This window comes from Proteiniborus ethanoligenes (assembly GCF_900107485.1).
Taxonomy (GTDB): Bacteria; Bacillota; Clostridia; order Tissierellales; family Proteiniboraceae; genus Proteiniborus; species Proteiniborus ethanoligenes.
This window is the reverse complement of record NZ_FNQE01000005.1, coordinates 1,863-59,533: the sequence shown is the minus strand read 5'-3', so window position 1 is coordinate 59,533 and position 57,671 is coordinate 1,863. Positions and strand designations below refer to the sequence as shown.

The following is a 57,671-nucleotide window of genomic DNA, read 5'->3' as shown; positions in this document are numbered from 1 at the left end:
GCTTTCAAATATAGACTATGAAGAGCTAAAAGCTAATCTACAATCAAAAGGAACTAGCATGGAGCTAATAAGCGGATACATGGACTATAGACTAGCAAAGGTAACCCAAGAAACTAAAGTTCCCAGAGACGCCATAAACATAGCCAAACTCATGGGACTAGATCAGGGTATAATAGAAGATGCGGAGAGAATACTTTTTGGAACAGTAGTTGAACAGTAGTTGAGCAGTAGTTGAACAGTAGTTGAACAGTAGTTGAACAGTAGTTGAGCAGTAGTTGAACAGTAGTTGAACAGTAGTTGAACAGTAGTTGAACAGTAGTTAAACTATCGTTAAACAATCGTTAAACAATCGTTAAACTACCGTTACACAATCGTTAAACAATCGTTAAACAATCGTTAAACAATCGTTAAACTACCGTTACACTATCGTTAAACTACCGTTACACTATCGTTAAACTACCGTTCCACTATCGTTCCACCATCGTTCCACCATCGTTATAAGCAAAGGAGGCAAAAAATGAATAGCAAGCTTAATTTAAATCCACAAATAATAGAAAACGCCAGAAACGCAGCAGCAAGCATTGCAGAAGATGTCCAAGAGTTCATAGATAGACATACTACAGTATCTGTAGAACGTACCATAGCCAGACTACTAGGCATAGACGGCGTAGATGAAATAGAAAGACCACTTCCAAACATAATAGTAGAAAATATAAAAGAAGGCGGAGGCTTATCTCTAGGAGTAGCATACTGGCTAGGAAATGCAATGTTACAAACAGGAGAAGACCCACAAACCATAGGGGAAAAAGTATCCAGAGGAGAGCTAAACCTTACAAAGCTTCCAATAGGGGAAGAAAATAGAATAAGAGAAAAAATAGATGAAATAGCTCAAATCACAGTAAACAAAATAAAAGAAAATAGAAAGACAAGAGAGAATTATATAAAAACTCTAGGCGAAGGACCACAGCCATATATCTATGTAATAGTAGCTACAGGCAACATATATGAAGACGTAGTCCAAGCACAAGCTGCAGTTAGGCAAGGAGCAGACATAATAGCAGTCATTAGAACTACAGCACAGAGCTTACTTGATTATGTACCTTATGGGGCAACTACAGAGGGCTTCGGAGGAACATATGCTACTCAAGAAAACTTCAAAATAATGAGAAAGGCCCTTGACGAGGTAGGAGAAGAGGTAGGTAGATACATAAGATTATGTAACTACTGCTCAGGCCTATGTATGCCAGAAATAGCAGCTATAGGAGCACTTGAAAGATTAGATGTAATGTTAAATGATGCATTATATGGCATACTGTTTAGAGATATAAACATGCAAAGAACCTTAGTAGATCAGTACTTTTCCAGAATAATAAACGGCTTTGCAGGAGTCATTATTAACACAGGAGAGGATAACTACCTAACTACAGCGGATGCAGTAGAGGAAGCACATACAGTATTAGCATCTCAGTTTATGAACGAACAATTTGCAAAAAAAGCAGGAATACGGGAAGAGCAAATGGGATTAGGCCACGCATTTGAAATGGCACCAGATATCGAGAACGGCTTCCTTTATGAGCTAGCACAAGCACAGATGGCTAGAGAAATATTCCCAAAAGCACCACTTAAATATATGCCACCAACAAAATTCATGACAGGAAATATATTTAAAGGACATTTACAAAATGCAATGTTTAATCTGGTATCAATATGGACAAATCAAGGCATACAGCTACTAGGTATGCTAACAGAAGCAATCCACACTCCACATATGCACGACAGAGCACTTTCCATAGAAAATGCAAAATATATATTTAATAACGCAAAGGATATAGGAGAAGAGGTAAGCTTCAAAGAAGGAGGTATTATCCAAACAAGAGCACAGGAAGTCCTTAAGAATGCAGAGGAGCTACTTTTGGAAATTGAAAAAGAAGGACTATTTTCCACCATAGAAAAAGGTAAATTCGCATCCATTAAAAGAGCTAGAAATGGTGGCAAAGGACTAGAAGGTGTAGTTGGAAAAGATAAAAAATATTTTAATCCATTTATAGAAAAAATGCTAAATAAGAATTTTTATAATAGTAGCGGTACAATAGTTTAACAATTGTTCAACTTTCAACTAACAACTAACAACTAACCGTGTTTAAAGCTATCTAGTAAAAACGATAGGAGGCAAAATTAATGGACAAAGTTCAAAAAGTAGACCTGACAAAAATTAAGCCCTATGGAGATACATTAAATGATGGCATGGTTCAGCTTTCTTTCACACTACCAGTACCCTACGGGGAAGAGGCAAAGGAAGCAGCTAGAATATTAGCAGGACAAATGGGCTTTGAGGAGCCAAATGTAGTCCATTCATCTAATTTAGGCAAAGGATATACCCATTTCATAGTATATGGTAAAAGCACACATACAATAGATTTCACAAAAATTGAAGTTCCGAAGGTGGAAGTAGATTCTATGACTATGGAGGAAGTAGAAGAGTATATAAGAGGGAATATAAAAAGAGAAGTAACAATAGTAGGAGCCTGTACAGGTACAGATGCTCACACAGTAGGCATAGATGCTATAATGAATATGAAGGGCTATGCAGGGCACTTTGGATTAGAAAGATATAAAATGGTGAGGGCAATAAATATGGGAAGCCAGGTTCCGAACGAAGAGCTAGTAGCCAAAGCCATAGAGGAAAAGGCAGATGCCATATTGGTATCTCAAGTAGTTACACAAAAAAATGTCCACATTCCAAACCTAACACAGCTAGTAGAACTACTAGAGGCAGAAGGAATAAGAGATAAAATAGTCCTATGCTGTGGTGGTCCTAGAATAAACCATGAACTAGCAAAGGAGCTAGGCTACGACGCAGGCTTCGGCACAGGCTCCTATGCTAATGATGTAGCTTCATTTATAGTGACAGAAATAGTGAAACGAAACCTTATATAAAATAGATAATCCTTGAAGGAACATTAGTAAACAAGGACAATATAATCCTATCTAATTAGATAGGATTATATATTTTCTGGTGATATCTAAGTGTTACTAATAATCTATAAAAGCATTAACTATGCTGTATAATAGAGGCTCTTTAAATTTAAAAATACAAATAAGAAAAAGAAAAAATAAAAAAATTGTAACTTTTTTAATTCTCATTCGAATAATTAGTAGAGATAGATGGAGGCCCCTATGATTGATGAAAAACAACTTTATAGAGATTTTTTAAATGGTAGCATAAAAGCCTTTGAAGCTCTTGTATTAGAGTATAAGGACAATCTAATATACTTTATTTCAAGATATACAGGTGGAGATTTGTCAACAGCAGAAGATATTGCTCAAGATGTTTTTGCTCATGTATATGTTTATAAGGAAAAGTATGACTTTAATTACTCATTTAAAACATATATTTTCAGAATTGGCAAAAACAAGGCTATTGATTTCATGAGAAAACAGTCAAGGCTTAGTTTTAATGCCTATGATGAGGCACTTGAAATGAGCAGTGATTACAAAACTATTGAAGACAAAATAATAAAAACTGAGGAAAAGCTCTTGATATATGATAGTTTTAAAAAACTTAAGCCTGAATATCAAAGAGCCTTATATCTTTATGTTTTTGAAGAGCTATCATATAAAGAAATTGCTAAGGTGATGGGTAAGTCACTACCACAGATTAAAATACTCATCCATAGAGCTAGGAACTTTATTAAAACTTTAATGAAAGAGGAGGTTAAGGATAATGAAGAATGATGCAGAGTTTTTGAAAGGCGTGTATGCAAAGGCAGAAGCTCTTTCAAAGGAAAAAGAAAAGTATAAATACAATAAGTATATTAAGTATTCATCAGTAGCTGCATTATTTATATTAATTCCAATTTTGTTATTGCAAAACATAATAAATAATAACGAGCCTTCTCCTATAGAACAACCTTCTCCAATAAGCCAGCCTAGAACAACGTCTTTTGGTAATATAGATTATAGCTTCTCTAACGCAGAATATATACTAAAAGGAAGTGTTGTCTCTAAAACAAGTGATGATGACTATGTAGAACTTAAGTTATCAATAGATGAGAAACTATTTGGCAATGACATTAATAATGAAATAATAGCCTATGGCTCAAAAGAAATAGTGAATTTTTTATCTGATGGTACAGACGTGGTAGTTTTCTTATATGAACAAGATGGTGACTACTTTATATTCAATGATAGTGAGGGCATACTAATCGAACATCTCCCAAACACCTATATTGATATATTTGGTAACGAATATTCAATAGAAGATATTACTAAAAACATAGACAGGAGTAGATAAAATGAAAAGATTTTTAATTTTAATATTGGTAGGAATAATGTTAACAGGGGTATTAGCAGGTTGTGCAGGAAAACAAAGTGTAAGAAAAGATGTTGAGCTTAGCGAAGTTCTTAATGCAGTAAAAGCAGAGCTAGGAGAGGATTATTATCCAAATAGAGATATGGAATTGTCAGAGGTTAAAGATTTTACAGGCTTGAGTGATGATCAAATTGAAGAATTTATAGCTCAAGTTCCAATGATTAGCGTGGGAGTAGACACATTTATTGCTATAAAAGCAACAGAAGGCAATGGAGATGCAGTATACAAAGGTCTAGAAAAATACAGGACTTACTTAGTTGAAGAATCACTTCAATACCCAATGAATTTACCTAAGGTAAATGCAGCAAAGGTAGTTCAAAACGGTGATTATTCATTCTTTATTATGCTAGGAAGGTATAATGATGAGATTGAAGATGCAGAAAGTGACGAGGCAAGAGAATTTGCTGAATCAGAAGTTGCAAGGATTGAAAAAGTCATAGGTGAATTTTTTAAATAATTAACTTATCTAGTCTGGTTTAACCAGACTAGAATTTTATGGAGGAGAATCGTGGTATTTAGCAGCATATTATTCTTATTCTATTTTTTACCATTAGTTTTAATAACTTATTTCATATCAGGAAAAAGGTATAGAAACCTTATATTATTTTTATTTAGTTTGTTTTTCTATGGATGGGGAGAACCTAAATATATTTGGCTTATGCTGTTTTCAACAATAGTTGATTATACATGCGGTAAAAACATCCACACAAATATACTAAACCATAATAAAAATAGAGCAAAGCTATGGCTATTTGCTTCAATATTTATAAATATTGGCTTGTTATCATTTTTCAAATATGCAGATTTTATAATTTCAAACATAAATAGTGTTTTTGGCAGTAGTATTCCACTATTATATTTGCCTTTGCCAATAGGAATATCTTTTTATACCTTTCAAACAATGTCCTACTCAATAGATGTTTACAGAGGTGAAGCAGAGATTCAAGAGGATATTATTTCTTTTGGCAGCTATGTAACACTTTTCCCACAACTAATAGCAGGACCTATAGTAAGATACATGACTATTGCAAAGGAACTAAAAGATAGAACCATTAACTCGGAAAAGTTCAGTTACGGAATCACAAGGTTTATAATTGGACTAGGTAAAAAGGTCCTCATAGCAAATAATGTGGGGTTGATATGGGAAAGCATATCTAAGATGGAAATAAGCTCCTTACCTATTATGGCGGCTTGGCTAGGGATTATAGCCTATGCTTTTCAAATTTATTTTGATTTTTCAGCTTATTCTGATATGGCAATAGGATTAGGAAAAATGTTTGGATTTAATTTTCTAGAAAATTTTGATTATCCATATATGTCTAATTCAATTACAGAGTTTTGGAGAAGGTGGCATATTTCATTAGGAACTTGGTTTAAGGAATATGTATATATTCCTTTAGGAGGCAACAAGAAGGGCTTATTAAAACAGCTTAGAAATATAACGGTTGTGTGGCTACTAACAGGTATTTGGCATGGAGCAAGCTGGAACTTTGTTGTTTGGGGCTTGTATTTTGGAATAATACTAATCTTAGAAAAAGCCTTTTTATTAAAAATTATAGAAAGAATTCCTACTATATTTAAAAGACTCTATACTATTGTATTAATACTAATATCATGGACAATTTTTGCACAGGACAATATAATTACAGGACTATCATATATCAAGGCCATGTTTAACACTGATAATATGATTATTAATGATACTACAATTTACATCTTATATACTAATATTATTCTCCTTTTAATAGCCATTATTGGCTCAACTAATTATCCAAAGAAATTATGGGAAAAGTATAGAAAACAATTTAAAAGCTTATGGATAATAGAAAATATTTATATTGTAGTGGTTTTGCTTTTATCAACAGCATACCTTGTTGACCAAAGCTATAACCCTTTCTTATACTTTAGATTTTAGGAGCGGGACATGAAAAATAAGATTAGAATCATAATAGTTAGTTTAATTGTAATTACTTTTTCAACTATAAACATCTTGATGCCTATTCAATCCTTTTCAAGTCAAGAAAATAGGTATCTTCAAAAAATACCAGATTTTAATGTCAAAAACATATTGTCTGGCAAATATTCTAGTGATTTTGAAAAATACACAACAGACCAATTTCCATATAGAGATTTTTGGATAAAAGTAAAGACAGGAACTGATTTAATAATGCTAAAAAAAGACAATGGCAGAGTGTATTTTGGGAAAGAAGAGCTTTTATTTGATGTTGATTCTGATTTTGACCAAGACCAATTTGCCAAAAACATGAGCTATATTAACAATTTTATTAGCAAAATCCATCAACTAAATAAGGATATAAAAGTTGGAGCAGTTTTAATTCCTTCTAAAGGAATAGTATATTCAGAATCATTGCCAGAATATGCACCCATAATTGATGAGTATAAAATAATGGAAGATATTATAAAGTCTCTTCCCGAGGATTTTTATGTAGTAGATTTAATAAAGGTCCTTAAGGAAAAATCTAATGAATACATTTACTATAGGACAGATCATCATTGGACTACAAAGGGTGCTTACTATGGCTACAAAGCTTTGTCTAATGCCTTAGGATATAAACCCTATTCTGAAAACAAATTTAAAATTGAAAAGGTTTCTGAAGATTTTCTAGGTACTATTTATAGAAAAGCAAACCTATATACAGGGAAACCAGATTCCATTTATAAATACACATTTCCTGAGGATGTACAATATAAAATTACTATAAATGAAAGCATGGAAACAGAAAGCTTATATGATGAGAGCTATCTTAATAAGACTGATAAATACTCATATTTCTTAGGTGGAGATTACGGAGTAGTAAATATAGAGACATCTATAAAAAATGGAAAATCCATAGTGATAATTAAGGATTCATATGCCAATAGTCTTTTGCCTTTTTTATCCTTACATTATGAAAAAATTGTTTTGATAGATACAAGATATTTTAGGGAAAGCATACCAGAATATATTAAAAATATAAATGTTGATGATATATTATTTGCTTTTAATATTCAAAATTTTTCTCAGTTTAAAACCTTCAATCTTCTAAATAGATAGAGATTCAATGGCATTATATAAAAAGACATACCCCTTTCTCATTTCAAGGGGTATGTCTTTTATATAATGTTTCCATTAGACCTTTTATAATCTACTAGCCGCTTCCTTATCAGCTATAATGACCACATCAGGATGAAGCTGAAGAATAGAGGCAGGTACTTTTGGAGTAATTGGGCCCTTAACAGTATCGTAAATAGCATCGGCCTTTTCTTCTCCACTAGCAAGCAGTACTATTTTCTTAGCTCTTAGAATAGAGCCTATTCCCATGCTAATGGCCCTTGTAGGCACCTCGTCTATAGAAGCAAAAAATCTAGAGTTAGCTTCAATAGTATCCTCATCTAGCTGTACAAGATGAGTGTTAAGTTGGAAGGAGTCACTAGGCTCATTGAAGCCTATATGTCCATTTCTACCTATACCAAGCAATTGAAGATCTATTCCGCCAGATTCTTTTATTTTTCTTTCATAATCAGCACATTCTCTCTCGATATTCTCACACATTCCGTCAGGTATATGAACATTGTCCTCATCAATATCTACATGATTGAATAAGTTCATATACATATAATAGTTGTAGCTTTGATTGTTGTTTTTTGAAAGTCCATAGTATTCGTCTAAGTTAAAGGAAGTTATCTCAGAAAAGCTAATTATACCTATTTTATAAAGACGGACTAACTCCTCATATGTGCCTAAGGGAGTACTACCAGTAGCTAAACCTAAAACACTATTAGGCTTAAGCACCATTTGGCTTGCAATAATATTGGCAGCCTTATTTTTCATTTCATTATAGTCATTTACAACTAGTATTCTCACAAAATACGCCTCCCAAAATGGTCGTTAATTCATTACAACTAATATATTACCCAGATTAGTTAAATTAAAAACAAGGATTTTATCTATTTATTTTCACCACAAGGCTTTTATCTATATATAGCATAATATCTCCTCTTAATGCAGGAGATTTAATATCAAAACCGGCTCCAAGGTCCATTTTAAGCTCCTTAGCCTTATCCACATAGTTATCAGGCCATGCTTTGTTTTTATCAATAGTACCTTCATATCCAAGTAGTCTAACTAAAACAGTTAAGATTTCGGCATGAGTTATATTGCCTTGAGGATCAAAGGTGCCATCGCCACGTCCTACAATAAGACCTTCCTTTACAGCAATATTCACATAACCTGCAGACCAACGTTCTTTTTTAACATCACTAAATATAGAATCCTGCTTATATTTATCTACTTCATTTTGCTTGTTCATTAATCTAACAACTATAGTAGCAAATTGCTCCCTAGTCAAATTACCCTCCAGGCCTAAGGACCCATCCTCAAATCCTGTAATTATTCCCATAGCAACTAATCTTTCTGCTGCTTCTAATTTTTGTGTATCTGTATTTTTAGCAAAAACCAGCCCACCAAAGGCTAATACAAACACTAAAACTAGAATAGTAGTTTTCTTTAGCATAATATAATCTCTCCCTAGTAATCAATTTGTTACAGTTTAATTATATCAAAGTTAACATGAGAATTTCATTTCATTTATATTACAAAATAGTTGTCTCCTAATATATAAATTAAAAGACTTCCATCTGAATGATAAATAATATAACAATTAAAAAGCCAGTGTCCTTTACCATCCTTTAAAGATTCACATATAATGCTGGTGATAGCTTCATCATCTATCCTTATAGCTGCTGTAGCAGTATTTAAATCAAATATGGTAATTTTACCTTTAGGCATAGTAACTTCATCGTCATATGGCTCCACATTATAATCCTTAGAATCTTTATCCTCTGGAATCTGTGGGGCAGTAGGAATCGGAGGAATATCTGGTATTATTGGCACTACAGGTACTTCGGGCTCCTCAATAATCCCAGGCTCTTCTGGTGCAACAGGCTCTTCACCATCTACAGGTTCTGTTGGGGCTTCTGGCTCTTCTTGCTCAGGAGGATTTTCAGGGTGTTCTGGGTCTTTATCCTTAGGATCCTCTGGTTCAGTAGGAATATCTTCTTCTGGTTCACTAGGCTCCGTAGGAGTTTTTGGATCATCTTCCTCTGGCACATCTGGTTCCTTAGGCTCCTCAGTTTCATCAGAACCACCCCCACCGTATCCTGGCGTAGAAGGAGTATCATTAAAGACAGTAAAAGCCTCATCACAAGCCCATCTATCACATACTATAGAATTCCTAATGGAAGGAGAAGGGCCATCAGGACTTCCCCACCAGTTATTATTAGCATCTAGCTTTGTATCATCATGAGTATAAATGATTACTCCACTAGAAGGGAATTTATTATATGAAAGCACAATATCACTAGAGGAATATGAGTCAATGAGAGCGTTGTTACCTACAAAATTATTATTACTTACATTTATCCTTCCATAGCTGTATTTTTCTATTTTAATACCTCTTTGTTCAAATATAGAATTAGATATATCTATATTTGCACCACTATTTTTAATAATTATAGAATCTCTCACAAAATTACAATTATTAAAAAGGATATTTCCGTTGACGGGAGTATTTAAAATAACTTTTGGTGATATACCATCAAAGATGCATTTATCAAAGCTGATATTTAAATTACTGCTATTAGCTGGGGAATTAATTATAATGGGTTGTCCATATTTAAGATATATGTTCTTAAGAGAAAGGTTAGAGGTGTTGCTTTCTATTAGCTTTTTAGATGTGACCGATTGAATATATAGGTTTTCTATTTGGAGTGAATAGGGTTCCTTTACCATTATAAATGGAATATTGTTCTCTAGCTTGCAAGTAATCCTAGGTATATTGCTGCCAGAGGGAATACCTATTATTTTAATATTTTTATTCACAACAATATCCTCAAAATAATAAGACTGATGATAGTATTTAACATAAATAGTACCACCATCATTCACAGCATTTAGGCCATCTTTTAAAGTTTTATAATCGCCAACATAAGGACTTACATAAACCACATCCTTACCACCTGATGCAGAATAACTCACATCATTAGAAGTAAAATTTAAGACTAGGATATAAAAAACTGATATTATAAGTAAAATAAATATTTTCCTTAAACCTGCCAATTTCACTTAAATACCCCCATTTATAATATATTAATATCCTGTGTGACTCTTCTTGTTTTTTACTTGATATCTATAGACTACCAAAAATTCAGACTATTTTGAACACTTTGTCGAAGAAAAGTTTAAAAAATAACAAAGAATTTTTAGGCTTTTGGTATTGCAGGAAAAAAGAATAATATGTTGAATAATAAAAGAATACAGCGAAAATGATTAGCTCTTAGTTGTTAGTTCTTAGTTTCTAGCTCTTAGCTAACAACTAACAACTATTGTAATCATATTGTAATTTAACTGTAAGACTTATTTTGTCGATAATATACATAGGATATATTTCTAGGAGGGAAAATTTATGAAAAGATTTTTATCTATATTTTTGTCAATTATGATGCTAATTACATTTATTCCTATAGATAGTTTAACAGCATTTGCAGCAGATGATGTAATAATCACTGGGCTAGAACCTAACAAGGTTTCAGCTAATAATGGTGGTGTTGTAAAGATAATAGGTAGTGGATTTGGAACTAAAAAATCAGATATAGCAGTAAAGGTTTTTGTTGGTGGAGTTTTAAAGCCAATAGGTCCTGACATGATATTATCGGTAAATAACACACAAATAAGCGTAATGGTTCCAGATAATGGTGGCAATTCAGGAAAGGCACAGCTAATAGTAGATAGGACAGATGTAGGTTCAGACATAGCGGGATTTGATTATGTGCCAGACCCAGAAATAACAAAAATAGTAACTAATACAGAAGTAACCATAAATAGAAATGCTAATGGAAATATTATCCAAAATCCTGATGGAACAACAGGCACAAAGGCAACCTTTCTCGAAATATTTGGCAATAACATAAATCTTTCAGGAGCAAACGAAATAGAAAGTGGAGTAGACCTACAGGGAGAATACACAACACAAGGAACAGTAGTAGAACAAAGACCTGGATATATAAAAGTAAAGCTTCCAGAAAATTTTGAGTTCAACAAGGAATATGAAATAACTATACGGAACAAATATGGTGGAGAAGCAAGATATCCTAAAAATCCAGCAGATCCAAAACCAAATATAAATCTTGCAAAGCACGACATAACTCAGCTCTCAACCTTAAGGGTAAACATAGGAGATAAGCTAGGCATACAAGGAACTAAATTTCCTGAATGGGATACAAATACATCGCTTAATAACCTAAAGGTCTATATAGTCAATCCTAGTGGCGAAAATGAAGCTAGTATATTTACTGGCACTACTCCAAGCGAGGGGCAAATAGATATAGAAGTACCACAGGTAACTACATCAGGCTATCAAAAAATAAAGGTAGTAGATACTTCAAACTCCTTAAACCATACAGCAGTTACATTTATAGATAGACTTCAAGTATTGCCGACACCAGGCTACTTTGAAGTAAAAGCAGTATCACCAAATGCAGGACCTAAAAATGGAGGTACAGAGGTAAGATTAATAGGTACAGGTCTTAACCCAGGTATGAAAATTAAATTTGGGGATAGATATGCAACAGGAGTGGAGCTAGATACGGAAATGTCAGTAGGGAATACTACAGTTCTCAAGGCAATAACACCATCATCTAATACAATAGGGCCAGTTACAGTAACCGTAGAGAACCCTATAGATAATGGCATGAGGCAGTTTCAAGGTCTATTTAGATACACAGAAGTAGAAAACTCCTTGGTGCTCATAGATTTAAATCCGACAGAAGGCTTTGAATCAGGAGGGGAAAGAGTAACACTTACAGGGCTTAATTTTCAAAGGACTATAAAAGACAATACAGGCAAAACAGTATCAGAAGAAGATAGTTTTACTATATTAGATGAACCAAGAAAAAATGGAGAGATTGAAAAAAACAGAGTTTTACAACTTAAAAAAGATACTGTAAAAAGCTTTATAGTTCCAGGTACAAACAATACAACAGATGTAGAAAGAATCCGTGAAATAAGAGTTTACTTTGGAGGAGAAAAAGCAGAGATATTACCCATAAAAGTAGATGATGGTAGTTTTGTAGCCACAAATATAAACCCAGATACAGGCCAGCAGGGTATGATAGTATTAACACCGCAAATTGCACTAGATCCAAGAACAAACACACCAGTAGACGTAGTTATTGAGATAATTACAAAATATAAAGGCATTAAATCTGGTGATGAGTACGAGGGCAAAATAGTAGATGGATTTACAGAAAAAGCCATATCATCTAGAAAATACATCTACAAGCCAGTACCAAGTGCACCAGAGCTAGAAGTAGTACACAATGAAAAATTCGAAGGTATACCACTCATAGACGATAAAACTCCTATGGCAAAGGGACCAGCAGGAAGCACAGTTTATATTTATGGTCTGGATTTTAGACCAGACGCCAAGGTATACTTTTTCAAAGAAACAAACAAGCCATTAAATGAGTATTTAGTAGCCAGAAATCAAGGACAGGTTATATCTGTAAGCACACTTGATTATCAGGTCAAGGGAAAGATGGCATATAGAATAGAAGTAGTAGCACCAGATATTAAGGAGCTAGGAGCCACTACAGTACTTGTTCAAAATGGAGACAAGGGTAGAACTAAAACCTTAAACGAATATTTAGCTGAAGGTGGACATAATGAGGATGAAACAAGAGTCAGACAGTTTGACTATATGAGTACTCCAGTAATAAAAGAGATAACACCAGAATTTGGTTCAACAAATACGGCGGGGAAAAATCCTCATCATCCAGTAGCTATGATAAATGGAGACATGTTTTTAGTAGATAATAAAGAGGACATCAGCGGACAGACTCAAGTCATTTACCCTACAATATATGCAGTACCTAGATCAGTTCTTACTCAAGAATTATTAGCAGATCTAGGCTCATACGAAAAATATAAGGCAAAAACTCTTGAGGTCACGGCAGAAAAAAGCGGAAAGCTAATCACCTTAGACGGAGTAAAAGATAGAGTAGGTACAAAAATTTCAGTAAGGCTTCCATCAGTAGAGCCTAGTGAAAAAGGATACAGAGATATAATCATCATAAATCCTGATGGCGGAGTAGCTAGAGCAACAGATGCCTTTGAATACATGGAACCTAAAAAACAGCCAGAGATAATATCTGTATCTCCAGACAAAGGAAGTGTAGATGGAGGACAAAAGGTAGTCATCACAGGTAAAAACCTTGACTATGATATAAGAGAAATACTCCTTACAGTTACCATAGGTGGCGAAATAGCAAAGATAGATAAAGTAGAGAGAGCAGCCTCAGGTGGAGATGTTGTCCATATTATCATTACAACTCCAAAGGGCACAGAAGGAGAAAAAATCCTCCAGGTCCTTAACAATAGAGATGGAGGAACAGGTGAAAGCACTTATACCTACACCAGAGTATCTACTAATCCTAAGATAACCACCATAGCACCTAAGCACGGAGGAGCATATACACAGGTCATCATAAAAGGAGACGACTTTGTATTGCCAAATCTTAGTGCTACAGATAGATACGAAAGAATGGGGACAAGAGTATTATTTAATGAGCATGAGCTTAATTTAATTACTACCTCAAAAGAGCTTAAGGATGGTAGTACAGTAACCTCAAGGGTTTATGTAGCAGACAAGAATACAATAATACTAACATTACCAGAGAATTTACCCTTAGGCTTAAAGGATGTAACCATAATTAACCCAGATACTACAAGAGTTACAGTAAAAAACGGATTTACATATCTAAGTCCTATTAGTGAGCCTAAAATAGATTCCATAATCCCAAATGAAGGAACTAGAGACGGAGGTACAAAGGTAGTCATCATAGGAGAGGATTTTAGAGAAAATAATATAGAAGTTTATTTTGGAGAGAAAAAAGGTATAGTTGAAAGGGTGCTAGAAGAGGAAGGACAAAAATATAAGCTTCTAGTCACTACACCAAGCTACACTGTAGATGAGAAAATAACAGACAGAGTAAAGGTACCAGTGACAGTAATCAATAGCGATGGAGGCTCTGCTACGATACAAGATGGATTTACCTTTAGAGTACCAGGCAGCTTCCCTAAAATATCAGGGTTAGATCCAAAAGAAGGCTCCACAGCAGGCTACCAAACTGTAGTTATAAGTGGAGATGATTTTAGATTTGATGACGTAAATGAAAATGGCAAGCCAGACCCAGGAGAAGCCCTTCCAAAGGTATATTTTGGATGGGAAGAGGCAGTAGATGTTCAGTATTCAAGCTATGGAACTCTTATAGTAAAGACACCACCTGGAGAAAAGGAAGGGGCAGTAGATGTTACAGTTACTAACCCAGACGCTGGTACAGTAGTTCTCAAAAATGGATTTACCTACAGAATGTCTAAGCCAACCATAACAAGTATTACACCAGATACTGTAACTAAATTTGGCGGTACAGAAGTAACCATTGTTGGAGCTGGATTTATAGAAGGCAAAGGAGTAGGAGACCAAACAGGAGAGACACCATTAGACCCAGGAGATATTACAACTCCTATTTATGGAGTAGATATAGACGTAGAGGTTATCCTAGGAAACGAAGAAGCTAGTTCTAGAATTACAGGAGGACATGGAGAAGTTATTATAGGAGATTTAAGAGTAACCTATGACAATAGAGATGCATCAAATCCAAATCTAGTAACAGTAAAATATAAAAACGAAGCTGAAAAAACATTTAAGCTAAAGCCAAGACAATCTAGAATCATAATATTACAAACAGGAGATGGAACTAAGGGTACAGAGGGTGTAAAAATAGCCTTAAAGGACAACACACTAATAGTCACTAGAAGATTAGCACCAGCAGTTAAATATGTAGATTCAAATACTTTGGTAATGACTACACCTGCTATGGATAACATAGGTACACAAAGCGTAAGGATAGTCAATAGGGATGGTGGAACAGCAAAGGGCAGCATAATCATAAAGCATCCTGACTCTAAGCCAGAGATTACAAACATAGATCCTAAAAGAGAAGTGTTTAAAGCAGATGGCTCAAATGAAGTAGACTATTATGCAATAGAATCCACCATAGATGGAGGTATTACCTTTACTATAGAAGGTAAGGACTTTAGAAAAGGTGTTAGGGTTATGATAGGGAGCCAAGAAGCAGAGATAATCTCAAAGAACAATGAAGAGACTAAGCTTATAGTCCGTGCACCAAAAGGCAGAGAGATAGATATAAACAAGCCTTTAAGGATAATAGTCATCAACGAAGACGGAGAAAGTGCTGACTCTGCACTATCAAAGATTGGAGAAGCAAAGGTACCAGCGTACTATATATATAGGGCAAAGGAAAGTAGTCCTACTATAGAAAGTGTTATACCGAACAGAGGAAGTGCAGCAGGTGGAGAAGAAATAAGGATATTAGGTAATGATTTTAGAATAGAGAATATTACAGTTCGTATAGGAGCTAGAGAAGCCACAGTAGTAATAAAAGAATCATCCTATAAAGAGCTAGTAATCATTACACCACCTAGTGATATATTAGGCCCAGTAGATGTATTTATAAGAAACGAAGGAGCATTAGGAGAGGTTATATTAGTTAATGGATTTACCTATTACTCAGTACCTACTATTACTAGCGTGACACCAAATCAAGTTCATAACACAGGAGGGCAAAAGGTAACCATAAGAGGAAATAACTTTTTACCAGGAGTAAAGGTATATATAGGAGACACTCCAGCTACGGGAGTAGAGCTAATAAATGAGCAGACATTAGAAATCATCACACCGCCAGGTGAGCTAGGACCAAAGGATGTAAGGATAGAAAATACAGACGGAGGAAAATACACGCTGGAAAATGGAATTACATATATACTACCATTACCAGAAGGTCCTACAGGCTTTGTAGCCTATCCTGGCCACGAAAGGTCAATTACTCTAAGATGGAACCAAACACCTGGCGCAGATAGATTCAAGATATTTGGCTCCACAAGATCTGGAGGAGAATATGAGTTTATAGGAGAGACTACAGAACTAGAATACATCATAAAAGACCTAAAGCCAGATACTAGATACTACTTTAGGCTATGGGCTATAAATAAATATGGAGAGTCAATAGATTATGACTATGCTTCGACTACTACCCTAAAGACTAGAAACGATGATGGTAGTGATAAATATGACCAAAAAGAAACTACAGAAACAGTTGTAAACTATTCAAACGGGTTGATTACAGTAGACCTGCCTAGCCAATACAGTAGCAGACAATATACAGTAGATCTTACAGACAATAAATACAGCAAATACGATAAAATAAAGGTAGTAGTACCATTGTCAGCAATTAGCTATAGTAGTGGAGGAGCCTATATAAATACAAATGATATTTCACTATATATACCAATGTACAATCTAATGTATAGCACCTACTACACTGCAGCAAGGAATGAAAAAGATGCAAACGTAATAATAACAGTATCAAAGCTAGATAGCACAGAAAAAGCAAGGCTGACAAAGGGCTTAACTAGAAAAGAAAAAGCTAAATCGGATGCCTATGAAGTAGACATAGCATTGCAAAAACAAAGAGAAACAAATGCTATCAAGATAACAGGTGGCATAAGCTTAAGCTTAACATTAGAAAAGGCAAGTATGAAAAAGGACAATCTTTACCTAGGAAGGTATAACTCAAGGGATAATAAGCTTGAAAAAGCATCAACTAGCATAACAGAAGCCTATGATTATAACAAACTATATTCTATATACAATATAGCAGCCTCTATTGAGGAAAATGGGAAGTTCATAGTAATATACAAGGAATAGAGGTGGGAAGATGAAAAAATATCCTTTCAAGAAAAACATAAAGGGGACATTGGCTTTAAAAGCCTGTCCCCTAGCTTTAATATTCGCGATAGTATTTACTATTGTATTTGGGAATACAGCCCTAGGACAAAGCTACGAGGATATTCCTCAGCTTCAAGGCATACAAAGCTATAAAGCACTTTATGATAATATTAGCTTTACAGACACAAAAAACCATTGGGGAGAGGACTCTATAAATAGAGCCAGTGCCTTATCTATTACAAGAGGCTTGGGTGAAAAGAGATTTAATCCTAATGGCACCATATCAAGAGAAGAAGCAATAGCCATTATTATACGCCTCATGGGAATGGAATCGGATGCACAGCTACTAGGCCAGTCTATGATAGATAATAGAGATACAGGTGGAGCTAAGATACTCCAGACAGGAGATTATTGGGGAGACGGATATATCAGACTAGCATCCAATCTAGGAATAATAACTCCAGATGAAAAAAGAGTAATAGAGACATTAACAGAAAGAGAAAGAACTACTCTAGAAGATAATCTAAGCAATAGAATGTCAGCCTATGAGGATAATGAAAGCTATACAGCGGCACAGATAAACAACATAAGAAATCAACTAAGAACTAAGCTAGAAAAATCATATACATGGAAAAAGCCTGTTTCAAGAGAGCAGGTAGCAGTATGGGTAGCAAGGGCAGAAGGACTAGTACCTATAACAGGGACAGCACAACAGATGATATATAATCTAAAGGATTGGAACGACATAAAAACTGAAAATCTTCCATTGATAGAAGGGATACTTCAAAAAGGCCTTATGAAGGGAACTGACCAAGGAAGATTTTTACCAAAGGATTCATTAACAAGGGCTCAAATGACTACAATAATAGACAATCTACACATAGGAGGCCTTGAAAGACAGGGCTACAACATAAAAACAGGAATAGTAGACAGGATAGATAAATCCACCCAGTCCATGGACGGAGCTACAAACCTTAGAACAGTATTTTTAGTAAAAAATGATGATGGTACATTTTCCGCATTGATAGCTCAAGAGTCCAACAAAGAAGAAAACTCAAGGGGATTTATAGCATATAAGGATAGAAAGCTAGGCTTTCCATCAGCAATATCCGAAAAGGACTATATAAGATACTACATTAACCCACAAGGAGAGGTAGTGCTTGTAGAAACCCTTTCCAATACCAGCATTGAAGTGGAAGGCTACTTACAGGACATAAATCATAGCAAGGACACTATAACCATAAAGGATTATTATGATAGAAGCCATAGCTTCAAAATTGCCAGTGGAGCAAATGTTACGGTAAACGGATTATATGCAAAGCTTGAAGACCTTTTATATGGTCAGGAGCTAACCTTAAAAATAGCCAATGGAAATGTAGTCTATATAGATGGTTATATAGATACTGGGGAAGAAGGCTACATCCATCCAGGAGAAAGAATAGTCATAGGAAAGGTCCTATATATAGATAGACAAAATGGCAAGATCACTCTTCTGGAGGATAATAAGCAGGGAGAATATGTAATAGATTCTTTTACTCCAGTAATTAAAAACAATTCAAATGTAGGGATAAACAGCATAAGAGAAGGAGACCTTATTAGACTAGAATTTGATGAGTATAATGGGAGTATGCCTATAAAGGCATATATAGCATATCCAGATAGGCAATTAGCCAATCTCTATAAGGCACAGATAGTAGGCTATAACCCTACTAGAAACGAAATAATCCTAGAAAAGCTCTCATACTATGACAATACTCAGTGGAAAAACAGTTCGCAGGATACAAAACTCCCACTAAGCAGTGACTCAAGCATATATATAAATGGTAGAAATATATCAAAGGAGCTTTTAAAGAGCTACTTAGGCAGAGAGGCATATATAGCCACAAATGACAATTTTGGAAAAGAAGAAGCTATGAAGGTAGTATTTAAAACAGGCTACGAAAACAAATACTACAACTCTATACAAGAAATAGCCTTTGGAGAAGGTAAGCTTAAAGTAGATTATAACGAAATGTACTTTGATGAAAGTACTATAATAATAAAAGATGGTAGACTTATACACCCATATAACCTAAAGACAGATGACAATGTATTTGTCATATCACATGGCACAGGAACACACACAGCTTCACTTATTTCCATAGAAGGCATATCAGTAGATACTGGCTTAGTAGTATATAGAGGTAGAATAGATGATATCATGCAATACGGTCTAGAGCTTTATGGCATAGATATTATAGAAGGCACAGAGAAATACACCACAAGACGTAAAACCTTTAACATAAGCGAGGATACTAAAATCATAGATACAAGAGACGATGAAGTATTAGAAGTAACAGTAGAAGCATTTACAAACAGTAGATTCCTCAAGGACAGATACAGATGGGATGAGGAAAACTATATAAGAGAATATGCATATGCAGTAGCCTATGGAGATATGGTACTAGCCATAGATATTATAGACAGAGACAAAGAAGGGCAAGTTATATCTGGAGCAAATATAAAAGATATAGATAGAATGGATGAAATCATCACTCTAAAAGACATAAGAGATTGGAATGATTTTAGAGAAAGCTGGAACATAAATAGGGCAGAGATAAACCTAGATGTAAGCGAAGCAATATTCATTAAAAATGGAAGACCTGCCACACTTAATGATATCCGAACCAGTGACAGTCTATATATTATAAGAAGAAACGACTTTGGGTATATAGTCATATGTAGATAACAAAAGGAGGCTGAAAATGAAAAAAATCCTATCCCTTGTAATCATACTAGCATTAGTATTCACAGCTATGCCTAACTATGCAATTCTAAACAACGCAGGCTTTGAAGGAGGCATACACAAAAACGAGAGAAATACTCAAAAAACTAAGGAGTATAAAGAAATGCTCTTTATAACAGGTACGCCAACACTACTTCAAGGCACTGTGGAAATAAAGGAGTCAGAAAAAAAGCTTACCTATAACTATAAGCTTTCAAGTAAAGACGGTAAAATATCAATGACTAGAAACATAGACCTAGAAAGAATAATTGATGACAATACCTATCATAGACAAAGAGTAGAAGTAAATAACATCACAAAATTCAAGGAAACCATAACTGTAAATGATGAAGATGGGAAAAAAACTTATGCCCTAACAAACTACCTGCTCCACAACTCAACCATAGGTGACAATCAGCCAGTAGCTACATATTATCAAGGAGGCTGGGGAGGCTCAAAGGAATACACCATAAATAAAACAGAAGGCAAGGTAATAGAAGAAATAACAGGAGATATTTATGGATATGATCACTATTGGGGAGGCACAGAAACTCAAAAAATCCACAAGGATATTACATTTATAACAGAAGACGAAAACTACAAAGAGATCAAACAATATGGCTATGTAGACATAGATGTATCCTTCAATAGAACAAAAAAAATGGAGTACTTCGATAATCTTCCATATCAAACAAGCTTTGACGGAGGATATACATTAACAGAGCAGGATGAAACAGTGATGAAATACTCATATACGCTACCTATCCTAAGCTCAAACAAGGCGGCAAGCAATCGCAAAAACATAGGAAGTGGAATAGAACGCTTTGAAACACTTCCGACACAGCAGAAGCTTTTCATACCTAAATTTGAAGACATAAAAGGCAATTGGGCAGAATGGGACATTAAAAGATTAGCAGGACTTCAAGTAATAGATGGGACACAGAGGTATTTTGGACCAAATCTTAATATGAAAAGAACAGACTTTGCAAAGTGGATAGTTTTAGCAATGGATTTAGCAGGAGAAGAGGAGCAGACAAGCAGAAGAACATCAAGAACACAAGAAGAAAAGCCTAATCTTTTTGCTGATATTTCAGGAGAATATCCTGACTACAAATATATCAAAGCAGTAAAAGAAAAGGAGATAATGAGTGGAGTAGGAGATAACAAATTTGCACCAGAGGGCAATCTAACAAGAGCAGAAGCCATAACCATAGTTATCAGAGCCTTAGGTCTAGAGAGACTAGCACCTAATCCACCATTTAGGACAAGGTTCATAGATGATAATCAAATACCACTTTGGGCAAAAAAAGCTATCTATGTAGCAGATCAAGTCGGTATAGCAAAAGGAAGCACAGACGGATACATACATCCAAATGAGCCAATGACAAAAGCAGAGGCTGCAGCTTTTATTAACAGATTCATAACCTATCTTCAAGAAAACATGAAAATAGATCATAGAGAAAATATAATAAACTATTAAAAAACGAAGAGTTTAGGACAAGCCTAAACTCTTTATTTTACTCTTTTTAAATCTCTAGAAAGCTCAATTATTTTATTTTCATTAAGGGCAGTTTTTGCAGTGAGGCTGTTAACATCAATTTTAAGCTGGTCCATATCGAACTGTAGTTTTTCTATGCTTTTTCTATTCATTTGAATTTCAGCTTTCAGCTCTTCTTTAACCTCTTGGATTTCAGTTCTTAATTCCTTCCTAACACCTTGAATCTCTTCTTTTAACTCAGCCCTAACCTCTTGGATTTCAGCCTTTAACTCAGCCCTAACCTCTTGGATTTCAGCCTTTAACTCAGCTTTAACCTCTTGGATTTCAGCTTTTAACTCAGCCCTAACCTCTTGGATTTCAGTTCTTAACTCTTTTCTTACGTCTTGAATTTCATCCCTTAATTCCTTTTTAGTGCCTTGCAGCTCAATATAAATTTTTTCAAGCAAGTCAAACATTTTTTCCTCATTATTCACCCTATTCACCTCCTATATCCTTCCGTTCCATTTCTTAAATATATTCTACCATATAAGTATTTAATGTAAACAAAAAAACCACATTAAATTTGTAATATTAATGAAATATTACTTCATCCATCCAGTGATATAATATATACTAAGGAGGTATATATTATGAAAAGAAGAAAATCATTATGGATTATACTATCTATAGCCTTATTCTTAAGTACAGTAACAGCCTTTGCAGATATTAAAGTAGACTTAAAGGGGCATTGGGTAGAGAGGGTCATAGATAAAAGTATAGTAGAAGCTCACTTTAAATACTTAATCAAGGATAGCACAATATCATTTAACCCTGATTTTAAAATAGACAAGAAGAACTTTATGCTTTCACTTTATACCATGATAAGCACAGATAAAGACAGTAGTACAGAAAAACTAAATGATAAGGCACATACAGAAAAAGTAGGAAAATATCTTATAACTAAAAAAATACTAGAAGGAGACTCTAGCTTAGAAGGTAAGCTAACTAGAAAAGAAGCAGTCAAGTATATGATAAAAACATTAGAGCTTTCTAAGGAGATACAGTTAACAGATACAAACTACACACCATATAAGGACATACTAGGATTAGATGATACATACAAAAGATACATATTAAAGGCAAATATGATTGGTTTAATCAAAGGCTATGGAGATAGTAGCTTTAGACCAGAAGAAGATATAAGCATATCTGAAACTATTGTACTGCTACAAGAACTTAAAAAGCAAATTGAAGAGAGCACAAGTATACCCTATAAAATAGTAGAGGAAAAAACTCAAAAGGATACCATCAGTACAAAAGAAAAAGGGGACAAAGTACTAGTAACAATTTCAAAAGAATTTCCTACATCAGGCTATAATATGGGTATAAAAAGAGTAGAAAAATATGCAGAAGGTAAATATAGAGTTCACCTAGATATTAAAGCACCAGAACCAAACAGAGTAGTACTTCAAGTAATCACACAAATAAGAGCAACCATAGAAATAGATAAAAAATCCCTAGACAAAAAATACACCTTTGAAATAGCACAGTAGAAAGCAGTTGTTGGTTGTTAGTTCTTAGATCTTAGCTAACAACTAACAACCAACAACTAATACTCGAAAGGAGCACAACATGAACATAAAAAACATCTCTAAAAAATTCTTACCTATTATATTAGCATTTACATTAATCATAGCTTCACCTAGTACATTAGCTTTAGGTGAGGTAGAGCAGCCACAACAAATGGAACAAGCAGAACAGCAAGAATATAACGTAAAAGAAGCCTTAACATTCCTCGAAAATCTAATAAAGTTTGTAAAACTCAACTATGCATATGAGGTAACAGAAGAGCAGCTTGTAGAAGGAGCCATAAAAGGAGCACTTTCAGTCTTAGATGGCTACAGCAGCTATTACACAGAAAATGAATTCAAGGAGCTTAACGAAACCCTATCAGGTGAATTTGGAGGCATAGGCGTTCATATAACAGAAAAAGATGGATACATTCTAGTAGTTTCACCAATAAAAGGCACTCCAGGCTTTAAAGCAGGTATATTACCAGAGGATCTTATAGTGACAGTGGATGATGTAGATATTAAAGGCTTCACTACTCAAAAAGCGGCCAGCCTTATAAGAGGAGAGCCAGGAACTACAGTAAAGCTAGGTATAAGGAGAAATGGAGAAGACAAGCTTTTGTATTTTAACCTAACAAGAGCAATCATAGAAATAAATCCAGTAGAATATGAAATCTTAAAGAACAACATAGGCTACATAAAAATAACAGAATTTAATGACCATGCACTAGAAAATGTAATAAAGGTACTAGGAGAGTTCGACAATAACAAGGTTAAAAAAGTAATATTTGATCTCAGAAACAATCCTGGTGGTGGTTTAAATGAAGTATTAAACATACTTAGATTTTTGATTCCAGAAGGACCACTAGTACACATAAGAGATGCCAATGAAAATATCAGAACCTATAATTCTTATTTAGATGCGCCTAAATATAAACTAGCAGTATTAGTCAATGGAGGTAGTGCTAGTGCATCTGAAATATTTGCAGGGGCTGTACAGGACAGAGGGGTAGGTACTATAATAGGAACCAAAACCTTTGGAAAAGGAACAGTTCAAACAGTACTCACTCTAGTAAATGGTGGAGGATTAAAACTAACTACAGCAGAATACCTTACACCAAACAAAAACCCTGTTAACAATGTAGGTATAGAACCAGACATAATAGTCGAAAATACAACAGAAGAAGACCTACAGCTAAAAAAAGCCATAAAAATACTTAAAGAACAGTAGTTAAACAGTAGTTAAACAGTAGTTAAACAGTAGTTAAACAGTAGTTAAACAGTAGTTAAACTATCGTTAAACTATCGTTAAACTATCGTTAAACTATCGTTAAACTATCGTTAAACTATCGTTAAACTATCGTTCTACCATTGACACATACATTCGCTTATTATAAAATACAATAGTTATTTAAACCGTAGAGGCACCTATAGTCGCTCAAGCAAATCGTAGGGGCGCACCTCTGGTAGCCTGCAAACAAAGGAGGTCAAACCACACATGTCCACCAAATATATTTTCGTAACAGGAGGAGTAGTCTCATCACTAGGAAAAGGAATAACGGCAGCAGCCCTAGGACAACTACTAAAAGCAAGAGGAGTAAAAGTAACCATACAAAAATTTGATCCATATATAAACGTGGACCCAGGCACTATGAGTCCATACCAGCATGGAGAAGTATTCGTAACAGACGATGGAGCAGAAACAGACTTAGATTTAGGACATTATGAAAGATTCATCGACATCAATCTAGGCAAATATTCAAACGTAACTACAGGAAAAGTTTACTGGTCAGTGCTCAACAAAGAGAGAAAAGGCGAATACTTAGGGAGGACAGTACAAGTTATACCTCACATAACAAACGAAATAAAAGAAAGAGTATTCAGAGCAGCCAAAGAAAAAGACGTTGACGTAGTTATTACAGAAATAGGCGGTACAGTTGGAGACATAGAAAGCCTACCATTCCTTGAAGCCATTAGACAGATAAAATACGATATAGGCAAAGAAAATGTAATGTATATTCATGTTACATTAGTACCATATCTTTCAAAGGCAGGAGAGTTAAAAACAAAGCCTACACAGCATAGTGTAAAAGAGCTAATGAGCATAGGTATCCGTCCAGATGTACTAGTCTGTAGAACAGAGTACCCAATATCTCAAGAAATGAAAGACAAAATAGCCTTATTTTGTGACATGGATTCATCTCATGTAATACAAAACATAGATGCAGATACTCTATATGAAATCCCTATGCTACTAGAAGAAGAAGGATTGCCGCAGTTAGCTATAGAGCATTTGGGACTAGATTGTAGCCAGCCAGACCTTAAAGAATGGACAGATATGCTACAAAAAGTAAAGCATACAAAAGGAAAGGTCAACATATCCTTAGTAGGTAAATATGTAGAGTTAAAGGACGCATATCTTTCAGTAGCAGAAGCTCTTAGACATGCAGGCATAGCAAATGAAGTAGATATATGCATAGATTGGGTACAATCAGAAGACCTAACACAAGAAAACGTAAAAGAACAACTCCAAACAGCAGATGGTATTTTAGTCCCAGGTGGCTTTGGAGACAGAGGGATAGATGGAAAGCTACATGCAATTAAATACGCAAGAGAAAACAACATACCTTTCTTAGGCATATGCTTAGGTATGCAGCTTGCCGTAGTAGAATATGCACAGAATGTAGCAGGACTGAAAAATGCTCATAGCTCAGAGCTAGAGCCAGAAACTCCTTATCCAGTCATAGACCTAATGCCAGAACAAAGAGATATAGATAGCCTAGGGGGAACCATGAGACTAGGACTATATCCATGTAAGGTTGCAGAAGGCACAAAGGCTATGGAGGCCTATGGAGAAGAGCTTATATATGAAAGACATAGGCATAGATATGAGTTCAACAACGAGTTTAGAGATAGACTACTAGAGCAAGGACTAATTATAAGTGGATTGTCACCAGATGAAAGGCTAGTAGAGATTATAGAACTAAAGGACCATCCTTGGTTTGTAGCAGCACAGTTTCACCCAGAGTTTAAATCAAGACCAACTAGAAGTCATCCGCTATTTAGAGAGTTCATAAAGGCAGCAAAGTCAGATACTAACACTAGCTGTTAGTTCCTAGTTCTTAACTCTTAGCTCTTAGTTGTTAGTTCTTAGTTCTTAGCTAACAACTAACAACTAACAACTAACAACTAACAACTAAAAAACCAGCCACACAACTGTAAAGCAACTGTAACACAACTGTAATGTTATTTTAGAGAGTTCTGTTATATAATAGTTAATGTAATAAAGAGGTAGGGAATTGCCTATTATTACATTTTCATTACAAACATACTTGTCTCATTGACTGACAAATATGTTCGTGCTATAATTAGGGATAGAATGCAGGTGTTGTACATATTACCTGTTTCTACAAGTATAAGTCAGACTGGTTTCGGAAGGAATTACATTCTGACCTATAAGTTTCAAATTCCTTCAAAAGAAAAAAATAAAAATTATATTATAGGGAGGTTTTATTCAATGAAGAAGGTTTTATCATTAGTACTAGTACTTACATTAGTACTTGGTAGCTTCAGCTTCGCGTTCGCTGCACCAAGCGATGTAGTTGGTACAGACTACGAAGATGCTGTAGAGAGACTATCTCAATTAAAAGTACTAACAGGCTATCCAGATGGTACATTTAAACCAAATAACACAATAACAAGAGCAGAATTTGCTGCTGCAGTAGTTAGAGTAAAAGGCTTAGAGTCTGCTGCTTTAGCTGCACAAGGATCTACTGTATTTACAGACGTTCCAGCAGGAAACTGGGCTGCAGGATATGTAAATATAGCTTCTAAATTAGGTATTGTTAAGGGTATGGGAGACGGAACATTTGCTCCAAATAGTCCTGTAACTTACGAACAAGCAGTAACTATGGTTATGAGAGCATTAGGCTATGAAACAGCTGCAGAATCAAGAGGAGGATATCCATACGGATACCTAATCGTAGCTAACGAAAATGATTTACTTGATCAAGTAAAAGGCGTTCAAGGTCTTCCAGCAGTTAGAGGATTAGTAGCTCAATTACTTGACAATGCACTTGAAATCGAAATGATGGTTCAAGTTGGTACTGGAATAACTGGTCAACCTGTATGGGTTAAATCAGGTACACAAGGTACTACTGCAGTTACTTTGTTAGATGAGCTTGGATTTAAAAATGTTGAAGGTATGGTTACTATAGTTAATACAACAAAGAGTTCTATAAAAGTAGGCGATACTACTTTAACAGCTCCAGCTGGATTTGATTTCAATTTCTATGAAGGCTTGACTGTAAAAGCTTGGTATGCTTCAGGTAAAATAGTAGCATTATCTCAACAAAATGAAGCTAAATATGATGCTGTTATTTATTCGTCATCAGATGGAAAACTTAAGCTAGTGACAGAAAACGTAAAATATGACGTTGCAACTGGAGCAAATTTAAAACTTAATGGAACAACAGAAGTAAAAGCTAATTTTGATGATGTAGATTATGCAAAAATAGTACTTGATGAAGACGGAAACATTGCTTGGGCAAAAGGATATACATTTGATGGCAATATAGTAGTTAAAGATGTTAAAGATGATGTTGTCTATAGCTATAACAAAGATGAATTAGATGTAAATAAATACACATTAATTAGAGATGGCAAAACTGTAAAAGCAGAAGAATTAGATGATATGGATATCTTATTCTATAATGCATCACAAAAATTCGCTGTTGTAATCAATATAGAAGAAAGTGGCGAAATCGAAAGAGTTTACAGTGATGGATTTAAGTTTGATGGAGAAGTTTACGATTTATCTGCTAAATATCTTGACGGAAGCAAACTAGCAGGTTTAACGGCAACTGCATTAGATGCAATGAAGAAAGAAGGAACAGTGACTGTATACTTCGATTATAATGGAAACCCAGTACTTGTAGTAGGAGATACTGGAGCAGTTACAACTAATAGTTCATATGCTTTATTAGCAAGTCCACTTGCTAGATATGAAGGAAGAGGTTCAGCAGTATACTATACATTTGATGTATTAAATAGTGAAGGTAAAATAGTAAAATACGATTTAACGAAAGCATTTATTGAAGATTCAGCAAAATTTGTTGGTTTTGGAACTAACGATGGCTCAATCTCTAATCCTACTATAGGAACAAAACATGATGTTGTTATAGTTACACTTAATGCAAATGGGGCAGTGACAAAAGTTGAAAAATTAAGACAAACAAATATTTCAACTGCATTTAAAACTACTGCAACTTATGCTGAAGGTCTTAGATTACAATCAGATGCTACAGTATTCTGGACAAATAACGAATCAGCTGTTGCTGATTATACAGTAATGACATGGGCAAAAGCTGATGCTGAATTTAGCCAAGTTCAAGGTGGCAAATTGTATGAAGTAGATGGTAGAGTAGTAGCTATGTTTATAGACGCTACAAATGCAGACGCTAGTGATGCTACTGTTAAAGGTTTAATTACAGATGTTAAAAACCTTAGAGTAGGTGGCAAACAAGAAATAACAATGCAAATAAATGGAAAAGAAGAAGTATATTTGACATCATTAACTTTTGAAAAAGCTACAGTAGTTGGAACAGTATATGATGTTAAGGTTGGCAATAAGTCTGGTGAAATAGTAGCAGGAACAATGGCTACTAAAGTATCAGGAAAAATTGATACAAACGGAATAAGCTTAACAGATAGAACAATAAAAATTGGTGGAGTAACTTATGAGCTTGTATCAGATGCAGTAATTTACGTAGGAAATCCTACAGATGGATATGCTAAGAAAGCTTTAAGAGATCTATCTGACAAAGTTGGAACAGAAGATACTGTAACACTTTACTTTGATGGAACAAGTGGCAGATTTATCAAGTATGTTGTAAAATAGTAAGATTAAACGGGGCAGATTTCATGCCTAGCAATTAAGTAACTTAAAGACCTCAAGGCAAAGGAGAGATCCAAAGCCTTGAGGTTTTTCGGTTCTTTGTCAATAGTTGGGGTGGGATTATCTTTAATCCCGCCCCATTACTATGTTTTGATCTAATTGAATATAATGATGGAATTAGATAGAGTTATACATGTTCTAGGGTACACTTAATGAAAAATCAAGGGTAGGACACAGGGACAGGAACCTTGTCCAAATTAAAAATTGGTGACTAATTAAAGTATTGGAAACTTGTATGTTCATTTATATTGAATATGGTGATAAATTGATGGTATAATAAACATAGTTGATATATGGAGGGTATAGGGTTGAGTGAAAATGTAGTCATAACAAATGGACAATTATTTGAATTTATGACAAAGATGTATAGTGAAATGCAAGAAGGATTTAAACAAGTAAATTCAAAAGTAGATAGTATAGAAAATGAAGTTAAAAAGACAAATACTAAAATTGATCACGAGGTCATGCCTGAAATAGATGACTTATTTGATGGCTACATAGGTCTCTGGGACAGGAATCTTGTCCCAATTCTAAAAGTATATAATAACAATGAAGGAGGGTTTGGGGATGGATGATAAGGTTTTTAGTTTGTTAGAAAAGATGTATGTAGAGATACAAGATGTTAAGGGAGAATTGTCAGACGTCAAAGGAGAATTATCTAAAACTAATCAGTCTATAGTAAGACTTGAAGATAAAATGGATACAAACCATAAAGCTTTATTTGACGGATATAAACAAACCTATGAAAAGCTAGACACCCTTGAAAAGAAAGTAGATGAAATTGATAAAAAGGTTGAAAAACAAGATGTTGAAATAAGGGTAATCAAAGGGGTAAAATAAAGGATTAAGAAATAAACAGGATAAGGGTTGAGCATAGGGCTTGCCCATTTTTATTTTTTGCTCTATTTCTTTGCATATACATAGCTAAATTATATTAAAAACATATCAGAACTATTGAAGTAATAAACAAAAATCTTAGGTCTAACATAATAATACTTACCTTGATGATATACATATAATTGTGCTATAATCAAGTAAAATACATATAGATATATATCGTACAGTATAAGATTTCAAATAATATAGTTAACACATAAGGAGGAGTTTGTTATGAGGAGATTTATGTCATTTGTTTTAGCTGTTGTCATGCTTTTTTCTATAGGTGCTGTTGCTTATGCAGAGGGTAATAGTGTAAATGAGGTTAAAGAAAATAAAGAAATTGAATTAAGCTTAAAACAGGCTATAGAATATGCCTTAGAGCATAGTAGAGATGTAAAAATACAGGATTTAGATATGAAGAGAACAGAGCTGAAATATGAACAAGATAGAAGCGTTATAAGAGGACTTGATGGTATTGAAGATGTGTCTAGTATAAATTATGATTTAATACCAGATGGCCCTGACAAGCCAAGTTATGAAGATTTTAGAGAATCTCAAAAAAGTATTCCAACATATGAACTACATCTCTTAGAACTTGGTGTTCTAGACAGACAGTTAAAGCTTTCAAGACAAATATCCATATGGAATAAAGAAATAAAAGAAAATGAGATAAAATTCAATGTAGAAAAAGCTTATTTTGATTTGTTACAAAGTGAAAAGGATTTAGAAATAGCTAGAGAAGGTTTAGAGTTGGTAAATAGACAATATGAACAAAGCAAAAAAATGTACGAATTAGGTACTATTTCCCGTCAGCAGCTTTTATCAGTAGAGCTTGCTGTATCTCAAGCTCAATCAGGATTAGATATGGCAACAATGGGATATGAATTGCAAAAAATGAGCTTTAACAATACATTAGGTCTACCTTTAGATCAGAAAGTAAAGCTAACTGATAAGATAGAGTATAAAGAGCATGAGGAAATAAGCTTAGAGGAATCAATTCAAGCTGCTAAAGAAAACAGTGCAATGCTAAAGGTTTCTCAGGAAGGCTTTGAGTTATCTGAGCTTACATTTAAAGCTGTAAAAGCTAGACACTCTACTCCAAATCAATACAAATACAGAGAACAAGAAATCGCAGTAGAACAAGCAGCTAAAAACCTTGATATGGCTAAAAATGGTGTTGAAATGTCTGTAAGAGCTGCATATTATAGCTTAATTACAGCAGAGAAACAGATAAAGACCTATGAAAAGGCAGTAGAAAACGCACAAAAGGCATATGAGCTAACAGAGCTAAGCTATGAGCTAGGTCAAAATACTGCAAATGATGTTACAAAGGCTAGAATAGATTTAATGGATGCTAAGAAGAATCTTTCCAAGCAAATACATGCATATAACTTAGCATTGCTTGATTATAAATATAGTATAGGTTTAGGGAAAAACACAATATAAATAGTGATTAAGAAGAACCCTGGCGGAGTAAAATCCAAAGGGTTTTTTTATGTGGTGAAGGGGGTCATCTTAGCCATTTCTCACAGTCATATAAAAGGTATTCCTGAAATGTCTAACAAATGATATAATATAATTTGATTTCTATTAAATGGGAAAAATGATTCACGGATGATAGAATGTTTGAATTAATGAAAAAATGTAAGCTAAAATGCAGGAGATGAAGTCTTACATGGTAACTAAGCATGATGTTAAGAACGGAGTAATAAAGGGGGAAAACAAATATGACTAAAAAACTTATAAAAACATTAATAATTATTCTGCTTATGATTTCCAGTTTTAATGTTGCAATTTTTGCGGGAAGTTCTGAACCACAAGTAGTACAGGATATTAAAATTTTTAAAGATGGTATTGAGTTTAAAACCGATAAGCCAGTCTATATTTTTAATGGAAATACCTTAGTTCCTATGAGGGCAATATTTGAACAACTTGGGGCTGAAGTCACTTGGGATGCGGAAAAAAAAGCAATCACAGCAAGAACTGAAGACAAAAATATTGAATTATCTATCGATAGTAAAGCTGCAAAGGTAAATGATCAGGAACATTTACTATCAATTGCACCAAAGCTAATTAACAGTACTACATATGTACCATTAAGATTTATAGCGGAAAGCCTTATGTACGAGGTAGATTGGAATGGCGAAAATAAAATAATATCTATAATTAATACTCAGGATATAAAAGCTTTGAAACAGCTAAAGGTATATGAAAGCTCATCAAATTTTAAAGATGATTATATAAAAATGGAGATTGTAGATAATGAGAGAATTAGAGTTGAAGGGCGATCAGGTTTAGGCAAAACAAATTGGTCATTCATGGTTAAAAAATCAAATAATAATGATATTATTAGTGAATACCTAGATGTTAAATCTAATGGTTCATATGAAGGAACATTTAATTTAAGAAATAAGCTAAAGGATGGAGAATATTATGTAGATACCTACTTTAGTAAAGCTAGATATTCTACCTACTGGAGCTACTATTGGAATATACCATTAGAAAATAGGAACGGTGAAATATTTTTTTTAATCTCACCAGTGTATGAAAATAATTATGTGCAGTTTTTAAAGAATTCTGTTATTGAGACAAGTGAATATTTAGATTTAAGTATAATTAGAAATGAAAGCGAAAGAAACCAAATAGAGAGTTTGGCTAAGGAAATTACAAAAGGCACAAATTCCGAATATGAAAAACTTTTAAAGATAAATGATTGGGTTGCACAAAATATTTATTATGATTGGGATGCATATTTAACTGGCGGATATGTAGGAACTAGTCCCTATGAAACCTTGCAAAACAAAAGATCCGTATGTCAAGGGTATGCAGAATTGACTAATGCACTTATTAGATCAGTTGGGATACCTTCAAGAATAGTAGTAGGACATGCATTGGGGGGAAGTGCAGGTGGTGGTTATTGGGATGTTGTCGACCATACAAAATCGAATCACGCTTGGAATGAAGCTTTAATTGATGGTAGATGGATTATTCTAGATACAACATGGAATAGCAGGAACAAGTATCAGGATGGTTCTTTTGAAAATGGAGATATGATATACAGATATTTTGACCCAAGCTTAGAGGTGTTTTCCTATACACATAAGATTCTAAAGATAACCAAGTAAGGTCAAATTGGGAGTGGTGGGACACAGGGACAGGAACCTTGTCCCAATGTTTCTTTTGCCTTTAAGAAAGCCAAGATTTGGTTTATAATATTTTTGAGGTGATGAATATTTCTTAACAGTTCTTAGATATATACATCAAAATCCAGTAAAAGCAGGTATTACAAAAAGTGCTTCGGAGAGTAAATGGACAAGTTATAATGAGTATATTAAAGGAACAAATATGGTAGATATTGATTTCGGACTAGATTTATTTTCTGTGGATAGGCAAAAAGCTAAAGAATTATTTGATAAATATATGAATCAAAATAATAAAGACCAATGCCTAGATGATGAAGAAAAAATATGATTATCAGATAATGAAGTTAGGGACTATATTAATAAACTAGGTATTATAGACATTAATATATTAAAACAGTTGGATAGAGATAGAAGAGATGCTATTATAAGAAAATTAAAGGAAATAGAAGGAGTTACAGTAAGGCAACTTTCAAGAATTATTGGAATATCAAAAAGTGTTATTGATCGTGTTTAAATTAGAGAAAAAGAAACAGAACAAGAACCATGTTCTATTTCTCTAAAGCTAAAATATTGTTTTAAAGATACGAAGTAAATGATATACTAAAAGTATGTACTAATGAAGGAGGGTTTGGGGATGGATGATAAGGTTTTTAGTTTGCTAGAAAAGATGTATGCTGATTTAAGTGGGAAGATCGATAATATGGACAAAAAAATGCAAGGAATTAAGTCTGAAATGGTAACTAAGGATGATTTGATTAAAATTGAGCAAAAGTTGGTTGCGATGGAAGACAAAATGGATACAAACTACAAAACTTTATTTGACGGATATGAACAAACCTATGAAAAGCTAAATACCCTTGAAAAGAAAGTAGATGAAATTGATAAAAAGGTTGAAAAACAAGATGTTGAAATAAGGGTAATCAAAGGGGTAAAATAAAAGATTAAGAAATAAACAGGATAAGGGTTGAGCATAGGGCTTGCCCATTTTTATTTTTTGCTCTATTTCTTTGCATATACATAGCTAAATTATATTAAAAACATATCAGAACTGTTGAAGTAATAAACAAAAATCTTAGGTCTAACATAATAATACTATTTCTCGTCAGCAGCTTTTATCAGTAGAGCTTGCTGTATCTCAAGCTCAATCAGGATTAGATATGGCAACAAAGAAGAATCTTTCCAAGCAAACACATGCATATAACTTAGCATTGCTTGATTATAAATACAGCATAGGATTAGGTAAAAATACAATAAGTGGCGGTATGTAAAATGGATTGGACAAGGTAAATGCACCTTGTCCAATTTTATTGTAAAATTTTCTTAAACTTGTCCATATTAATAGTTGGGTCTATTATGAAACGAGGGAGCTGTAGCTTGTCGCTATTTTTAGATACATATCCTCTCTTTATAGTAAATCCCATTTTATATCCTAATTCTTTTAAATATTCAAGAGTGCTGTCATTATATTTGCCAAAGGGATAGGCTATGTAATCGGTATTAAACAGTTTCTTGTTTTTACTTAAGTCTTCTAATATTTCCTCTTTACTTGAACTCACTAACAGAGCAACATCTTTTATGTCCTTTCGGTGAAGATCATAAGTATGACAGCCGTACTCAAATACATCTTCATATTTATAATTTTCTTCAAGAGAGATTGACTGCAGACCTTTAGGGTCAAAAGGCTTCTGTGGGTATATAGTTGCTCCACCTCTCATAAATATAACCCCTTTAAAGCCATATTCCTTCATTATGGGATAAGCATATACAGCATTACTCAAATACCCGTCGTCAAAGGTAATAACAACGGTTTTCTCAGGCAGAGTTTTGTTTTCATTTAGAAAATCCCATAACTCATCTAATGTAGCCGTATAATAACCATTATCATAAAGGTACTTCATTTGTTCAGAAAAAGCTTCAACGGATATTACACTATCATTATTTTCCCATCCATAAGCCTTCATCTCTTCTTCTTTAAGCAGATGATGATAAAGAAGAACAGGAATTTTTTCTGCTGCCTTAGGGCTAAGCTGATTATAGAGCTTTAATATCTCTTCTCTTTGTCTTTGGTTTTCTTCTTTTAGCTGAACATATCTTTCTTCTAAAATTGATAAAATTGCAAGTTCATAGTTTGCTGCATGGGAATAGCTAGTAAATATAAAAGTTAAGAAAAGAGTAATAACAATTGAAAATGTCAGTTTTTTCATAGGCACTCTCCTTATTTATTATGATATAGTTATTATATCAGGTTTTTACTTGGTTTCCTATTCATTTCATCCTATAAAAGAACATGCTTGATGTAAGCCTAACAATAGCAACTGCAATTAAAGCTATTGTTATATTTGTCATATTCATAAGCTTAACTCCAACAATAGGAGATATACCAGATATAATAGCTATTAGAGTATTATATATAGCTATATAAACTGTTTTATTTTCACTTGGAATTATCTCTAGCAATATATTAAATAGCAGTAGAACTGTACCAGCTACTGATACTCCTATTAAAATATTAAATAATAATAGCATAAATAAGCTTTTACTTAGAGTATATAATATTGGAGTTATGCCCATACCTATAATAGCTATACTTAAGGCAATATGAGTGCCTTTTTTTTCTGCCAATACTGGCCATTTGGTATATGTTAATATTGAAGACAATCCACTAGCAATAGATATTGCTGAAAGCCATGATTCATTAGCTTTAAGTATTTTTATAGTATATATATTGAAAAGAGGCTGTGCACCTACCCAACCAATGTGGAAAAATAATGAGGCAAATGTAAACATAAGAAATTTCTTGTTTTTAGGGATCTCCTTTAGTACTTGCTTTAAACTGTTTATGTATTTAGATTCTCTTTTGTTTTGAACTACGACATTCTTGAATTTAAAGAAATAAATTACTTCAGCTATAGATACCAAAAAAGCTACAATAAAAAACAATTGGTATAGCTTCACAGTTTCTTCATTTGTATTTGGAATAGAAGTTAGCAGCTTTCCTGATAAAAAGGTTATAAATATTCCAATAATGGAAGAATACCTATTTCTAAGTCCCATTGCCTGTCCCAGCTCTTTAGAACAAAACACATCTCCCATAGTAGCCTGATATCCCATATTCCCAATAGCACCAGGTAAGTTCATTAAGCCTATCATAAGTACAAATAGGCTAGCCTGGTTTACATCCAAAAAAGGTATAAAAGCTATAAATAAAAAGAAAACTCTATGTAATAGCATTGTGCTGCCTATGGTCTTTTGTTTATTACTAAGGGATTCGATTAGTATTGCCCCTGGAATAAATGCTAATATACTGATGAAATGAGGTAATGATGTAAGATAAGCTATTTGATAATCAGTAGCACCTAGCCTTTCAGCAAATTTTGAAAGATAAGGATTTACTAAATTTGCCCCAATAGTAGCCAATATACCATTTATAATATTGACTCTTTTGTTATAACTGAGGTTTGTACTTACAGATATAGAGCTTTCAGTCATTTTTACACCTTCTATTATATATTTCGACTCAAGAAATATTATATTATATTCTTAGTAAGAAATAAAGACTGAACCTAGAGCATGGTTATATAACACATAATATAGTATATATGCTATAATAACTTTAAGACATCAAGGTTATTGCTCGAAACAGTAACATTAAAAATAATTATATTTCTATGGAGAGGATTAAGCAAGTCATGAGCATAATAAAAAAATACAAAATCCAATTAATCGAAACTACAGTATTATCATTTCTTTTTTTTATTAAAGCAATTATCTATAATCATCTAATCCAAAATGGAAGCGTAAGTTTAAAGCTTAGCTTTGTAAGCTTAATTTATATAATCTTTATTATTGCCTTATCGTATATATTGAAGGATAAAAAGCGAGACATTGCGTTATTGATTATTTATTCAATAATATCCTTTATAATGTTTGCAGATGCAGGATATTTTACATACTTTAATCAGCTTACATCTGTAGTTGTATTAAAGCAGGTAAATCAACTTGGAACCATAGGTGAAAGTATAAACTATGTTTTAAAGCCTGTAAACTTCTTGTTAGTAATGGATATTTTGCCTTTAATACTTTACTATCTATATACACGCAAGCTTACACCATTTAAAAATCTATATAATCTTGAAAAAAGGAAAGTATTTACCATTGTGTCAGGAGCATTTGTTCTGGTTATTTCATCGGTTCTTATTGTAAATGGCCTTGATGAGGATATTAATTTATCAAGGCAGGAATTTTTCACCTATCATATTAGTGATATATACAATACTTTTTTTAGAGAAAGCTATGTTGATAATATAGATGATTTTATGAAAAATGCTAGTAGCAGTACAGTCAATAAAGATAAAAAATACTATGGGATAGGAAAGGACAGAAACGTAATAACTATTCAAGTAGAAGGACTTCAGAACTTTGTAATAAATAGAAAATATAATGGTAAAGAAATTACTCCAAACTTAAATAAGCTTATAAATGAAGATAGCATATATTTTGATAGATATTATCAGCAATTAGGTAGGGGGAACACATCAGACTCAGAATTTGTATCGCATAATTCTCTATATCCTGCTATGGATGGACAGACCTATTTAATGTATTATAATAACACATATTATGGACTTCCATGGATATTAAAGGATAGGGGTTATACTACAGCTGCCTATCATGGATATAAGCCAGATTTTTGGAATCGAGATAAGGCTTATCCATATCAAGGCTTTGATAGGTTTTATAGCCAGAATGATTATAGTATAACTGAGCCTGTTATTGGCTTTGGGATAAATGATAGGGAATTTTTCAAACAATCTATTAGTTATATGAAGGCTACACAAGAGCCTTATTATGCATTTTTAGTTACCCTATCTAGTCATCACCCTTTTACTATGCCTGATGAATACAAGGAGATTCAGCTTATGGATAACCATGAAAATACTCTATTAGGCAACTATATTCAATCTATAAATTATGCAGATGCTGCTATAGGTGAGTTCATAGAAGACTTAAAGCGAGAAGGACTTTATGAAGATACAGTGATAAATATTTATGGAGATCACTTTGCTATTTCTTCTATGGATGAGGATAACAAAAGGCTAATGACAGAATATCTAGGGTATGATTACGATTTTGATGAAATGATGAAGATTCCCTTAATAATACATGTACCAGGTTCGAATGTATATGAAAAAATATCTGTTACAGGAGGACAAATGGATTTTTTACCTACAGTATTGAATATATTAGGTCTTGAAAATAAAAAAGGAGTAATGCTAGGTCAGGACCTAGTCAATGCTACAGAAGGATTTGTTGCACAGCAGACATATATGCTAAAAGGCTCCTATATTAAAGATGATGTTGTGTTTTCAATGTCTAGAGATGGAATATTTAAAAATAGTAGAGCTTGGAATCCTAACACAAAACAGCCTATTGAGCTTGAAGCATGCAGAGAAGACTATGAAAGAGCAATTAAAGAAATAAATAATTCTAATCATATATTAAAGAATGATTTACTTAAAAAGTTTATTGAAGAAAGAGAAGGGCTTTCTAACGAGGAAGAAAAAGTGGACACAAGAGTATTGCCCGAAGCACTAATCTCTCATGCAGGTGCTAGAATAGAGGAATTGTCCTATACTAATTCTAAGGAAGCAATAGATAAAAGCTATGAAAATGGATATAGATTTATTGAACTAGATTTTGAATGGACTACTGATGGCAATCTAGCCCTTATTCATGATTGGGATAGCTATGTTAACAGTGCTTTTTCTGTAGAATCTAAAATGTACAGCACGGAGGAATTTAAGGGCTTTAAAATGATTAAGGGTCTTACTCAGATGGTTTTAGAAGATTTAGCAGAATGGCTTTATGAGCATGATGATGTATATATTGTTACAGATATAAAAAGAGATAATGTAGAAGCTCTTAAGCTTATAAGGGATAGATATCCTGATTTAATACATCAATTCATTCCTCAAATATATGGAATAGATCAGTTTATTCCAGTACAGGGCTTAGGCTATACAAACATTATTCTGACTCTGTATGCATCTAACTACACTGATGAAGAGCTAATAGATTTTGTCAATAGACATGAAATATTTGCCATTACTATGCCAATAAGTAAAGCTAGAACAGAGCTTCCAAATAAGCTTAAAAATGCAAACATATTTGTATATGCTCATACTATAAATAGGGAAGACCTTAGACAAGAGCTTGAAGCAAATGGAGTAGATGGATTTTATACTGACGACCTATTGCCTTAATTATTATATTTTAATAATATATATGTGCTACAATATATATCAAATATTTCACGAAATATGGAACTTTATTAAGGTTATAGTCGTCTAACCCGTATACGTTATCTGTTTTCGTCTAGCTTTAACAAAAAAACATAGGATTAACACAGTATTTTAGCAAAAAGAGAAGGAGTTACAGCTTATTTACAGAATATATTACTATATTAATTTAGAAAAGGGGGCAACTAATATAATGTTTTCTATGAGTAAAAGACACTTAAAAAGATTTTCTCTTATATTAGCTTTGGTTTTCGTATTTTCTGGTACTGTAGCATATGCAGCGACCTTTAAGGATGTATCTAGTACCCATTGGGCGAAGGAGTACATAGATAAAGTTAGCAAGGCTGGATTAATATTAGGAGATAATGAAGGTAATTTTAGACCTAAAGCCAATGTTACAAAATTAGAAGCTGCTATTATGCTAGCTAGAATGATGGGCATGGATGCAACAAAAACTGCAAAAGCCAAACAAGAATATCAGGCTTTTTTAACTCAAAATAATATTCCAACATGGGCTCAAGATGGAGTTGCAGTAGCATTAGCTGCTAAGGTAGTAACTCAAGATGAAGTAAAAGGCTTTTATGTAAATGGACAACCTGCAGTTGCTCAAAAAGTAGATATAACTAGATATCTAACTAAAGCTATGGGATTAGAAGAAGAAGCTAAAAAAACTACTATTGTAAGGCTTTCATTTAAGGATGCAGAAAGCATAGGTTCAGAAGACACTAGATATGTAGATATGATGATAAAGAAGGGTATAATTGACCCTAATGGAGACGAACAAGGAAAATTCAACCCTAGTTCTCTTGTGACTAGAGACGTTATGGCAAAGATGCTATCCGTAGGCTATGATTATATGGTAGCGAATCTTTTATTAAATAGACCTTTCCCTGGTGACACAGTTGCAGTTAAAACTCAAACTATAACAGGAACTATTTCTAGTATATTAAGAACTAATAGTGAAGTATACATAACTATAGAGGACAGAATAGGTCAAAGAAGCACATATATAGTAAATAGCAATTCAGATGTTAAACTAGATAACAATAAAATCTTATATACTGAGCTTATTGAGGGATTAAAATTTGAAGCTAAGGTTACAGAGGATTATAAGGTTGTATCCTTATATGCAGAAGGTATAAATGAGGAATACAAAGGCATAGTGAAGTCGGTTATTCAGACAAGTCCTCAAATGCTTACTATAGAATATACTACTAATGAAAGCACAAAAACAACTGCAAGAAAATCCTTCTCTATTGATTCTAATGTGGATATAACCTTAGATGGGAAATCAGCTTTTCTTAGAGAAATCAAAGAAGGAGATAATGCTGAGATTAAAGTAATCAATAGTAAGATAACTAGAATAAAGGCTGAAAGCAGATATTTAAAGCTTACAGGAACAATTAAGGACATTAAGTTAGCTTCAAGTGATTATTATTTAGTTATTGAAGACAAAGATGAAAAAACATTTGAATATCCTATGGATAAATATGTTTCAGTTTATAGGAATAAAAGCAAAGCAAAAGTTATAGATTTAAGAAAAGGTGATAATGTAACTATAGATATCGAATATGGAGTAATTACTGATATAGAGGCTAAGATAGTTAAGAAAGAAGGAGAAGGCTCTGTAGTATCTATATTACATGCAAAAAAACCAGAGATAACAATTATAAATAATAAGGGTGAAAAAGAAACTTACTTTATCGGATTAGGTGCTACTATAAGACTAGATAAAGAAAGAGCAGAGCTATACGATATAAGAGAAGGCTACTTTATAGAATATACTGCAGAAGGAGATGAAATAACATCACTTTATGCATTGACTAGACAAAGAAACAATATATATATAGGCAACATAAAGGCTATAACTACTAGACATAGCATGATTACAGTAATGCTTTATGATGTTTACAATAATACAAGTGAAGAGAAAACAATATTCTACACATCAGATACTACATTTATGAACTTATATGGAAGTACAGTACGTGAAAGCTCTTTAGATGTAGGAGATGAAATAATCATAATAGCTAACTATAATGATACATTTATAGAAGCTATAAGTATAATAGTTCCATATAAAAAATAATATAGTGGATTAACAGAGGCAAGGACATAAAGTCCTTGCTTTTATTTGCGTGCAAAACTCTTCTTATACTCTTGTAATACAAATGTAATATTTCTACCCTAAAATAATACTCCAGCTTCCCGAATATATATTACAAACAAATATAAGGAGGTAAATACTATGAGAAAACTAATATCAATTACATTGGCACTTGTATTAGTGCTTGGCATAGGTATGACATCTGTTAATGCAAATGGTTGGGGAAACGGGAGTGTGCCCCCAGGATTAGCAAAAAAAATATTTAATGATACAGATGCATATAAATGGGCTGAAAAATATATTGAAAAGCTATACCAAAAGGGACTTATATTTGGTATAGGAGATGATAACTTTGCTCCACAAGCTTCTGTTACAAAGATTGAAGCTATTATTATGGCACTAAGAGTAATGGGATGGGAAGATGAAGCTAAGGAAATAACTCAGCTTCCAAAGAATTATAAGGGAGACAAAGTAGCTAGCTGGGCTACTGGTTATGTAACACTTGCATATGATAAAGGAATACTTGATGATGTGGATATGATGTATTTTAAGCCTACAGATCCTGCATTAAGACATGAGGTAGCAAAATATGTTATAAGAGCACTAGGCTATGAAAAGGAAGCTCAAAAGAATATGAAGAAGGATTTACCTTTTGTTGATGCTCTTGCAGTACCACAGGGCTCAGTAGGATATGTGTACCTTGCAAATGAATTTGAACTAATGCAAGGAGACAACCAAAAGAGATTTAATCCAATGGGAACTATGACTAGAGCAGAGATGGCAGTTCTTTTCTCAAGATTAGATGATAAGGTAGATATAGGAAAAGATGGAACTGTATCAGGAGAAGTAAATAGAATATATAATGATAGAATTCTAATCAAAGTAAAGGACAAAGTAGAAAGCTTTGATTTAGATAGTAGAGTAAGAGTATATGAAAATAATAAAAGAATAGATATTGATGATATTAAAATAGGCTCAAAGGTAATAATAGAAATCCTAGATGGTAAGGTAGTGTTTATTGAAGTAGTAGATAAAATAGAAGATGACAAAATAATCACTAGGTACTATGGTGTTGTAAAAGAAGTAAGTAAAACAAAGCCATATAAGCTTGCAATACAGGTGGAGACTATGGTAATAGGCTTTGAAGTAGTAGATGATGTAGAAGTAAGCTTTACAGACGGAAAAGGTAGCTTTGAAGATATTAAAAATGGAGATGAAGTGACTGTAGTAGTTGACAAAAGAAATAGAGCTATTAAAATTGAGGTTGACAGAAAATATGTAAAGCCAATTGAAAAGGTTAAAGGAAACATAACAAAAATAGAATTAAACAGAAGATATAATGAAATCACCATAGACAAAAAAACATATGACCTAGCTGCAGATGCAAAAGTAAAAATAGACGGAAAAAATAAAGAAATAAAAGATTTGTCTGTAGGTATGTATGTTGAAGTAGAGCTTGAAAATGGTGTAGTAGTGTATGTAGAAGCTAAGAATGTAAAAAAAGAAATTGAAGGAAGCATAGCAGAAATAATAAAAGGCAATAAAGATACTACCCTAAAAATAAAAGAAGAAGACACTGGTAAAATATACACTTTTTTAGTCCATCAAGATGTTAAGATAGAAATAGACGACATGAGAAATCCTACGATAAGAGATTTAAGAGTTGGAGATGAAGGTGAATTTAAGATAGTAAATGATATAATAGTAGAAATAGAAATTGAAGATTAATTATTGAATAGGTATAAAGAAGGGCAAGGGCATAGGCACCTTGTCCTATTTTTTTTTGTGCAAAATGATAATTGGAAAAGAGAACTGAAATATAGCTAATAGCCTTATATCCAATCAGTATTTGTCATATGCAGGCGAAAGGTTTTTCGTAAAAAAACATATGTTTTGCAGGGATTTAATTACAATAGTTGAATATATATAAATGATTAAAGCTATCTGGGGGGGTACTTTAATGAAAACAAGGGTGTTGTGTGTAGATGATCAGTATGGAATCAGACTATTATTAAAAGAAATTCTAAAGAGTGACTATGACGTGATGGCAGTAGAAACAGGAGAGGAGGCTATAGAGAATATGCGGGTATTTGACCCGCAAGTAGTCATATTAGACATGAAGCTACAAAAAATGAAGGGGACGGAGCTATTAGAGGCAATTAGACAGATTAAATGTAATATTCATACTATAATGATGACAGGATATCAGGATTGTGACGTGCTTGGAGAAATTAAGCGTTATAATCCAGAAAAAATAATCATGAAGCCTTTTGACGTTGAACAAATTATAAGTAGTGTCAATGAACTCATTAATAATAATTATAAAGTATTAGTTAGCTAGTAGATAATCATAACAATGTTAGTTGTTAGCTCTTAGCTCTTAGCTAACGACTAACAACTAACAAGTCTTGATGAAGGACTTCTTTTTTTTGTAATAATCTTCACAATTCCTTAACAAATTGCTAAATTATACTAATTTCTTGTATAATGTATTTGAGGGAAATTATCAGGAGGGATATATTATGAAGTCAATGATTAGAGTGAGAATGAGCATGCAGGATGCACATTATGGTGGCAATCTTGTAGATGGAGCTAAGATGCTTCAGCTGTTTGGAGACGTGGCAACAGAACTTTTGATAAGACAGGATGGAGATGAAGGACTATTTGTAGCCTATGAAAGCGTTGAGTTTAAAGCACCTGTATATGCAGGAGATTTTATTGAAGCTGTAGGAGAAATAATCGAAACTGGAAATTCTTCTAGAAAAATGATATTTGAAGCTAGAAAGGTAATAGTACCTAGACCAGATATAAGTGACTCAGCATGTGATGTGTTAGATGAGCCAATAGTAGTATGCAAAGCAGCAGGAACCTGCGTAGTTCCTAAAAATAAACAAAGAAATAAGGGGGAATAGGGATGGATAAGCTAATAATAACTGCTGCTCTTACAGGAGCAGAGGTTACTAGAAAAGAACAGCCTAATTTACCTTTAACTCCAGATGAAATAGCACATGCTGCATATGAGGCTTATCTGGCAGGAGCATCCATGGTACACGTTCACGCTAGAGACAGTGAAGGAAATCCTACGCAAGATTATGAAGTATATAAAGAAATAAAGGAGAAAATTGAAGCTAAATGTCCTATAATATTTCAGCCTTCTACTGGTGGTGCAGTATGGCATTCACCTGAGGAAAGACTTCAACCTGTAGACTTAAAGCCTGAGATGGCAACACTTAGCTGTGGAACCTGTAATTTTGGTCCAGATGTATTCATGAACAGTGAGGAATACATGGAAAAATTTGCAGCAAAAATGAAGGAGCTTGGAGTTAAGCCAGAGCTTGAAATATTTGAAAGAGGAATGATAAATAATGGCTTAAAGCTACTTAAAAAAGGCCTAATAGATATGCCACTACATTTTGATTTTGTACTTGGAGTTCCAGGCGCAATGACTGGTGAGCTTAGAGACCTTTTATATTTAGTTGAGAGTATACCAGCTGGTTCCACTTGGACTGTTGCGGGAATAGGTAGATTTGAGCTTCCTCTTGCTGTAGCTGCGATAACTCTCGGAGGGCATGTAAGAGTTGGATTTGAAGATAATGTTTACTACAGCAAAGGCGTACTTGCAAAGTCTAATGCAGAGCTAGTGGAAAGAATAGCAAGAATATCCAAGGAGCTTGGCAGAGAAGTAGCCACACCAGACGAAGCGAGAAAAATACTAAGCTTAAAATAATAAAAAATATATAAGATTCTTCACTGACGTTCAGAAAGACACCATCCCTGTCATCCTGAGCGAAGCGGAGGATCTTTTTTTAACTAACAACTAACACCCCGCCTAAAATATTTTATTTGCATAATAATTTTTAAAAAGAAGGAATTATTATTCGAATAGAGAATTAAAATATAGTAAGGAGGGTGGAGAAAATGTTAATCAACACTAATATAGCTATTGCTGTAAGATGCAGTGTTTGTGGAACTCTTAAGGTTCATGAGACTTCTTTGTTTAAGCTTTTCAAAAACAAAAAAACAGAAATAATGTGCTCTTGCGGTCAGCATAATGCTATAATAAAGGCTAAGGATTTTAAGTCTTTATGGGTGGACATAGATTGTTTTGCATGTAGGGATAAACATACGTTTAAATATACATTAACACAGCTTTTAAAGGGTAACATAATTACTAGATGCATAGAAACAGGATTAAATATATGCTTTATAGTAAGTAATGGAGACATTGATGAGCTTATAGAAAAATACGAAATGAATCCAGAGCAGCTTTATAAAGAGCTTGGCTTTCTAGAGTATTTTCTTAACTCTGAAATAATGATGCAATCTCTTGAAAGAATTAGAGAATTAGATACTGAAGGTCTTCTAGGCTGCAGCTGTGGTGCTAATAACATTGAAATGAATCTATTCCCAGATAGAATAGAGCTTAAATGTATGAGCTGCCAAGGGATAAAGCTAATATATGCAGAATATGAAGAGGATTATCAAAATCTTATTTCTAAGAAAGAAATAATAATTCATGAGAGCAGCTTTGAATGTATAGATGCTATAAATCAAAGCAAAGATACAAAAAACAAATAAACAAATAGTAGGACTGGTTTTGCACCAGTCCCGTCATATAATCTAAAGGAGGCAATATTAAATGTTAGTATCAGGCAAAGAAGTGCTACAGCACGCTCATAAAAATGGATATGCAGTAGGTGCATTTAATGTAAATAATATGGAAATAGTCCAAGCAATAGTCCAAGCTGCTGAGGAAACAAATTCGCCAGTTATTCTTCAGGCTAGTCAGGGAGGATTAAAATATGCAGGAGTAGAGTATATAGCTAAAATGGCTCAAATAGCGGCATATAACACAAAGGTTCCAGTAGTGATTCACTTGGATCATGGAACAGATTTTGTTCAAATAATGCAATGTATTAGACATGGATTTACATCAGTGATGATAGACGGCTCTAAGCATCCCCTAGATGAAAATATTAGATTAACTAATAAAATTATAGAGCTAGCACATGCTGTAGGAGTATCTGTAGAGGCTGAGTTAGGTAAAATAGGCGGTACAGAAGATGATATAACTGTAGCAGATAGAGATGCTACATTTACAGATGTAGAGGAAGCAGATAGATTTGTTAGAGAAACGGGAGTAGACTCCTTAGCTATAGCTATAGGAACTGCTCATGGTCTATACAAAGGAGAACCAAAGCTAGACTTTGATAGATTGAAGGCTTTAAAGGAAAGGCTTAATATACCTTTAGTGCTTCATGGTTCATCAGGAGTACCAGAGGAAAGCATTAAAAAAGCAGTAAGCCTTGGAGTTAATAAGATAAATATAGATACAGATATTAGAATGGCATTTTCTAATGCTGTAAAAGAAGTTGTAAGAAACAAGCCTAATGAATATGACCCTAGAAAGCTATTAGACCCAGCTAGAGAAGCAATGAAAAATATAATTATTGAAAAAATGATCATGTTTGGCTCAGCAGGAAGAGCGTAATTAACGATAGTGTAACGATAGTTTAACGATAGTGTAGCGGTAGTTTAACGATAGTGTAACGGTAGTTTAACGATAGTGTAACGATAGTTTAACGATAGTGTAACGATTGTTTAACTACTGTTTAACTACTGTTTAACTACTGTTTAACTACTGTTCAACTACTGTTTAACTACTGTTTAACTACTGTTTAACTACTGTTTAACTACTGTTTAACTACTGTTTAACTACTGTTCAATTACTAAGAACTAACAACTAACAACTAACAACTAACAACTAGCAACTAAAAAGAGGTGAATTAATGAAGCTTTTTATTGATACAGCTAATATAGAAGAAATAAAAGAAATAAACGACTGGGGAGTAATCTGTGGAGTTACTACAAACCCATCACTTATAGCCAAGGAAGGTAGAGATTTTAAAGAGGTTATACATGAAATAGTCAGTATAGTAGACGGTCCTATTAGTGCAGAGGTAATTAGCCTAAATGCAGATGGAATGGTTGAGGAAGCTTTAGAGCTAGCTCAAATTCATAAAAATATAGTTATTAAAATTCCAATGACAAAAGATGGCCTAAAGGCAGTAAGCATCCTAAATAAAAAAGGAATTAAAACAAATGTAACTCTCATCTTTTCCGCAAGTCAAGCACTTCTTGCTGCAAGGGCTGGTGCTACATATGTTAGTCCTTTTGTAGGAAGAATGGATGATATAAGCAATGAAGGCATAGATATTATAGAGGATATAGTAGATATCTTCGATTTACATGGAATAGGTACTGAAATCATATCAGCAAGTATTAGACACCCAATGCATGTTATCGACTCTGCAAAGGCAGGAGCTCACATAGCTACAATACCCTACAACGTATTTCAAACTATGGTAAAACATCCTATGACAGATTTAGGCATTGAAAGATTTTTGAAGGATTGGGAAGGTGTACCTAAGTAAATTTTAAACAATTTTATAAATGTAATCTTAAAAGAGAAAATCAAGCCCTTAAGGGATGCGTTTCTCTTTTTTTTGCCCAAAAATAAAGAATTGCAGGTTATAAAAAAGTAGAAATGATAAAAATATAACTATAATTATATATTGATAAAACAGATGAAAATGTTATACTATAATTAGTTAAACGATTACCTAAAGTAGTATGCTAAAAAATAATAAGGAAAGTGTTCATTATGAGTATTTTGAAAATAGCTAGACTTGCAGGAGTATCAACGGCTACTGTTTCTAAGATTTTAAATGGAAAGGATCAAGCTATAAGCGAAGCTACAAGACAAAGAGTCTTAGAAATTGTAGAGAGGGAAAAATATGTTCCCAATGCCATAGCTAAAAGTCTTAAAATAAAGCATACAAAAACTATTGGACTTATTATACCTGATGTAATGAATTTGTTTTTTAGTGAACTAGCTAAGGGAGTAGAAGATTCAGCTGACAAGGTTGGATATTCACTTATACTTTGTAATACGGATAATAATCCAGATAAGGAGAAAAAATATTTACAGGTATTGCAGGCTAAAATGGTAGATGGAATTATTATTACCGCTGTAGAAAACAAAAACGATACTAATTTAATGAACTGTATAGCACCGGTTGTATTGCTTGATAGAGATATACAAACAGAAAAGCCTGTTGGCAGAATAAAGATAGATAATGAAAAATGTATTTATGATGCTGTCAATCACCTGTATAAAAAGGGCTGCAGGAATATAGGCTTTATTTCCTCTAAAACAGTTAATACCTTATCTCATGAACGCTTGAAAGGTTACAAAAAAGCATTAGGAGAAAATAATATTCCATATAATGAAGACAATGTATATCTTGGAGAATATTCAATTGATACTGGATATATGGGAGCCTTGAAGATACTCGAAAAGGGTAAAATAGATGGAATTTGCTGTGGCAATGATTTAATTGCTATTGGAGTCATGAGAGCCTTAAAGGGGAAAAATATTAGTATTCCTGAGGATATAAAGGTAATTGGTCTTGACGACATATTTATTAGCTGCTATATGGACCCTCCTTTAACAACTATAAAACAGCCAATATATGATATGGGACATGAAGCAGTTAATTTATTAATAGATATGATTGAAAAAAGAGAAACTAAACTATTAAGAGTATTGAATCATAGTTTAGTTGAAAGAATGAGCACCTAGGGAAACTTGATAAATTTAGATATTTAAATAGCGGAGAGGTGATAAAATGAAGCAGGTTATAATTGATGTAGATACGGGAATAGATGATGCACTAGCTTTAATCCTTGCTATTAACAGTGGAAAATTTGATATAAAAGGGATTACTACGGTTTGCGGCAATATTCCAGTAGAACTAGCTACAGAGAATACCCTTAAGGTGTTAAAGCTATTAAAGCGTGATGATATAGAAGTATATGAAGGCTGTAGCTATCCCATAGCTAGAGAAATAATTTTTAAAGAGTCAGTACATGGAGAAAATGGTTTAGCTGGCGAACTAAAGGATATAAATATAAAGAAAAAGAATGAAAAGCATGGGGTAGACTTTATAATAGATGAAATAAATAGTCATCCTGGTGAAATATCAATGATAATGCTAGCTCCTCTTACAAACCTAGCAATGGCCTTTAAAAAAGCTCCAGAGATAATAGCTAAAATAAAAGAGCTTTATATTATGGGGGGAGTGGTAGATGGACGTGGAAATGAAAGCCCTGTTGCTGAATTTAACTTCTATACTGACCCAGAAAGTGCTTATGAAGTATTGAACAGTGGAGTGCCTATAAAATTAATAGGGCTGGATGTGACCAGAAAAGCTCCATTATTTGAATCAGACCTAGACAATATTGTAAACAACTCAGATGTAACTAATTTTGTTAAGAATATTACTAATCATTATATAGATAGAGCTTCAATAGGCAAGGATGTTAGAAGATGCTTACTCCATGATCCTCTTGCTGTAGCAGTGGCCATGGACGAGAGCATTGTTGAGATGAAGGATTATTTTGTAGATGTGGAATACTCTAGCAGATTGTCTGATGGACAGAGCATATGTGACTTTAATAATAGATATGGGAAAAAGCCTAATGTTAGAGTGGCTTTAGAATTAGATAGAGATAAATTTATGAAAATGTTTTTAAAGAGTATTATTGGATAACATTACAGAAATAGCTTTAAAACATAAAATACTCGGAGAGTTAAAGCTTAAAGGAAAGGATGGTTAAAGTGAAGAAATATTCGTTTTATTTGCTTCTAGCTCCAGGATTTCTTTTTTTACTAGTTTTTGCGATACTTCCATTAGTCATGCTGATTTCTGGTTCCTTTGCTAGTGAAGGAAGCTTCACACTAAGCAGATATATTGAGTTCTTTAAGGATGATTACTATATTACTATTTTACTAAGAACTTTAAAGCTAGCATTGATATCAACTGTAATATCTGCAGTTTTAGGATTTCCAACGGCCTATTATATTAGCAAGACTAATGTAAATAAAAGAGGCTTATATATTGCTTTATCAGTGTTTCCTATGCTGACAAGTCCTGTAGTAAGGTCATTTAGCTGGATGGTTATACTAGGGAAATATGGCATAGTAAACAATCTATTGATAAAGATAGGTCTTATAAGGGAGCCTTTATCATTGCTATATAATGAATTTTCAATAGTAGTTGGATTTGTATATTTATTTATGCCATTGATGATATTATCCTTAGTAGGTGTACTTGAAAATATAGACAAGGACTTAATAATGGCTGCAGAGAGTTTGGGAGCTACAAGGTTTAAGGCATTTATGAAGGTGATTTTTCCACTAAGTGTACCTGGCTTAATAGTAGGTAGTGTACTAGTATTTACAGGAAGCTTAACAGCTTATACTACTCCCCAGCTACTAGGTGGTACAAAGTCAAGAGTTCTTGCAACGGTTATATATCAAAATGCTATGACACTATTTGACTGGGATACTGCTGCAGTTGTGGCTACTATAATGATTATTGTGACAATCTTAGTCAGCGGAATTATTAATTCCTTTGCAAGAAAGTTAAATTCTAGGGGGTGATGTCAGTGAATAAAAAAAGTAAAGGATTAAGTATATTTGCTTTTCTAGTGTATTTCTTTTTACTAGCACCTTTAGCAATCATCATTGCTACATCCTTTGGTCCTGACAAATCCTTAATCTTTCCTCCAAAAGGATTTTCATTAAAATGGATGATGAATATATTTAAAATAGAGATGTTTAGAAAAACCTTCTTAATCAGTATGCAGTTATCCGTCATAGGTACGATTATAGCTCTTATAATGGGTATACCTGCTGCTTATGCATTAAGCAGGTATAATTTTAAAGGTAAGAATTTTTTCAACAGCATATTTTTATCACCAGTTTTAATACCTGGAATAGTTCTTGGCTTTTCCTTGTTAAAATATTTAGTGATTTACAGCAAATTAAATGTTTATACAAGTTTATTGATTGGGCATGTGATTATTATAATTCCTTATATTATAAGGGTTATATCTTCTAGTCTTAGTACCTTTGATTATTCAATAGAAGAAGCCTCTATGAGCTTAGGAGCTAATAAAATAAAAACATTCTTTGTAGTTGTACTGCCTAATATTAGATCTGGTGTAATTGCAGCATTTATTCTTGCTTTTATTAACTCATTTAATAATGTGCCTGTATCAGTATTTTTAACAGGACCAGGTGTAAGCACTTTACCTATTCAAATGCTTATTCATGTTGAGTATAACTTCGATCCCACTATTGCGGCGTTGTCAGTAGTTCTTATGCTTATGACTGCCATACTAATGTTTATTATAGAGAGAACTTTAGGATTAAGATATTTTGCAAAATAGATTTTTGGAGGTGAACAAATGTCACTAATTAATTTAGAAAAAGTAACTGTTGCATATGGCAATAATGTAATTTTAAAAGATTTAGATTTAAATGTGGAAAAAGGTGAGTTAGTATCACTTTTAGGTCCTAGTGGATGTGGCAAGACTACTACATTAAGGTTAATTGCTGGCTTTTTAGATTCACAAAAGGGAAGATTTTTATTTGATGGAAAAGATTATTCAAATATTCCTGTTCATAAGAGGAATTTTGGACTTGTTTTTCAAAGCTATGCACTATTTCCACATTTAAATGTGTTTGATAATGTAGCATTTGGATTAGGTCTTCGAAAGGTTGACAAAGCTGAAACCAAAAAGAGAGTTATGGAAATACTGAAAACTGTTGATTTGCTTGGCTTTGAGGAAAGGTTTCCAGCAGAGTTATCAGGTGGTCAAAGACAGAGAGTTGCCCTAGCAAGAGCTTTGGTTATTAAGCCAGACTTATTGTTGCTAGATGAGCCTTTAAGTAACCTAGATGCAAAATTAAGAGTTAAGATGAGAGTAGAAATAAGAAAAATACAACAGGAACTAGGTATAACAACTGTATATGTAACTCATGACCAAGAAGAGTGCTTTTCTATTTCAGATAAGGTAGCTATTATGAATGAGGGCATTATTGAGCAAATGGATGAGCCTTCAAAAATTTATAAATATCCAACTAGTGAATTTGTTGCTAGATTTGTAGGGTTTGAAAACTTCATAGATTTAAAAATGGTTTCTAAAAATGAAAATGTTTTAGAGTTAGAAGCAGACAATGGCTCTAGTTTTATTGTGGACAATTTAGATATATATAAAGATATCCAACCTTCAAAAGGTGCAATAAGGCCAGACGATTTAAAGATAAGCAGTTCAAAGGAAGAAAAAGAGAGCAATATGATAAACGGTCAAATATTGGTGAGAACTTTTTTAGGAAGAGATTATCAATATGAGATAGAAACAGAGCTTGGAAACTTTATTGTAAACCATGAAGCCCTAAAAATTTTTGAAGTGGGTGAAAGGGTAAGCATACACTTTCCAAAGGACAAAATTATTTTAGTTAAGTAATTAAAAAAAGGAGGATTTCAAATGAAGAAGATAAGCTTATTATTAGTTTTAGTTCTTGTATTGTCAATGTTTATGGTGGCATGTTCACCAGCAGGGGATAATAAGGGTGGTAACAACCCAGGAGAGAATACAGGAAGCAACACCGAATCAGGTAATACAGGTGCTCCTACAGAATTAGTTATTTCAACTTGGGGATTTAATGAAGACTTATTAAGAAAAAACATTTATGAGCCATTTGAAAAAGCTAACAATGTAAAGATTGTATTAGAAGTAGGTAACAATGCTGATAGACTTAACAAAATAAGACTAGGAAGCAGTAATGTAGATATTATTCAATTAGCAGAAGGATTTGCAATTCAAGCTATAGAAGAAGGCTTATTCGAAAAAATTGATCGTTCCAATATACCAAACATCCAAAACCTATATGATGTTGCAAAGGCACCATTTGGTGAAGAGTATGGTCCTGCATATACTGTAGGAAGATATGGCATTATGTATGATGAAGCTAAAGTAAGTAAGCCAATAGAATCTTGGGCAGACCTTTGGGACAGTTCTTTAGCAAAGCAAGTAATAATCCCTGATATTACAACAACAGCTGGTCCTTTTATGCCATTTATTGTAGGACAAATAGAAAATCTAGATGTTAAGACTGATATTGATGCTATTTTTAATAAAATTAAAGACCTAGATAATAACCTAGTTAAAATCTATTCTAAATCATCTGAGGTTGTAAATATGTTTAGTCAAGGGGAAGTATCTGCTGTTGCTGGGCAAGACTTTTCTTTTGGGCAAGTTAAAGATGCTGTTCCTACAGCAAAATGGGTAGATCCTAAAGAAGGCGCTTACGCTATAGTAAATACAATCAATATAGTTAAGGGTACTAAAAATAAAGAATTAGCAGAAAAGTTTATAGACTGGATTTTAAGCGAAGAAGTTCAAAAAGCTAATGCTATTGATAAGGTAGACTCACCAGCAAATAAAAACGTAGTTCTGACAGAAGAGGAAGCTAGTGGATTGACTTATGGTGCAGATGTTATTAACAAACTAATACTAGCTGATTGGAAATATATCCATAGTGTAAATAAAGAATGGATTGATAGATGGAATAAAGAAATTAGTAGTGGAAACTAATATTAAGGTAAGCACCTAGGTTGTTCTAGGTGCTTATTTCAATAAAAAGAAAGATTATTCACTATGTTCAGAACTACCCTAGGGACTGACGACCCTGTCAGTCCTAACAACTAACAACTAATCAAAGGAGGATAGAAAAACATGTTGATAAAAAACGTAACCGTACTAACTATGAATTCTAACAAGGACATAATAGAAAATGGTGTAGTTGTCTTTGATGATGACATTATTATAGATATTGGAGAGGAAAGTATAATAAAAAATTATCCTAACCATGAAGTTATAGATGGGAAAGAAGGCATATTAATACCTGGATTTATAAATGCACATACACATTGTTCTATGATAGCCTTTAGAAGCTTAGGAGATGATGTTCCCAATAGATTAAAGAGATATTTATTTCCTTTGGAAAAAATGCTTGTAGACAAAGAGATAGTAGCTCTTGGGTCAAAATACGGTATTTGTGAGATGGCTTTAGCAGGAGTAACTACCTTTGCAGACATGTACTATTTTGAAGATGAAGTTGCAAAATCAACTAAAGAAATTGGTTTAAGAGGTATACTTGGGGAGACTATAGTTGATTTTATAGCTCCTGATGCAAAAAAACCCTATGAGGGCTTAGAATACTGCAATTGGTTTATTGATAAATGGAAGGATGATAATTTAATTATTCCAGCAGTTGCTCCTCATGCACCATATAGTAGTGATACTTTGCATTTACAGAAAGCCTTTTATCTTGCTGAAGAAAAAGATGTGCCTATAATAATGCATATAGCCGAAATGGATTATGAAAGCGAAAAATATATGAATGAGTACAACTTAACTCCTGTTCAATATTTAGATAGTATAGGTGTATTAAATAGTAGAATGCTGGGAGCACATCTAATAAAGGTTAATGATGAAGACTTAGAAATATTAAAAAAGAGAGAAGTAGGTATTTCTCACAACATAGGCGCAAATGCTAAGGGAGCACATGGTGTTGCTCCAGCTTATAAAATGTATAATATGGGCTTAAAGCTTGGCTTGGGAACCGATGGTCCTATGAGTGGCAACACACTAGATATGTTCACCCAAATGGGACTAGTTGCAAAAATCCACAAACTAGTGAACAATGATAGAACGATTTTTTCAGCGGACCAGATATTAGAAATGGCTACAATAGGTGGAGCTAGAGCCTTAAACCTAGATAAGAAAATAGGCTCAATAGAAATTGGTAAGAAAGCAGATTTAGTCCTAGTAGAGACAGAATCAATTAATATGCAGCCAATCTATGACTATTATTCAGTTTTGGTATATTCAGCTAATTCAAGCAATGTTTCTACAGTAATTGTTGACGGCAAGATTATAGTAAAGGATAAAGCATTACTAACACAAGATTATAGAAGCTTGTCAAATGAGTTTAAGAAAATAAAAGATAGAGTAATGACTATTGCTAATACTCTGTAGAGAAAAGGGCATAGTAATATTTAGCTAATATCCTTTTATAATAAGTATTTATGATATACTCTTTGACAAATAAATATAGAATGGAATATACTATTTATATAAATAATAGGCTCAGGAGGTAACATATATGGACAGAAATCTTGCTTTGAACATAGTGAGAGTAACGGAAGCTGCGGCACTATCCTGCTCTAGATATTTAGGTAGGGGTGATAAAAATGCAGCAGATCAAGCCGCAGTAGATGGCATGAGAAAAATGTTTGATACCCTAAATATTGATGGTGTAGTAGTCATAGGTGAAGGAGAAATGGACGAGGCACCTATGCTATATATTGGAGAACAGCTAGGAAGATGTATAAATAACAGCTTAAAGGTAGACGTAGCAGTAGATCCTGTAGATGGAACTACTGCAGTAGCAAAGGGTTTACCAAATGCTATATCAGTAGTGGCTATGGCACCTAGAGGATGCCTACTTCATGCACCAGACATGTATATGGATAAAATAGCTGTAGGTCCACAAGCAGCAGGTAAAATCAATATAGATGCTCCTGTAGAGGAAAATCTAAAAGCTGTTGCACAGGCTTTAAATAAGGATATATCAGATTTAACCGTAACAATAATAGATAGACCAAGACATGCTGAACTAATAGAGAAGGTTAGAAAAGCAGGTGCCAGAATAAAGCTTTTCACAGATGGGGACGTTGCAGCAGCAATAGCAACCTGCTTTGAGCATGTTGGAGTAGATATACTCTTAGGTATAGGTGGAGCTCCAGAGGGTGTAATAGCAGCGGCTGCATTAAAATGCATGGGTGGAGAGTTTCAAGGTAAGCTATATCCTATGAACGATGAGGAAAGACGTAGATGTATGGATATGGGAATAGGAGATATAAATAAAATACTTACAATGGACGATTTAGTAAAGGGAAATGAAGTATTTTTTGCAGCTACAGGTATATCAGATGGAGAGCTATTGAAGGGAGTAGTATATCATCAAAATAATGTAGCCAAAACTCATTCTATGGTAGCCAGAATGGAAACTGGAACTATTAGATTTGTTGAGGCTATCCACAAGCTGGATAAAAAACCTGAATATGCTAAGTAAAAATTAACAGAGAAATGCAAGGAACTCCTGCCAATGGACTATGACCATAAAGGAGTTCCTTTTTTATTGCCCTTACTCAACCAACTCACCTTTTACTATTAGCCTTTGATTAGCTATGCGAATAGGGTGGCAGGTTACCAAGGTTATTAATTTTTTGTCCTCTTCATTATTTAATACCCATGTGTCCTGGGGGTTTACTATGAAGGTATCCATTACTTTATAGACGAATTTTTTGCTATTATGGATTATTTCTATAATATCTCCCTTTTCTATTTCATTTAATCTATTGAACATTCTGCCATAGGTATAGCTTCTATGGCCTGCTAAGGAATAGTTTCCTATATTTCCTGGGTCAATGTCCCCTCTAAAGCTTGCAGCTCCATATTTTAAATTTTTATCATTGACTCCTGAAAAAACAGGCAATTTCAAATTTATCTTTTCAATTTTTATAATAGTTTTCTCCTTATCTTGAGACTTAGCTTCATTGCTTTGAACTTCGGTGCTTGTTTCTGTAGGACTGTTATCATGAGTACTTAGGGAGTTATATATACTGTCAGAATCTATGGCCTCCTGGTTAAAGTCGTCTAATCTATAGTTTGCTTCTTCTAGAATTATCATTTCCATTTCTAAGGCTTTGAGAATCTGCTGACTTCTATAATCCTCGTACTTTTTTATAATATAAGGAGAAAGTATTATTAAAATGCCTAATAATATAATCAAATTAGATAATTTTTTCATCTTGGATCTCTTCCTTTATGAAAATTAGGTTTAAAATATCTGGATATTTCTATCCAGATATTTATGTGGACTATAAGTTTATCTAAATTTCTTTAAGAATATTCCTAGTGCTAGAACTAAGCTTCCGAAAATATATGCTAAATATGGAATACCTTCTCCAGTTTGTGGTAGAGTCTCAGGAGCACCTAGTGGAACAGGGTCATCTAAAATAATTATTTCCTCCTCTAATTCTTCTGATTCCAAAATCATTTCTTCTATTGACTCTTCAATTGTTTCAGGCTCAATAACTTCTTCAACAACTTCTGGCTCGCCTAGAGGAATTTCGTCATCTTCTATAATTATTATTTCATCTTCTGGTTGTTCGTCAACAGGTTCTTCATCTCCTGGCTCTTCATCTCCCGGTTCTTCATCTCCCGGTTCTTCATCTCCCGGTTCTTCATCTCC

At 33.6% G+C, this 57,671-nt stretch carries 46 protein-coding genes (1 of these 46 only partly in view); 38 read left to right on the top strand and 8 right to left on the bottom strand.

Annotation, left to right across the window (positions count from 1 at the left end):
• The 8 genes from kamC to BLV37_RS03285 all read left to right on the top strand — a co-directional run.
• Positions 1–220, top strand: partial view of a lysine 5,6-aminomutase reactivase ATPase KamC gene (gene kamC / locus BLV37_RS03320; protein ID WP_091727249.1) — the 3' portion only. 1,427 nt of this gene lie to the left of the window's left edge; 220 of the gene's 1,647 nt are visible here — the last part of the coding sequence; the start codon falls outside the window, past its left edge; it ends in the stop codon at positions 218–220.
• Positions 221–517: 297 nt separating this feature from the next.
• Positions 518–2,098, top strand: a complete 1,581-nt coding sequence (kamD, locus tag BLV37_RS03315; protein WP_091727245.1) for a lysine 5,6-aminomutase subunit alpha — start codon at positions 518–520, stop codon at positions 2,096–2,098.
• 80 nt (positions 2,099–2,178) lie between these two features.
• On the top strand, positions 2,179–2,937 hold the full coding sequence (gene kamE, locus BLV37_RS03310) for a lysine 5,6-aminomutase subunit beta (protein ID WP_091727242.1): 759 nt from the start codon (positions 2,179–2,181) through the stop codon (positions 2,935–2,937).
• 240 nt (positions 2,938–3,177) lie between these two features.
• Positions 3,178–3,735, top strand: coding sequence for an RNA polymerase sigma factor (locus tag BLV37_RS03305; RefSeq protein ID WP_176967847.1), 558 nt, complete (start codon positions 3,178–3,180; stop codon positions 3,733–3,735).
• Positions 3,725–4,294, top strand: a complete 570-nt coding sequence (locus tag BLV37_RS03300; protein ID WP_091727237.1) for a hypothetical protein — start codon at positions 3,725–3,727, stop codon at positions 4,292–4,294. The genes BLV37_RS03305 and BLV37_RS03300 overlap by 11 nt, the downstream gene beginning before the upstream one ends.
• 1 nt (position 4,295) lies before the next feature.
• Positions 4,296–4,829, top strand: coding sequence for a DUF4358 domain-containing protein (locus BLV37_RS03295; RefSeq protein ID WP_091727234.1), 534 nt, complete (start codon positions 4,296–4,298; stop codon positions 4,827–4,829).
• A gap of 51 nt (positions 4,830–4,880) precedes the next feature.
• The gene (locus BLV37_RS03290; protein WP_091727232.1) at positions 4,881–6,287 is read left to right on the top strand and encodes an MBOAT family O-acyltransferase; all 1,407 of its coding nucleotides are present in this window, start codon (positions 4,881–4,883) and stop codon (positions 6,285–6,287) included.
• Positions 6,288–6,296: 9 nt separating this feature from the next.
• Entirely contained in the window at positions 6,297–7,427 is a 1,131-nt protein-coding gene (locus BLV37_RS03285; protein WP_091727230.1) for a DHHW family protein, read from the top strand.
• An 84-nt stretch (positions 7,428–7,511) separates the two neighbouring features.
• Here BLV37_RS03285 and nagB read toward each other — a convergent pair whose 3' ends face one another.
• The 3 genes from nagB to BLV37_RS03270 all read right to left on the bottom strand — a co-directional run bounded on the left by nagB (position 7,512) and on the right by BLV37_RS03270 (position 10,496).
• Complete coding sequence (gene nagB, locus BLV37_RS03280) at positions 7,512–8,237, bottom strand: glucosamine-6-phosphate deaminase (protein WP_091727227.1); 726 nt, start codon at positions 8,235–8,237, stop codon at positions 7,512–7,514.
• Between the two features lie 79 nt (positions 8,238–8,316).
• A complete protein-coding gene (locus BLV37_RS03275; RefSeq protein WP_091727225.1) occupies positions 8,317–8,886 on the bottom strand; it encodes an S-layer homology domain-containing protein in 570 nt (189 codons plus the stop codon).
• A 74-nt stretch (positions 8,887–8,960) separates the two neighbouring features.
• Positions 8,961–10,496: a hypothetical protein gene (locus BLV37_RS03270; RefSeq protein ID WP_091727222.1), complete on the bottom strand. Its 1,536-nt coding sequence runs from the start codon at positions 10,494–10,496 to the stop codon at positions 8,961–8,963.
• Between the two features lie 340 nt (positions 10,497–10,836).
• On the opposite strand from BLV37_RS03270, the gene BLV37_RS03265 reads away from it, so the two are divergent.
• From BLV37_RS03265 to BLV37_RS03255, 3 genes are read left to right on the top strand one after another with little or no spacing between them, the layout of a single operon-like run.
• Entirely contained in the window at positions 10,837–17,217 is a 6,381-nt protein-coding gene (locus tag BLV37_RS03265; protein ID WP_091727219.1) for an IPT/TIG domain-containing protein, read from the top strand.
• A 10-nt stretch (positions 17,218–17,227) separates the two neighbouring features.
• Positions 17,228–19,966 (top strand): S-layer homology domain-containing protein, encoded by a 2,739-nt coding sequence (locus tag BLV37_RS03260; protein ID WP_091727216.1) that lies wholly within the window; start codon positions 17,228–17,230, stop codon positions 19,964–19,966.
• 16 nt (positions 19,967–19,982) lie between these two features.
• Positions 19,983–21,482 carry an S-layer homology domain-containing protein gene (locus tag BLV37_RS03255; RefSeq protein ID WP_091727214.1) on the top strand — a complete coding sequence of 500 codons (1,500 nt, stop codon included), beginning with the start codon at positions 19,983–19,985 and terminating at the stop codon, positions 21,480–21,482.
• A 32-nt stretch (positions 21,483–21,514) separates the two neighbouring features.
• On the opposite strand, the gene BLV37_RS03250 is transcribed toward BLV37_RS03255, so the two are convergent.
• Positions 21,515–21,973: a hypothetical protein gene (locus BLV37_RS03250; protein WP_091727212.1), complete on the bottom strand. Its 459-nt coding sequence runs from the start codon at positions 21,971–21,973 to the stop codon at positions 21,515–21,517.
• A gap of 156 nt (positions 21,974–22,129) precedes the next feature.
• Between BLV37_RS03250 and BLV37_RS03245 the strand changes: the two genes are divergently transcribed.
• From BLV37_RS03245 to BLV37_RS03205, 10 genes are all read left to right on the top strand, one after another.
• Positions 22,130–23,032 (top strand): protease complex subunit PrcB family protein, encoded by a 903-nt coding sequence (locus BLV37_RS03245; protein ID WP_091727210.1) that lies wholly within the window; start codon positions 22,130–22,132, stop codon positions 23,030–23,032.
• A 79-nt stretch (positions 23,033–23,111) separates the two neighbouring features.
• The gene (locus BLV37_RS03240) at positions 23,112–24,281 is read left to right on the top strand and encodes a S41 family peptidase (protein ID WP_091727207.1); all 1,170 of its coding nucleotides are present in this window, start codon (positions 23,112–23,114) and stop codon (positions 24,279–24,281) included.
• A 267-nt stretch (positions 24,282–24,548) separates the two neighbouring features.
• Positions 24,549–26,162, top strand: coding sequence for a CTP synthase (locus BLV37_RS03235; protein ID WP_091727205.1), 1,614 nt, complete (start codon positions 24,549–24,551; stop codon positions 26,160–26,162).
• 405 nt (positions 26,163–26,567) lie between these two features.
• Positions 26,568–28,949 (top strand): S-layer homology domain-containing protein, encoded by a 2,382-nt coding sequence (locus tag BLV37_RS03230; protein ID WP_176967846.1) that lies wholly within the window; start codon positions 26,568–26,570, stop codon positions 28,947–28,949.
• Between the two features lie 365 nt (positions 28,950–29,314).
• Positions 29,315–29,581, top strand: coding sequence for a hypothetical protein (locus BLV37_RS03225; protein ID WP_176967845.1), 267 nt, complete (start codon positions 29,315–29,317; stop codon positions 29,579–29,581).
• Positions 29,574–29,846, top strand: coding sequence for a hypothetical protein (locus BLV37_RS03220; RefSeq protein WP_091727199.1), 273 nt, complete (start codon positions 29,574–29,576; stop codon positions 29,844–29,846). The genes BLV37_RS03225 and BLV37_RS03220 overlap by 8 nt, the downstream gene beginning before the upstream one ends.
• A 270-nt stretch (positions 29,847–30,116) precedes the next feature.
• Positions 30,117–31,331 (top strand): TolC family protein, encoded by a 1,215-nt coding sequence (locus BLV37_RS03215; protein WP_091727196.1) that lies wholly within the window; start codon positions 30,117–30,119, stop codon positions 31,329–31,331.
• Between the two features lie 281 nt (positions 31,332–31,612).
• Positions 31,613–33,010 carry a stalk domain-containing protein gene (locus tag BLV37_RS03210; protein WP_091727193.1) on the top strand — a complete coding sequence of 466 codons (1,398 nt, stop codon included), beginning with the start codon at positions 31,613–31,615 and terminating at the stop codon, positions 33,008–33,010.
• A 220-nt stretch (positions 33,011–33,230) separates the two neighbouring features.
• Positions 33,231–33,356: a hypothetical protein gene (locus BLV37_RS15390; protein ID WP_280140102.1), complete on the top strand. Its 126-nt coding sequence runs from the start codon at positions 33,231–33,233 to the stop codon at positions 33,354–33,356.
• A 306-nt stretch (positions 33,357–33,662) separates the two neighbouring features.
• Positions 33,663–33,965 carry a hypothetical protein gene (locus BLV37_RS03205; protein ID WP_091727190.1) on the top strand — a complete coding sequence of 101 codons (303 nt, stop codon included), beginning with the start codon at positions 33,663–33,665 and terminating at the stop codon, positions 33,963–33,965.
• Positions 33,966–34,332: 367 nt separating this feature from the next.
• Here the strand turns inward: BLV37_RS03205 and BLV37_RS03200 are convergent, their stop codons facing one another.
• Together BLV37_RS03200 and BLV37_RS03195 are read right to left on the bottom strand one after the other, a co-directional pair.
• Complete coding sequence (locus BLV37_RS03200; protein WP_091727187.1) at positions 34,333–35,232, bottom strand: polysaccharide deacetylase family protein; 900 nt, start codon at positions 35,230–35,232, stop codon at positions 34,333–34,335.
• Between the two features lie 61 nt (positions 35,233–35,293).
• On the bottom strand, positions 35,294–36,517 hold the full coding sequence (locus BLV37_RS03195) for an MFS transporter (protein WP_091727186.1): 1,224 nt from the start codon (positions 36,515–36,517) through the stop codon (positions 35,294–35,296).
• 200 nt (positions 36,518–36,717) lie between these two features.
• Here BLV37_RS03195 and BLV37_RS03190 point away from each other — a divergent pair, with 200 nt between their 5' ends.
• The 17 genes from BLV37_RS03190 to glpX all read left to right on the top strand — a co-directional run bounded on the left by BLV37_RS03190 (position 36,718) and on the right by glpX (position 56,489).
• On the top strand, positions 36,718–39,291 hold the full coding sequence (locus tag BLV37_RS03190) for a sulfatase-like hydrolase/transferase (protein WP_176967844.1): 2,574 nt from the start codon (positions 36,718–36,720) through the stop codon (positions 39,289–39,291).
• A 238-nt stretch (positions 39,292–39,529) separates the two neighbouring features.
• A complete protein-coding gene (locus tag BLV37_RS03185) occupies positions 39,530–41,416 on the top strand; it encodes an S-layer homology domain-containing protein (protein WP_176967843.1) in 1,887 nt (628 codons plus the stop codon).
• Positions 41,417–41,575: 159 nt separating this feature from the next.
• Positions 41,576–43,162 (top strand): S-layer homology domain-containing protein, encoded by a 1,587-nt coding sequence (locus BLV37_RS03180; protein WP_091727178.1) that lies wholly within the window; start codon positions 41,576–41,578, stop codon positions 43,160–43,162.
• Between the two features lie 232 nt (positions 43,163–43,394).
• Positions 43,395–43,775, top strand: a complete 381-nt coding sequence (locus BLV37_RS03175) for a response regulator (protein ID WP_176967842.1) — start codon at positions 43,395–43,397, stop codon at positions 43,773–43,775.
• A gap of 181 nt (positions 43,776–43,956) precedes the next feature.
• The gene (gene kal / locus BLV37_RS03170) at positions 43,957–44,346 is read left to right on the top strand and encodes a 3-aminobutyryl-CoA ammonia lyase (RefSeq protein WP_091727173.1); all 390 of its coding nucleotides are present in this window, start codon (positions 43,957–43,959) and stop codon (positions 44,344–44,346) included.
• Between the two features lie 2 nt (positions 44,347–44,348).
• On the top strand, positions 44,349–45,161 hold the full coding sequence (gene kce / locus BLV37_RS03165) for a 3-keto-5-aminohexanoate cleavage enzyme (RefSeq protein ID WP_091727171.1): 813 nt from the start codon (positions 44,349–44,351) through the stop codon (positions 45,159–45,161).
• Between the two features lie 191 nt (positions 45,162–45,352).
• A complete protein-coding gene (locus BLV37_RS03160; protein WP_091727168.1) occupies positions 45,353–46,012 on the top strand; it encodes a hypothetical protein in 660 nt (219 codons plus the stop codon).
• Between the two features lie 61 nt (positions 46,013–46,073).
• Positions 46,074–46,925: a class II fructose-1,6-bisphosphate aldolase gene (locus BLV37_RS03155; RefSeq protein WP_091727167.1), complete on the top strand. Its 852-nt coding sequence runs from the start codon at positions 46,074–46,076 to the stop codon at positions 46,923–46,925.
• 298 nt (positions 46,926–47,223) lie between these two features.
• The gene (gene fsa, locus BLV37_RS03150; protein WP_091727148.1) at positions 47,224–47,868 is read left to right on the top strand and encodes a fructose-6-phosphate aldolase; all 645 of its coding nucleotides are present in this window, start codon (positions 47,224–47,226) and stop codon (positions 47,866–47,868) included.
• Between the two features lie 230 nt (positions 47,869–48,098).
• On the top strand, positions 48,099–49,079 hold the full coding sequence (locus BLV37_RS03145) for a LacI family DNA-binding transcriptional regulator (protein ID WP_091727145.1): 981 nt from the start codon (positions 48,099–48,101) through the stop codon (positions 49,077–49,079).
• A gap of 46 nt (positions 49,080–49,125) precedes the next feature.
• Positions 49,126–50,049 carry a nucleoside hydrolase gene (locus tag BLV37_RS03140; protein WP_091727142.1) on the top strand — a complete coding sequence of 308 codons (924 nt, stop codon included), beginning with the start codon at positions 49,126–49,128 and terminating at the stop codon, positions 50,047–50,049.
• 59 nt (positions 50,050–50,108) lie between these two features.
• Positions 50,109–50,942, top strand: a complete 834-nt coding sequence (locus BLV37_RS03135) for an ABC transporter permease (protein ID WP_342026586.1) — start codon at positions 50,109–50,111, stop codon at positions 50,940–50,942.
• A gap of 5 nt (positions 50,943–50,947) precedes the next feature.
• A complete protein-coding gene (locus BLV37_RS03130; protein WP_091727138.1) occupies positions 50,948–51,733 on the top strand; it encodes an ABC transporter permease in 786 nt (261 codons plus the stop codon).
• 18 nt (positions 51,734–51,751) lie between these two features.
• A complete protein-coding gene (locus tag BLV37_RS03125; RefSeq protein ID WP_091727135.1) occupies positions 51,752–52,813 on the top strand; it encodes an ABC transporter ATP-binding protein in 1,062 nt (353 codons plus the stop codon).
• A 21-nt stretch (positions 52,814–52,834) separates the two neighbouring features.
• On the top strand, positions 52,835–53,944 hold the full coding sequence (locus BLV37_RS03120) for an ABC transporter substrate-binding protein (protein WP_091727133.1): 1,110 nt from the start codon (positions 52,835–52,837) through the stop codon (positions 53,942–53,944).
• 141 nt (positions 53,945–54,085) lie between these two features.
• On the top strand, positions 54,086–55,390 hold the full coding sequence (locus tag BLV37_RS03115; RefSeq protein ID WP_091727130.1) for an amidohydrolase: 1,305 nt from the start codon (positions 54,086–54,088) through the stop codon (positions 55,388–55,390).
• Between the two features lie 127 nt (positions 55,391–55,517).
• The gene (gene glpX, locus BLV37_RS03110) at positions 55,518–56,489 is read left to right on the top strand and encodes a class II fructose-bisphosphatase (protein ID WP_091727129.1); all 972 of its coding nucleotides are present in this window, start codon (positions 55,518–55,520) and stop codon (positions 56,487–56,489) included.
• Positions 56,490–56,561: 72 nt separating this feature from the next.
• On the opposite strand, the gene BLV37_RS03105 is transcribed toward glpX, so the two are convergent.
• Both BLV37_RS03105 and BLV37_RS03100 read right to left on the bottom strand, forming a co-directional pair.
• A complete protein-coding gene (locus tag BLV37_RS03105) occupies positions 56,562–57,227 on the bottom strand; it encodes a class D sortase (RefSeq protein ID WP_091727126.1) in 666 nt (221 codons plus the stop codon).
• Positions 57,228–57,305: 78 nt separating this feature from the next.
• On the bottom strand, positions 57,306–57,671 hold a 366-nt coding region (locus BLV37_RS03100; protein ID WP_143031477.1), incomplete at its 5' end, for an LPXTG cell wall anchor domain-containing protein.

Bases quoted from the DNA above. Each gene is read 5' to 3' on its own strand.
- kamD (WP_091727245.1), top strand. From the start codon at position 518: ATGAATAGCAAGCTTAATTTAAATCCACAAATAATAGAAAACGCCAGA.
- kamE (WP_091727242.1), top strand. From the start codon at position 2,179: ATGGACAAAGTTCAAAAAGTAGACCTGACAAAAATTAAGCCCTATGGA.
- BLV37_RS03305 (WP_176967847.1), top strand. From the start codon at position 3,178: ATGATTGATGAAAAACAACTTTATAGAGATTTTTTAAATGGTAGCATA.
- BLV37_RS03300 (WP_091727237.1), top strand. From the start codon at position 3,725: ATGAAGAATGATGCAGAGTTTTTGAAAGGCGTGTATGCAAAGGCAGAA.
- BLV37_RS03295 (WP_091727234.1), top strand. From the start codon at position 4,296: ATGAAAAGATTTTTAATTTTAATATTGGTAGGAATAATGTTAACAGGG.
- BLV37_RS03285 (WP_091727230.1), top strand. From the start codon at position 6,297: ATGAAAAATAAGATTAGAATCATAATAGTTAGTTTAATTGTAATTACT.
- BLV37_RS03275 (WP_091727225.1), bottom strand. From the start codon at position 8,886: ATGCTAAAGAAAACTACTATTCTAGTTTTAGTGTTTGTATTAGCCTTT.
- BLV37_RS03265 (WP_091727219.1), top strand. From the start codon at position 10,837: ATGAAAAGATTTTTATCTATATTTTTGTCAATTATGATGCTAATTACA.
- BLV37_RS03260 (WP_091727216.1), top strand. From the start codon at position 17,228: ATGAAAAAATATCCTTTCAAGAAAAACATAAAGGGGACATTGGCTTTA.
- BLV37_RS03255 (WP_091727214.1), top strand. From the start codon at position 19,983: ATGAAAAAAATCCTATCCCTTGTAATCATACTAGCATTAGTATTCACA.
- BLV37_RS03245 (WP_091727210.1), top strand. From the start codon at position 22,130: ATGAAAAGAAGAAAATCATTATGGATTATACTATCTATAGCCTTATTC.
- BLV37_RS03240 (WP_091727207.1), top strand. From the start codon at position 23,112: ATGAACATAAAAAACATCTCTAAAAAATTCTTACCTATTATATTAGCA.
- BLV37_RS03235 (WP_091727205.1), top strand. From the start codon at position 24,549: ATGTCCACCAAATATATTTTCGTAACAGGAGGAGTAGTCTCATCACTA.
- BLV37_RS03230 (WP_176967846.1), top strand. From the start codon at position 26,568: ATGAAGAAGGTTTTATCATTAGTACTAGTACTTACATTAGTACTTGGT.
- BLV37_RS03220 (WP_091727199.1), top strand. From the start codon at position 29,574: ATGGATGATAAGGTTTTTAGTTTGTTAGAAAAGATGTATGTAGAGATA.
- BLV37_RS03215 (WP_091727196.1), top strand. From the start codon at position 30,117: ATGAGGAGATTTATGTCATTTGTTTTAGCTGTTGTCATGCTTTTTTCT.
- BLV37_RS03210 (WP_091727193.1), top strand. From the start codon at position 31,613: ATGACTAAAAAACTTATAAAAACATTAATAATTATTCTGCTTATGATT.
- BLV37_RS15390 (WP_280140102.1), top strand. From the start codon at position 33,231: ATGGTAGATATTGATTTCGGACTAGATTTATTTTCTGTGGATAGGCAA.
- BLV37_RS03205 (WP_091727190.1), top strand. From the start codon at position 33,663: ATGGATGATAAGGTTTTTAGTTTGCTAGAAAAGATGTATGCTGATTTA.
- BLV37_RS03200 (WP_091727187.1), bottom strand. From the start codon at position 35,232: ATGAAAAAACTGACATTTTCAATTGTTATTACTCTTTTCTTAACTTTT.
- BLV37_RS03195 (WP_091727186.1), bottom strand. From the start codon at position 36,517: ATGACTGAAAGCTCTATATCTGTAAGTACAAACCTCAGTTATAACAAA.
- BLV37_RS03190 (WP_176967844.1), top strand. From the start codon at position 36,718: ATGAGCATAATAAAAAAATACAAAATCCAATTAATCGAAACTACAGTA.
- BLV37_RS03185 (WP_176967843.1), top strand. From the start codon at position 39,530: ATGAGTAAAAGACACTTAAAAAGATTTTCTCTTATATTAGCTTTGGTT.
- BLV37_RS03180 (WP_091727178.1), top strand. From the start codon at position 41,576: ATGAGAAAACTAATATCAATTACATTGGCACTTGTATTAGTGCTTGGC.
- BLV37_RS03175 (WP_176967842.1), top strand. From the start codon at position 43,395: ATGAAAACAAGGGTGTTGTGTGTAGATGATCAGTATGGAATCAGACTA.
- kal (WP_091727173.1), top strand. From the start codon at position 43,957: ATGAAGTCAATGATTAGAGTGAGAATGAGCATGCAGGATGCACATTAT.
- kce (WP_091727171.1), top strand. From the start codon at position 44,349: ATGGATAAGCTAATAATAACTGCTGCTCTTACAGGAGCAGAGGTTACT.
- BLV37_RS03160 (WP_091727168.1), top strand. From the start codon at position 45,353: ATGTTAATCAACACTAATATAGCTATTGCTGTAAGATGCAGTGTTTGT.
- BLV37_RS03155 (WP_091727167.1), top strand. From the start codon at position 46,074: ATGTTAGTATCAGGCAAAGAAGTGCTACAGCACGCTCATAAAAATGGA.
- fsa (WP_091727148.1), top strand. From the start codon at position 47,224: ATGAAGCTTTTTATTGATACAGCTAATATAGAAGAAATAAAAGAAATA.
- BLV37_RS03145 (WP_091727145.1), top strand. From the start codon at position 48,099: ATGAGTATTTTGAAAATAGCTAGACTTGCAGGAGTATCAACGGCTACT.
- BLV37_RS03140 (WP_091727142.1), top strand. From the start codon at position 49,126: ATGAAGCAGGTTATAATTGATGTAGATACGGGAATAGATGATGCACTA.
- BLV37_RS03135 (WP_342026586.1), top strand. From the start codon at position 50,109: ATGGTTAAAGTGAAGAAATATTCGTTTTATTTGCTTCTAGCTCCAGGA.
- BLV37_RS03125 (WP_091727135.1), top strand. From the start codon at position 51,752: ATGTCACTAATTAATTTAGAAAAAGTAACTGTTGCATATGGCAATAAT.
- BLV37_RS03120 (WP_091727133.1), top strand. From the start codon at position 52,835: ATGAAGAAGATAAGCTTATTATTAGTTTTAGTTCTTGTATTGTCAATG.
- BLV37_RS03115 (WP_091727130.1), top strand. From the start codon at position 54,086: ATGTTGATAAAAAACGTAACCGTACTAACTATGAATTCTAACAAGGAC.
- glpX (WP_091727129.1), top strand. From the start codon at position 55,518: ATGGACAGAAATCTTGCTTTGAACATAGTGAGAGTAACGGAAGCTGCG.
- BLV37_RS03105 (WP_091727126.1), bottom strand. From the start codon at position 57,227: ATGAAAAAATTATCTAATTTGATTATATTATTAGGCATTTTAATAATA.